Raw genomic sequence first — 57,671 nt, 5'->3', positions numbered from 1 at the left:
TAGCATGATAAATCCAGAAGGTCATTTATGCATTGTGGATCTTAATGAAGAAGATGGAAGCTTTCATAAAAATGAAATTGGTTTTGATGGGCACAATGGGTTTAATCAACAGCAGCTAAAAGTTTTATTAGAGGAATGTGGTTTTAGTGAAGTAGAAGCTCATACATTTTATTATGATAATAAAAAAATAGATGAGGAATTAATAGATTACTCTTTATTTCTCATAAAAGGTAAAAAGAGTGTTAGATAAAAGCTCTATAAAGATAAAAGCGGAACCGAAGTTGTAAGCTAGATACAAATCATTTAAAATTAGAAAAATAGACCTATAAATCATACCCTTTGTTAAAATATACAATGTAAACGAATAGCATAGCAATATATTTATATACTATGCCAAATAGTAGAAACTATAAGTAAAGTTATGAATTAATTAATTTGATTGAGCAAATGTTAAAATATCGAGTTAATCCGACATAATAATCAATTCATAAATCTGAAAAAATAAGTATAATAGTATATATAAACTTAATAAGGAGTATGAAGATGAGCGATAATCAAATTTTTATCCCTGATAATGGAGACTTAGGACTTATTGTTTTAGAAAGCTGCAAAGCTTTAGGCCAGAAGATTGATGAGGAAATTAAATCAAGAAGAGGAACAAAAGAGTCATTCTTAATCCCTACTGAAGAAATACGCTTTTCCAATGGAGAAGGTAAGGTAAAGCTTTCAGAAACAGTTAGAGGTAAGGACATTTACATACTTTGTGATGTTGGAAATCATAGTTGCACATATAATATGTTTGGATTACAAACATTCAAGGGACCAGATGAGCATTTCCAAGATATAAAAAGAACCGTATCTGCAATAAGAGGAAAGGCAAGAAGAATCACTGTAATAATGCCGCTTCTTTATGCATCAAGACAACATAGAAGAAAAGGAAGAGAATCTCTTGATTGTGCTTTAGCATTGCAAGAACTTGAGAGATTAGGAGTTCAAGAGATATTGACTTTTGATGCTCATGATCCAAATGTTCAAAATGCTATACCATTATTGTCTTTTGAGAACCTATATCCTACTTATGATATATTAAAGACTTTTATTACTGAAGAGAAGTCAGCAGAAATAGATAAAGATAAGATGCTTGTAATTAGTCCTGATACAGGTGCTATGGATAGAGCAATCTACTATTCAAGTGTGTTAGGCTTAGATGTAGGTTTGTTCTATAAGAGAAGAGATCACTCAACAGTTATAAACGGAAAGAACCCAATTGTTAAGCATGAATATATGGGAAGAGACGTTGAAGGACAAGATGTACTTATAGTTGATGATATGATAGCTTCTGGAGAGTCTGTTTTAGATATCGCAAGAGAATTAAAGGCAAGAAAAGCAAGAAATGTTTATATAGCAGCTACTTTTGCATTCTTCACTGAAGGTGTAGATAAATTTAAGAAACTATATGAAGATGGTCTAATAACTAGAGTTTACTCCACAAACTTAACATATATATCTCCTGAAGTTCAACAGGCTGAATGGTTTAAGAAAGTTGATATGTCAGAGTTTATTGCAAGAATAATAAATAGATTGAATCATGACCAATCTATAGCTTCATACATGGATGCAACTTATGTAATCCACCAGTTATTAAAAAGCAGATCGTAGATAAAAATTATAGCATAAAGTAAAGGGATAAAATCTAGTTATAGATTTTATCCCTTTACTATTATGATTTGTTTATAGCAGGTTTTGATAAGAATATTAGTGTATTACTAAATTATTGATCCACTTTTTGGAAGCTATTCTTGGAAAGCCTACAATGAATTTTGCAACTTCTTCCATAAAGACAAAGATATATACCTTATCTATAGGAAGATTAAAGTATAAGCCAGCCAAAGCTACTAGTGGTACTCCTACAAGCCACATACCACCTATATCCAGTAGAAGACAGAATTTTGTATCGCCGCCGCTTCTTAATATACCAACTACATTTGTGTAGTTAAAGACTTTTATACATAAGAATATACCTAAAACATGAAGCAATGACTTTGAATAGTTGTGTACTTCAGGAGACACGTTGTAAGCATATAGTATATAAGGCGCACCGATATATATTACAAGTCCTACAAGTATACCTATTAAAGGATTCATTATAATGAACCTCTTAGCGTATAAGAAGGCTGTTTTTTCATCTTTTTCACCAATCTTTTGTCCTATCATTATTGCAGCTGCATTACCAAAACCTAAGAATATAACCATTGCTAGTCTGTCTATGGTGCTTACTATATTTGTTGATGCTATTATGGAAGTTCCCATATGAGCATAAATTACAGAGTAAACTGTAACTCCTAAAGCCCAAAGACTTTCATTCAATATAACAGGAATAGTTACCTTGAAAAATTTCTTTACGAAGTCTAGAGAAAGATCAAGCAATTCCTTAGGCTTTGCCGCCAATGGAAACTTAAATTTATAGACAACAAAGATCATTAGAATGAATTCAATTATACGAGCTATTAATGTTCCTAAGGCTGATCCGTATACTCCAAGACCAGGAATGCCAGCTACACCATAAACCATGGTAAAGTTTAGTACTGTGTTAACAGCAAGGGCAGTAACACTTACAAACATAGGAGCTTTTACTTGGCCGATACTTCTTAAAGTAGCTGCGTAAGCAAAAGAAATTGCAGTAACTATATAGCTTAAACATATTATTCTTAGGTAATTAGCTCCCATATTTATAACGGCAGGATCGTTAGAAAAAATGCTCATTATAGGTTTAGGAAAAATTAATGCCGCTAAAGTAAAAATTGATGATGCTGCTATGGATGAAATAAGACATATTCCAAGAACTCTTTTTATATTTTTTAAATCTTTATTTCCCCAGTATTGAGCTGTAAATATAGATGCGCCACTGACCACTCCAAACAATACAAGATTTAGTAAGAAAAACATTTGATTAGCTAGTCCAACACTTGCAATTGCTACTTCTCCAAGTCCACCAATTATTATATTATCGAAAAGGTTCAATGAAGATAATATGAAGTTTTGAAGTGCAATTGGAAGGGCTAGTTTTATAGTGGCATTGAAGAATTTTTTGTCAGAAAAAAGTGATAATAAGTTCATAGTATAACCTCCGTAAAATTATAAGCCATATAATTATAGCATAAACGGAGGTTACTTACATATTTAAAATAGGCTCTGTTAAAGTACTGTGTTGAAATTAAGTGGTCAGTCATCCGATGCTTAGATGAGCTTGCGCAAAGAATTAATATGATCTTGTCATATTCCATGGCTAAAACTGCAAACTCACTACGTTCGAACATACAGTTTTACTCTTTATTTAACCATTCACTCTTTATAAATCTTATGTACCTTAATTTTAAGTATATTAAGAATGCCATTAAGATAAAGAGAGAATATGTCGCCTGCCAGAATTTCTTCACATACGTTCAGAAAAGGCAGATGCGCAAAAAATCACTAATGAAGAACGTATTAATGATTTTTAAAGCCATTCCATCTGAAAAAAATCATTTAATTCTAATAGCTCGCTCATATAGCATCTCCTTCATGACCATTTAATTTCAACAATATTATTAAAAATAGCCTTAAAATAAAGTTCTGTATAGTCTTGTATTGCAGTAAAATTAATATTTTCGGAAGCTCCTATTAGAACCTAGATGAGCATTGGAAATCGATTCTGGAATGAAGTGTTGTATTTTCATATAATGCTTAGACTTAAGATGCAATTATATATGAACATAAAAAATTGTAGTACTTAAACTACTGCTTTAGCTTACCTACAACAGTCAAATCTTTCAATACACTAGTTCCATGAGATGACTGTCTTATTTCTTTGGATAAGTCTTTGCCAGCAGTTATACCATCTTCATGCATACCGTTTTTCCAGTTTTTAGCATGAGTCACATCATACACTACCCCATCTACAGCCACGTAAGCTGGGTTTCCATTTTTTCCATCATACTTTTGTAGCTCATCTAAGGTAAAAATTTTACCTGTTGGATTTTGTTGCTCAATTGTAGTATCGCTTTTATTAGTGCTTGTAGTAGAGTTTTTATTGCTATTAGTCCCATTTGTGGTGTTATTGGTTGAACTTCCGGTTGTATTACTTGAATTGTTGCTAGTAGCAGGTTGCTTAGTACATCCTATTGCTGTAAAGGCTGTAAAAATTAAAATAGCACATAATAAGGTTGATAGTTTTTTTCTCATGTAATCACCTCCTTATGTGTAGTTATTTACTAGTTATATTATAAATATTCCATTCTTATAAAAACTATTTTGTAATATAGCGCGTTATGTCGTATCCTATAGTTAGGATGCTTTAAACATTTATTTTAGATTAAACAGTTTCAATTTATTGGTTTGTAGTCACGTGTTACAAGTACTTATGAAAAGAATTAATGTGATTTTAATAATTGAAGAGGTGAGAGAATTGAAAAAGAAAAAAATATTAGTTATCGGTAGTCTTAATATAGATTGGGTAATACCAGTAAGTCATATGCCAAAGGAAGGAGAGACTATTATAGGTGGAAACTACACTGAAATACCTGGTGGTAAGGGAGCAAATCAAGCTTATGGAGCTGCTAGACTTGGTGGAAGTGTTACAATGCTGGGAATGGTAGGCGATGATCATATGGGAGGAAAACTAATAAATAATCTTATATCACAAAATATTGATGTTTCTAGAATAGAGAGATGTAAAAATATAAATTCTGGACTTGCAATAATTTATGTAAATAAAGACGGTGAAAATAGTATAGTAGTTCTACCAGGTGCTAACTCTATGGTAGATAAGAACTATATAGATAAAAATTCTGAACTTGTATCCCATAGCGACCTTATAGTAATGCAAATGGAGATACCAAAAGAAACAGTTTATTATGCCATAGAGAAAGCTTATGCGGAAAACAAGAAGATAATACTTAATCCAGCTCCAGCACCAGAATATTTAGATGATTATATATTGAGTAAGATTGATTTTTTAACACCTAATGAAACTGAGCTAGAAAAGCTTACTGGGAAGGAAGTTGTAGATATTCCTACAGCAATTGAAGCTTCAAAAGCTTTAATAGGTAAAGGGGTAAAAAATGTCATAGCAACCTTAGGAGAAAAAGGCTCACTTCTTGTGAGCGGTGATAAATCAATTGTATTTGAAGTCCAAAAAGTAAAAGCTATTGATACAACTGCAGCTGGTGACTGCTTTAATGCAGCTTTAGCTGTTGCATTAAGCGAAGGTGAACCTATAGAAGAATCTATCGAATTTGCAAATAAGGCTGCTGCAATATCTGTAACTAGAAAAGGGGCTCAACCCTCTATGCCCTTCAGAAATGAATTAAGCTTAGTATAAAACATTAGAAATAATATGTTTATTATATAAGAGTTTAATGCTAACAGCTAACCTGCATACATGTCATCGTAAAACTAACCACTGGGTTTCAACAGTATTTTTATATACAAATGCAAATTAAAGTTTTATTCTGGTGAGGCTGATAGGGTTCCTAACTCAACTATTAAGTTATATGTGCCCGATAATCACCAGAAGCCGAGATTATATAACACCTATAACTTAAGTTTCGAAATAGAAACCCTAGATTACAATTCATATTAAAGATAGCTATCTATTACAAAGATTTTAGAATTAGTTTAGAAATATTTAATAATTAATTACATCTAAGTTTAGAATATTAATGTACAATAAAAATAGATAATAGTATTTAGTTTAAAAATAATACACATAGATAGTACATGGGGGGAATTTTGGATGAAAAAGAAAGTAATAGCTATAGTAATTGTAGCAGTAGTTGTAGTTGGAGGATTTGGGATATTAGGCAGTAAAAAGAAAGCCACAAACTTCGTAAGTGTAAAAACCGCAAGCGTATCAACAGGAGATATACAGTCTTATCTTTCCACCACTGCTACAATAAAATCAAAAAACAGCAAGGATTACTACCCAGTTCAAGGGAAGGTAAAAAAGGTGAATGTTAAGGTTGGAGATGCTGTTAAAAAAGGACAAGTGCTTGTTGAATTTGATATAACAGATCCAAACACCAGTGTAAAGCAAGCACAACTAGGTTATGATAATGCGTTGCTTACAAAGCAGATGCAAATAGATGCCAATAATGATGCTAAGAATACTATGGCTGATTTAGATAAGCAAATAGCAGATTTAAATAATCAAATTAATGATGCAAAAAAGAATCCTCAGGCAGCTGCTAATTTAGTGTCATATCAGACACAATTATCTCAGACTCAAGCAAAAAGAGATGCAGCAAAGATTCCATATAGTGATGAACAGTTAAAGCAAGCAGATAACAACATCGCACTTCAAAAGCTAACTTTAGATACAGCAAAAGATAATCTTTCAAAAACTCAAAGTACTATAGTTGCAGATTTTGATGGAGTAGTCACTGCATTAAATGTAGCTGAAGGTGCAGCTGCTACAATGTCAGCTCAACCTGCTGTGACTGTACAAGATGTAGACAACTTAAAAGCTGTTATGTCAGTTGGCAAGTTCGATGCAGCAAAGATACAACTTGGTCAAGATGCTGTTATAAAAAGTGGAGATAAGAAGCTTAAAGGTAAGGTTTCATACATAGGACCTGCAGCTAAAACTACCACCTCTGCTACAGGTACAGAGTCTACACTTCCAGTAGAGATTGATATTGCAGATAAGCCAGAAGGTTTGAAAATTGATTTTGACACAGACGTTGATGTGCTTCTTGGACAGGCTACAAATGTTGTAAAGGTACCAGCAGAAAGCTTGAGAACTGATAAAAACGATAGAAACTATTTATATGTGCTAAGTGGCGGAAAAGCAGTAGAAAAAGAAGTTAAGCTTGGGCTTCAGTCTGATATGGAGGCACAAGTAACTGAAGGTTTATCAAATGGCGATAAGGTTATACTTAATCCAAGCTCAAGTGTTAAAAACGGAGTTACAGTTAAAGAAGCAGGTGATGGTAAGTAATGTTAGAAGTTAAAGACATAGTAAAAAGATACGTTAACGGAGATATTGATTTTACAGCACTAAAAGGTATTAACCTTAAGATTGAAAAAGGTGAGTTTACATCAATTATGGGCCCTTCAGGTTCAGGAAAATCAACGATGATGAACATAATAGGCTGCTTAGATAGAATGGATAGTGGAACATATATACTGAATAATAAAAATGTTTCTAATCTAACAGATAAAGAACTTGCATTTATAAGAAATAAAGAAATAGGCTTTGTTTTTCAGGCTTTTAACCTTTTACCAAGAATGACTATATTAGAAAACGTAGAACTGCCAATGGTATATGCTGGTGTTCCTAGGAAGGAAAGAAGAGAAAAGGCTTTAGCTGCCTTGGAGAAGGTTGGACTAGGGCAAAGAATTAAACATAAGCCAAATGAAATATCTGGTGGACAAAAGCAGAGGGTAGCTATTGCTCGTGCTATAGTTAATACACCAGCGGTCATAATGGCCGATGAACCTACAGGAAATCTAGATACTCAGTCTTCTATAGAAATTATGAAAATATTTCAGGACTTGAACAACGAGGGAGCAACTGTAATAATGGTTACTCACGAACCTGATATCGCTCAGCACACAAAGAGAGTTGTCAGATTTAAGGATGGACTTATAGTTGACGATTACCTTGTTGAAGACAGAATAATTCTATAGGAGGAATACAAATGAGTGGAATAAGTAGTTTACTTGAAAATTTTAAAATGGCCATTGATAGCATTGTTTCAAATAAAATGCGTTCTTTCCTTACAATGCTGGGTATAATAATAGGTATAAGTTCAGTTATTGCCATTATTTCTCTTGGACAAGGCGGACAAAATTCCATAACAGGAGAGTTTGCAAAGCTTGGAGCATCTACAGTAAATGTGAGTACAGATACCAGTAAAGCCACTGAGAGTGATAGCATAACCTTTGAAGATATAAAACAGATAAAAAACAAAGTAGACACTGCAAGATATGTAGCTCCTAGTGTTTCAAAAACTGGTGTAGCAATTTCAGATACTAGTAACAAAAAAGCTAGTATTGCAGGTACTAATACTGATGGCTTCATTATACAAAACATAGAATTCTTATACGGAAGAGCCTTTAATGAAAGAGAGTATACTGAAGGAAAAAATGTTGTGATCATAGATGAAGATTCTGCTAATGATTTGTTTGGATATACTGATGTTACAGGTAAAAGTATAAAGATAGGATCTGCAAAGTCACCAATAAAAGCCACTATTATAGGGGTTACTACCTCACCATTTGGAACAACATTTAAAAATGTTGGTAGAAATCAAAGACCAGGCATATTTTATGTACCTGCAACTTTACTTAAAAGTATGTATTCAAATGAATTTTCTATAGACAGAATTAGCATTATGGCAAGTGACAAAGAAGCTTTAGAAGAAACAGGAAACAGTGCAAAGAATGTTTTAGAGAGCAGACATAATAATAGAGGCAAAGATATCTATACGGCTCAAGGAGCTTTAAGCCAGCTTGAGCAAATAAATAATGTACTTGGTATATTCACTACCTTTATAGGTGCAGTTGCAGCTATATCGCTTTTAGTAGGTGGAATAGGAGTTATGAATATAATGCTTGTTTCTGTAACTGAAAGAACAAGAGAAATAGGCATTAGGAAGGCCATTGGAGCTACAACAGGTAAGATACTTCTGCAATTCCTTACAGAATCTGTTATAATTTCTCTAATTGGTGGAATAATTGGATTAATAATTGGAATAGTAGGAGCATACGGTATAGGAAGCTTCGCTAATATAACACCTTCCTTATCAGCAACTGCAATTGTAGGGGTAATCGCATTCTCTTCAGCAGTTGGTATATTCTTTGGAATTTATCCTGCTAGGAAAGCAGCTAAACTTGACCCTATTGACGCATTAAGGTATGAATAAGAAATAATTGTATAGGAGTAGATTATTATGAAATTTGTAAATAGGCTAACAATGACTAGGTTATTTCTTGCAACAGTATTTTTGATATTTATGTCAGTTAAAGGAATACCTTTTAGAAGAAGTAGTGCTACAGTTATTTTTATTGCAGCTACAGTAATAGATGTTTTCTATGAAAACTTCATCAAAAAAGAAAATAAATCCAATAAGTTAATAATATTGATAAATTCTTTGGTAGATAAGCTGCTTGTGACTACAGCTCTAATTTTTCTAGTGGAAACTAATGTGATTCCAAGCTTAGTTGCAATAGTAGTAATCTCTATTGAATTTGCCATAGGAGGTCTTGTAACAATAGGGACCTCAGATGGTCTTAATCTAGCTAAAAGTACTCTAGAAAAGGTAAAGACAGTATTACAAATGACGGCTATAATAACTCTTCTTTCTAAGATGAGCATAGAACATAGCTTCCATGAGGTTAAAGCGCATTTGTCAAATAGTTTTATCGGTATGGTTCCAAATATGATACTATATTTGGCTTTAATAGCAACAGTAATATATGCTGTGGATTATTTTATAAAGAACAAAAAGTTTATTAGGACAGATATCTAAGCTGACACAATTTAATCCAAAATCTATTTTCAAAACTCTTCTTGATTCTGAGAGTGGAATTTGAATATATAAATTTAATATGAAGTGGTTCAACTATAGAGTGGGGAGGAGATTATTTGTATATAAAAAGAAAATTAAAGTTGACCTATGTAGCCATACTTATTACTTCCTTTTTGTTGATTATATTGTTGAGTAATCTCTTTATGGCTTTTATTGAAGATAATTCTAAATACAGTGCATCAGCAAAGTTTGGAAAAGGAAATTTTGCATTTTTTATTGGACTTGTAACTGAAAACAATAAAATACTGCAAAAGGTAAGTAGTGAAGTTTTAAAAAATCCTGATAACTTTTTAGACCATAAATATCTCCTCCACCTAGAACAAAATTCTAATATAAAATATGCTGCAATAGTGACAGTTATAAATAATAAGATTGATTATTCCTCAAATCTTATAAGAAATGATGTAACTGAAGACATGTTAGGCTCCTTTAATTCAGATTCTCAAGATCAAATTAGAAATAAGATGGTTATATTATGGAAACAGGATTTTATAACAAGCAAAAAAGATAAAGGAAGCATTTATTATATTATCGATTTAGAGAATTATAAAAAATTGTTTAAAGAGAATGTTATAATAGTAGCTGTACTTATATTGATAATACTTACAGCTACCAATGGTATAATAACCTATTTTGTTTCCAAAAGTATTGTTAAACCGATCAAAGAACTTGACAAGGGAGCTGGAGAAATCTTAAAAGGAAACTTAGATTATAAGCTTGACATTGATTCAAGTGATGAAATAGGAGAGGTTGCAGAAACCTTTGAAGAGATGAGATTAAGACTTAAGGAGTCGCTAGAGATACAGAAGCATTATGAAGAGAATCGTAAAGAACTTATAGCAAGTATTTCTCATGATCTTAAGACTCCTATAACCTCTATTAAAGGTTATATAGAAGGAATAAAAGATGGTATTGCTGATACACCTGATAAGATGGAAAAGTACGTAAATACAATTTTAACTAAAGCCAATTATATGGATAGCCTGATAAATGATTTGTTTTTGTACTCAAAATTGGATTTAAATAAAGAACCTTTCAAATTTCAAACCGTGGATATGAACGTGTACATAAGAGATTGCGTAGAAGAGATTAACTTCGATTTAGATCAAAGTAAGGTAAATCTTAAATTTAATGTGCCAGATAGCCCAACAATTTTAAACATAGATGTTCAAAAAGTAAAAAGGGCTATAATGAATGTGGTAGAGAACTCAATAAAGTATAAAACTGATAAAAAATTGATAATAGAAATTATATTAAGACGCTATAATAATTACGTCATAGTAGAGATTAAAGATAATGGAAGAGGTATCCCAAAAGAGTCTCTGCCTTATATATTTGAAAGATTTTATAGAGCAGATACATCCAGAGAAACAACTATAGGTGGAAGTGGACTAGGTTTAGCTATTGCAAAAAAAATAATGGATGAACATAATGGAAAAATTTCTGTAAGCAGCGAAGCTGATGTTGGTACATCTATTTTTTTGAGTTTTAGAGAACAATTATAATACAACCAATTCTTAAGAATAATCTCATATCTATTAAAGTACTGTGTTGAAATTAAATGGTCAGTCATCCGATTGTTTAATGAGCTTACGCAATGAATTTTGAAGGTAGATTTCAGCTTTAAGTGGCACAGGTTTATAGGGTTTTATTACGAAAACTTAAGCTGGAACCTTATAAGCAACCAAGGAGGTGAAGCTAGAATGAAAAGAGTTTTAATAATTGAAGATGATGTAAGTATAGCAGATTTAGAGATGGACTACCTTGAAATTAATGGCTTTCAGGTTGATATAGAAAATAATGGTGATTCTGGTCTAGCAAGAGCTCTCAATGAAGAGTATAATTTAATAATTTTAGATCTAATGCTTCCAGGTATCGGTGGCTTTGAGATATGCAAAAGAATTCGTGCTTCAAAGGAAATACCTATAATAATTGTTTCTGCTAAAAAAGAAGACGTTGATAAGATGAGAGGCCTAGGTCTTGGAGCTGATGATTACATGACTAAGCCATTTAGTCCCAATGAAATGGTTGCAAGAGTTAAAGCCCATATTTCTAGATATGAAAGATTAAAGAGTGGCAGTAACATCGCAAATAAAGAAATAATAGAAGTTAGAGGTATATCAATTGATAAAACCGCTAGAAAAGTCTATGTAAATGGAAAAGAGATAGAATTTACTTCAAAGGAATATGAACTTTTAATACTTTTATTAAACAATCCTAATAGAGTTTTCTCAAAGGAAGAATTGTATGAAAGGATATGGGGGTTAGATCCAGTTGGAGGAATAGCAACTGTAACAGTTCATGTAAGAAGACTTAGAGAGAAGATAGAGTTTGATCCTTCTAATCCAGAGTATATAGAAACTATATGGGGTGTAGGTTATAGATTTACATTATAAAGATGTATCACCTTAAATAGTAAGCTATTTTAAAGCTTAATTTGCTTTTGCCAGAGGTATTTGAAAATATAAAGTTAATTAAGGAAAACATGCATATAAGACTATGTCGTATATGCATGTTTTTTTATGTTGTATCAGTGAAAAAAGTATCTGAAAAAAGTTTTTCTTTACTGATCTTTTTACTAAGTAATAAATAAAACTCTAAAGCAATTAAGTTAGTGTAAATGTGTCCGATAAATATATATTACAAAAAACATCAAATTGCGACAATTTTGTTGGCGAATAATATAAGAAATTTTAATAGTATTATATTTACGAAGGAGGAGATTTTGTGTTTGAGTGGAATCAGGGTTATGAGACTGGTATAAGTTTTATAGACGATCATCATAAAAGATTATTTGAACTAGCGTATAAAATAACATATAATCAAAAAAATAATAAGGATGTTTTTAACCAGTTGTTAGACTTTATAAAGTTTAATTTCGCAATTGAAGAAGATTATATGTCTGAGGTGGAGTATACTGATTTTAAAAAACATAGAGATGCCCACAATATATTTATAAAAAGGCTATGCTATCTTAAGACAGAAGAATTTGATAATGAAGAAAACTATGAAAAGTTATATTGGGAAAAAGTATTTCATTTTATATATTCATGGCTCAATGACCATATGTTATCGGAAGATGCAAAGTATAGTAATATGGAAGATGCTATATAGACGAGCAGTAATTGTAGGAGATCATAAATGAATATGAAAAGAGTATCTTCATTATTTATACTTATTATTTATATTATTTGTTTTACAGGCTATAAAGTTGAAGCAATTTCAAAAATTGATTATGAAGTAGATAAAAACTATCCTCCATATATTTTTACTAATTATAATAGCGTATATGGTTTTGATCAGGACCTTACAAATTTGATGTTCAATAGACAAGAATATAATATTAATTTTTCATCTGATTCATGGGATAAAGTATATAAGAAGTTAGTAAATGGTCAAATTGATGTAGGTGGTATAATTGGAGTAGTTGACAGCAGAAAAACAGAAGTTTTGTTTACAAAACCACTTTTTAAGGCCTATATAGCTGTTTATACAAGAAACAGCTTTGATAAGGTTAATTTAAATAAACTTGACAATTATAAAATTGGTGTTGGTAGAAACTACTATAGTGAAGATATATTGAGCCAGGAGTTAGGAATTAATAGTTACACAAGTTATGAGAATGTAGAAGATGCTGTAAGAGATTTAGAAAATGGAAAAATAGACGTGATATTTGAAAACCAAAACTTAATGGATTCCTTTTTACTACGTGATAACCTAAAGGGAGTTATAATACCACAAATTACTCATTTATATCCTGTAGATCAAGCTTTTGCAGTAAGTAAGAGCAGACCTGAACTTGTAGATTATATGAATAAGAGGATCGATGACCTTAAAGCTTCAGGGGCTTTTGAAGAACTATATAAACAGTATTTTTATGAAAACTCAGAAGAATATATAGAAAATCAACATAAAAATGTTATTTCATTAATAGCAATACTTTTTGCTATTGTAACATCCATTCTCATTGTATCAAAGTTTTATATTGATAAACTTAAAAAGAATTTGTTGAAAAATTATGGACAGTTAGCTGATGTAAATAAAGAACTTAGTGACACGAAAACAAATCTAGAAAAGCAGTATGAAGAGTTATATAAGAGTGAAAAAGCCCTTAGAGAAAGTGAAGAAAGGTATCGTCTAGTATTAGAAGCTTCAAATGATGGGGTTTGGGACTGGGATATAATAAATGATATAGGGTATCTGTCTAAGTCCTGGAGAGATATGTTAGGAGTTAGAGAAGAAGTAATAAATAATTATTTCGATTTCTTTAAAAATGCCATATATCCTGAAGATAGACAGATAGTTTTAAAAGGATTGGAAGATTATTTTATGGGAGTAACTAACCAGTATGAAGCGATTTTTAGATTGAATACGAGTAAAAGCGATTTTTTATGGGTTCAATGTAAAGGTCGTATTTTTAAAGATGAAGCTGGAGTTATTATTAGAATGGCTGGATCAATTTCAGATATAACTGAAAAGAAAAACTATCAGTCTAAAATCTATAGAATGGCTTACTATGATGACTTAACTAATCTGCCTAATAGAACTTTTTTAAACGATAAACTGGATTCGTTAATGACTAATATAGTAAAAAGAGGCGGAAAAGCAGCAGTTTATTTTTTAGACTTAGATAATTTTAAGAATATAAATGATACTCTAGGACATGACTATGGAGATTTGGTTTTAAAATGTGCTAGTAATGAACTTGTTACCTTATTGGGAGATGAATATACTGTTTCCAGATTCGGTGGAGATGAATTTATAATAGTACAGCATAAACTTGATGATGTGGAGCAGCTAGAAGAAACTGCACAAAAAATTGTTAAAATCTTTGATAAACCTATACTTATCAATAAGCATCCTTTCTACGTGGCAGCCAGTATCGGTGTTGCTATAATTCCTGACCATGGAGTTGATTCCATAGACATATTAAAAAAAGCGGATATAGCTATGTACAATGCTAAAGAAGAAGGAAAGGGTAGGCTTAAAATTTATAGTGAAGAAATGTCTAAAAAAGTTGAATTGGAAAGCGACTTTGAGAAAAGCATAAGAAAAGCTATGGAACAAAAGGAGTTTTATTTAAATTACCAACCTTATTTTGATGCAGCCACTGGTGAAATAAATGGAGTAGAGGCATTAATAAGATGGAACCATCCTATAAAAGGAATTATTCCTCCTGGTGAATTTATACCTTTAGCTGAAAAGACTGGTCTAATTAAGGAAATAGGAGACTGGGTACTTATGGAAGCTTCTAAGCAAAATAAAGCTTGGCAAGAAAAAGGGTTGAAAAGAATTCCTGTTGCTGTCAATGTGGCAGAGCACCAATTTCAAACACCTCTATTTGTTGAAAGAGTTAAGAAGGTATTAGAAGAAACTGAGTTGGATCCAAGATATTTAAAGCTTGAGATAACTGAAGGCACTGTAATAAAATCCTTTGACAATAATATTAGCATTTTGAAAAAGCTTAAAGAAATTGGCATTGGAATCTCTTTAGATGATTTCGGCACAGGTTATTCATCCTTATCATATATAATAAAACTTCCTTTAGATACTGTGAAAATAGATAAAAGCTTTGTGGATGATATATGCAATCTGGAAGACAGACAGTTAATAATTGAAGACATAATTTCAATGGCTCATAAGTTAAATCTAGATGTAGTAGCTGAAGGTGTTGAAAGGGAAGAGCAGTTAGAATATCTAAAAAGGCATAATTGCGACAGGATACAAGGATACCTGTTATCTAAGCCTTTAACAAGTGATAAAATAGAAGAATTGTTATGACTTAAAGCTTGGATATTAAGTTACTAGAACTTAATTTTCCAAGCTTTTTTACTGTAATTTCATTGAATAAAAGGGCTTATGCATTTAGTGCCTTAGCTATACGATTAAAGGCTTCCTCTAGAAGTACACGAGGGCATGCAATGTTTACTCTAAAATATCCCTTACCTTCTTCTCCGAAGATAGTTCCAGATTCTAAAAGAACCTTTGCTTTCTCAATCATTAGTTTATTAAATTCCTCATTTGAATATCCGTAAGCACTAAAATCTATCCAAGTTAAGTAGGTACCTTCTGGTTTGACGAACTTAGCTTTTGAGAGATTACTTTTTAAGAAAGCTTCTAAGAAGTTAATATTATCATCTAAATAATTAAGAAGTTCTTCAAGCCATGGCTCTGATTCCAGATAAGCTGCTTCAGTGGCAGTTATAGCAAAGGTTGTGGGAAGACTTATATTTAATTTTTCATTGACATACTTTTTCCACCTATTCTTTATTTCTTCATCATGAATTATTATATTCGCAAGTTGCATTCCAGCCAAGTTAAAGGTTTTGCTAGGTGCAGTAGCAGTTATAATACCAGTCTTATATTCAGGAAAAGCTACTTCCAGAGGTGTATGTTTTATATTCTTTCTTATTAGATCGCTATGAATCTCGTCAGAAATTATAATTACATCATTGGCGAAGCATATTTTCCCCACTTTTACTAGCTCCTCCTTTTTCCATACTCGTCCTACAGGGTTGTGAGGGCTGCATAATATCAATAGCTTATTGTTAGGATCTTTGGCCTTTTTTTCTAAATCATCAAAATCAATTTCGTAGTAACCATTATTATTTATTAGGGAGTTGTTAACTACAACTCTATTATGAGATCTGATAGATATGGCGAAGGGATGGTACACTGGATTTTGTATTATAACTCCTTCATTAGGGTTAGTTAATATTTCTATGAGATAACCTATGGCAGGTACCACTCCTGGACTATAAAAAATATCTTCTCTTTTTATGATCCAATTGAACCTGCGTTTGTACCAAGAAGAAACAGCACTGTAGTATCTATCGGTGTCGTTGGAACTGTATCCGAATATTAGTTTATCAACTCTTTGATGCAAGGCATTTATAATTTCAGGTGCACAAGGAAAATCCATGTCAGCTACCCATAAAGGAATTGTATCCTCAGAAACAGATTTATCAAACTCATGCATAAATTCCCACTTTATGCTATTGGTGTTTATTCTATCTATTAATTTATCAAAATCATAGTTCATATTGGTCCTCCTAGCTTATCATAATAATATATGCTTATATATTAATATAGTAAAAAATTAATAACAATATAATATCATAATAATTTAGGCAAATGATTTATAATAAACAAAATAATAGTAGCTATTTCCACATTAAAGCATCTTATCACTGACCAATTTATATTAACAAGGTATTTTAACTAAGCTTACAATAGAGATTTAAAATATAGCGATGCTGGTATATAATTACATATAATATTGATTTGTATTAGAGATTTATAACTTAATGTTTATAAACTCTTATAGGGAAAAGTATAGAGTATTGGAGAAAAGCATATAATAAGAAAGATGATATAGTAATATGTCTATTTTTATAGATATAATTATAATTTTAATATGCATTAAGAGAAGAGGATTGAAAATCATATGAAAGAAACATAGTGATGATGTTATCACCAATATAGATAATTTATCACCTAAGTATAATCTTTCGACTATAAACAAGCACATCACTACCCATATTAATGGTTCATTCGACCTTATATAATATTTACATAACTATATACAACCTTTCGGCTATATATAACCATTACAACACTATATAAAATCTTATCTCGACCTTATATGATAAGTTGGAACCTCATTATAATCAAACAATAACTATAACAAAGCTTTTCCTAACCATATAAAATCTTATTCAAATTGTTGATTAAATCAATATATTTGAATTGCTTATAACTAATTATTAGCCGTAAGCTTTGAATGGATAAAAAATTATCGTAAATTAATATCTTCATCTTATATCAATCATCATCGATAGTTTTGAAAATGCTCTACAATAATTATTTTAGCCACATCACTATGTTTCTTACGATATTAATTTAACCTTTATAATGATAAAAATACCTAGAATATAAATTCAGAATTGGAGAAATATATGAAAAAGGTTTTAGTCATATTAGTTATGCTAGTATCCTTAGTCTTTACAGGCTGTTCTGGCGATAAAAGTCTCACTACAAAAGACAAGAGTATCGGTATTAAAGACTCTGATAAAAAAGAAGAAAATTCTAATACTATTAATTTTTCTAAATTGACGGATAGAGAAAAAATATTTTTGAATGCGGTTAGTAATAGTTACTTTGTTTTTGATTATAATGTAGGAAAAGATTTTAGATATATGGTAGTTTGGATCGACAAATATCAGTTAGGAAAAAAAGTTCATAGCTTTTTAGGCCAATCTACTAGTTTAGACGCAGACTCAAAAGGAATAATTAGTGTTCAGGTTGAAAATGATTCTAGGAATATAGAGCACTTTATATTTAGCGTATCTGATGGCAAGTCTTGCACTACAGGTAAGTTAGGTGGTGATAAAGATATAGACTTAAGTAAGTTTTCCTGGATAAAAACTGATAATAGCTCTAATCAAATAAAGATCAAAAATAATGAAATAGTTCTAGGAAGTATTTGTTATATCAGTTTGCCCAATCCAGGTAGTTCGCTTAGTCAAGAATTTTTTAGTGATCCTGAGAAGAATATAGAAGAAATTAAAAAATATGATAACTGCTATTTAGTGAAGTGTAAATTTTTTAAGGAACAACCTAATCTAAGGGATATGTTTAAAAAATAATTTTTGTGAATTTGGGCAATGGAAGTTATCATGCATTTATAAATCTGATTTTAAAAAGCCATTTGTATAAAAGGATTAACTCTTAAACAAATGGCTTTCTATTATGTATTAAAAATTACAAAACACTTTAATTAGTTTAATTTTTCTATGATACTGTTTAATTCTATAGTTAATTCGCTTAATTTAGAACTAATTATTGAAATCTCACTAATAGCTTCCAGTTGTTGTTCAGAAGATGCAGATGCTTGCTCTGTACTAGCAGCATTTTCTTGCGCAGCTTCTGAAAGAGAGTCAAGGATTGCTAGTATTTTATTCTTTTCATCATTCATTTTCTTTCCACTAAAGTTTAATTCTTCAACTTTATTTTTAGTTACTTCGATTGAATTAGCTAGGGTTGCGAATATATTTTGAGTAGTCATAATAGAACTAGTTTGTGCATCGATAGTTGTCTTAGTTAATTCCATTGTAGAAAAGGCAGTGTTCATATTTTCATGAAGTACTTCTATAATGGAATTTATCTTCTTTGTGGAAGAAGAAGACTGTTCAGCAAGCTTTCTAATCTCATCGGCTACAACTGCAAACCCCTTACCTGATTCACCAGCTCTAGCTGCTTCAATGGCAGCATTTAAGGCTAATAAGTTGGTTTGTTCAGCTATAGAAACAATCATGGTACTAGCTGCATTAATTTCTTCTGCACTTGAGCTAGTTGTTTTTATTACTTCTTGCAAAGTACTTATAGCTTTATTAGTATCTTCAGTAGTTTTCATAAGTTCTGACAATGTGGTTAAGCCAGTATCTTTAAGTTTTTCTGTTTCCTTAGCACCTAACTCTAATTCATTAGTAGCACCAACGATGTTATCTAAGCCTTCAGATAACTTCATAGCTTCAGAAGAACCATTTTCAGTGTTTTTTGCTTGTTCAGAAGCACTTATAGCAAGTTCTTCAACAACTACAGAAACTTGTCCTATTGATTGGCTTGCATCGTTTGTTAAGTTGTTTAAAGTTGAGGAAGAAGAAGCTAGTTCTTTAACTGTATCTAATAAGGATTTGATGATTTCATTCTTTTTTTCTTCATCCTCTTTAAGTTTTTTAATATAATCATTGGTATTTTTGTTAGAAGCTTTAATTATAGCTGCATTTCCAACTTGGGCAAAGGCTGTAAGTATTATAGAGACAAATACAACCATTAAAGAATTTCCAGTCAGTTTACCAGTGATAACATTTGTTATATTAGCAGCTAAAACAACTGCAATAGTAAATAGAACTAACTTAACTTCTCCAAACAAGCTGAACAATGCCACTAGACAGAATGCAAAAGCAAAGGCAACTACTTCATGGGAGTTTATAGTGGTCAAAAAATGAGCAAGCATTGCGAAAAATGCAAGTACATATTTAATGTGTCCAACATAAGGATTTTTCTTATATTGGATAAATGAGTAAATAAGCGCTATCCATGTAAGACCGATTACAGAAGGGATAATTATATTTACACCTTTAGCGGCAAAAGAAGTTAGTGTAGTAAGAATTACTATAACACTACACAAGCTAAGTAGATATTTATTAGCTATTTTTGTAAAGTTTTGATTCATGTTAAATCCTCCTAAGATGTATTTTATTATTATTATCGGATAAATAAACCATATCTTGACAGGATTTTATAATAAAATCTTGTTTTTGACAATATAATAATATATTGTCATAAGATTATGACTAATATGCCACTATTTGTTATAAAAAAAAGTTAAATTATTTACAATTATTTAAAATATAAATTGACTTATATTTACAGTTTTAATATAATTTTCTTTAGAAACAAGTGAAATGATTTATATTCTAATGAATAGAACAGCTCTTATATTCTGTAAACGTTTGTTTAAATAGTTGAAACGAAGTAATTATTCTCACCGTTAATTTACTTATAATATAGTTAGTAACTGTAGCTAAAGAGTAACTATATTTTCTTAACAAGAATCCAGAAAAATGAGAAGTCACAGAAGTATAATTTTATAACTAGTTTTCACTGGTTTCCAATTTACATAGAAGAAGGTGGTATATATCTTTTGATTGGAGAAATTGACATTAGATTAGTTTAAACTTTTATAAAATAATTACTATAGGGGGAAAGAGCTTTGTTTAAAAGGGTATTAAGTTGCTTTACTTCTTTAGTGGTAGCATTAAATACTTTATCTGGTGCAGCGGTTGTTAAAGCGACTACAGCAGATAAGGCTGCCGCTGATAATCTACAAAAAGGTCTTGTGCTCAACTATGATTTTAACGAAAAAACAACTGATAAAGTTAAAGACGTTTCTGGAAACAACAATGATGGAAGTTTTGGAGGTACTGCTAAAATTACAGAGGGTGGAAAGGTAAGTAATACACTTAGCTTAGATGGTAAGGGGTATGTCAAGCTACCTAATGGAATTTTAGATAAATTAAATGATATAACCATATCTACTTGGGTTAACTTTAATAGTTCTGATAATGCAAATTGGCAAAGAATATTTGATTTTGGTATGGATACAAAAAATTACTTTTTCTTAAGCAAAAATAGAGTTTGTAATCTTGATGTAAAAGGAAGTGTAGAAGGTCCAGGTTCAAAAGATCTTATTCCAGACAATAAGTGGGTAAATATAGCTGTTACTCTAGCTGATGGTAAAATCATATATTATGAAGATGGAGTAGAGTTTGCAAGAGCGGAAGGTGTTAAGAATAAGCCTAGTGATCTTTTAGGAGCTACAGAAAATTATATTGGAAAGTCTAAATTCAGTGCTGATCCTAATCTTACCGGAAAGATAGATGAATTTAGAATATATAATCGTGCCTTATCTAAAGATGAAGTATATAGCTTGATGATGACAAGTATCACTGATAAAGAAGTTGTTGAAAATGCTAAGAGTAACTTAGATTTAGGAGATTTAAGTGAAATTACTAGCAATTTAAACTTACCTACTTCAGCAGCTAACGGAGTGGCTATAAACTGGAGTTCCAGCAATGAAAAGTTATTAAGCTCAAAAGGAATAGTTACTCGCGCTGATGGAGATAAGACAGCTCAAGTAACTCTTACAGCAACTTTAACTAAGGGTAATGTAAGTGATAATAAAGTATTCAATGTAACTATATTGCCGAAGAACATGTCTAATTACTATTTAAATGTAGATGCTAATAAATCAAAATTTGATATAAGCAATGACTTGATTGGGCTTTTCTTTGAAGATATAAACCATGGTGCAGACGGTGGATTATATGCTGAACTAGTAGAAAACAATTCCTTTGAGTTTAGTAATGCACTTGAATCATGGGTGTTTGAGAAGAAAGGTACAAGCGATGGTACAGCTGCAGTAAAAACCGACAATCCACTAAATGCGAATAATAAACATTATTTGGAGTTTACTTCTACATCAGCAGGGGATGGTTACAGAGCAGTAAATGACGGATATAAGGGGGTTACTGTAAAGAAAGATAGTAAATATGATTTTTCAGTGTGGGCTAAGGATATTGATAAATCCTCAGGAGATTTGAATGTTCAGCTCGAGACAGATGATGGAACCTTAATTTCCGATACAATAACTATTAACGGTTTTTCAGATAAGTGGACAAAATATGAAAAAACTTTGATAGCTAAAGCCGATAGCTCAAAAGCTAAGTTAGTTGTTTATAAGAAAGATAAGGGAACAGTTGATATTGATATGATATCTTTATTCCCAGAGGATACTTGGAAAGGCAGAAAGTATGGTTTAAGAAAAGACTTAGTACAAATGCTTGCAGATATAAAACCAAAGTTTTTGCGTTTCCCTGGTGGTTGTATAGTGGAAGGCGATTCTAAAGAAAATATGTACAACTGGAAGGATACAATAGGCAACATTGAAGAGAGAAAGGTTAATAGAGATCTTTGGGGGTATTATCAATCCTATGGATTAGGTTTCTATGAATATTTTCAGCTTTGTGAAGATTTAGGAGCAGCTCCATTACCTGTTGTAAACGTTGGAATGACATGCCAGGCTAGAGGTGATGCTAATAACACCACTTATAGAGTTCCATTAGGAGATGAGCTAAATAAATACATTCAAGATGCACTGGATCTAATAGAGTACGCAAACGGCGATACATCAACCACTTGGGGAGCAAAGAGAGCAGCTAGTGGACATCCTAAGCCATTTAATCTTAAATATTTAGCTGTAGGAAATGAGCAATGGGGAACAGAGTATTATAAAAGGTTTGAAGCTTTCCAAACAGCAATAAAAGCTAAATATCCTAATATAACATTAATTACAACCTCTGGTCCTTCACCTAGTGGTAGCGATTTTAATAATGCTTGGAACTGGGTAAATCAAAAAGTTAATGATGGTATAGTTGATGAGCATTATTACATGGATCCACAATGGTTCCTAGAGAATACTCATAGATATGACAGCTATGATAGAAATGGAGCAAAAGTATTTGTTGGAGAGTATGCTTCTAAGAGCAACAATTTGAGGTCAGCACTGTCAGAAGCAGCATACTTAACTGGACTTGAAAAGAATTCTGATGTAGTAAAGATGGCTTCTTATGCACCACTATTTGGTAAGTATGATGATTACCAATGGAGTCCAAACATGATATGGTTCAATGGAACTGAAGCTTATGGAACTCCTGATTATTATGTACAGAAATTATTTAGTAATAATCTTGGTACACAGCTATTACAATCCTCTATGGATAGATATAGTAAGTTAGGCTCAGATATAGCTGGTGGAATTATTCTTGGCTCTTGGAATACAGGAGTAGAATATGATAATGTTTCAGTTACAAGTAATAAAGACAATAGAACAATATTCTCAGATGATTTTAGTACTACAAAGCCAGAATGGCAAAAGAACAAAGGCAACTGGACAGTAAAAGATGGTAAGTTAGTTTTAACTGATATGCTTGAAGATGCTAGAACTTATATAAACAATGACCAATGGAGCAACTATACTTTGTCCCTAAAGGCAAAGAAAACTAGTGGAAACGAAGGTTTCCTAATAGGTGTAGGCGCAAAGGATACAAACAATTTTTATTGGCTAAATGTAGGTGGTTGGAACAATACAAGAACAGTTATTGAAAAGGCTACTAATGGTACTAAGTCAGTGGTAAGTGAAGCAGATTCCAGCCACTCAGGTAATGTTGTAACTGGCAAGGAGTATGATGTTAAGATTGTTGTCAATGGTAGTAAGATAGATTGCTATATTGATGGAGTGTTGACTAATAGCTATAGCCAGCAACAACAAGAAAAAGACGTGTACACTTCTTCAAGCTATGATAAGAATGCAAATGAAGTAATATTAAAAGTAGTTAACACTACTACAAATCCTAAAGAAGTTAAGATAAATCTAAATGGTGTAGATAAAGTAGCTTCTGAAGCCACAGAAGAGTATATAACTTCAGCTAGTCAATTAGACGAAAACTCCTTTGCAGATAAAGCTAAGGTATCTTCAGTTAAAAATAAATTAACTGGAATCTCAAAAAGCTTTGGTTATAATGCAAGACCTAATTCAGTTGCAGTGCTAAGAATAAAGGTAGATCAAGCAGCTTCAGAGGATACTTTAAAAAATGGTTTGAAGCTATATTATACTTTTGATGGCAGTAAAGATAATGTAGTTACAGATCTTTCAGGAAATAACAATGCTGGAACTCTGGAAGGCTCAGCAAAGATTTCAGATGACAGCAAGTTTGGAAAAGGCTTGAGTCTTGATGGTAATGGAGACGTGAAGCTTCCCAATAATCTACTTGATGACTTAAAGGATATTACAGTTTCCTCTTGGGTTAAATATAGTTCTGCTTCAGCAGATTGGGAAAGGCTCTTTGACTTTGGAAAGGATAGTAATAACTTCTTCTTCTTAAGTAAGAATAAGCATATTGGTATTAATGTTAATTCAAATCCTCAAGATCTACAACCAGCAGGAGCACAGGTGAATGACAAGTGGATTCATGTGGCAGTTACCTTAGCTAATAATACTTTAATATATTATGAAAATGGTGTGGAAGTAGCAAGACAAGCTAATGTTACCAATAAACCTAGTGATCTCAAGAGTTCACTTGCAAACTATATAGGTAAATCTAAATTTACCGATCCTTTATTGCACGGTAATTTAGATGAATTTAGAATTTATAATAGAGCATTATCAAGTGATGAAATATCTTTATTAAGCAAGCTAGTACCTCAAAGAACCGTTGAAGTAACTAGTAGTAGCCCAGATAATAAGGTAAATCAAATAGGCGGTACTTTGCAGATGTCTGCAGTTGTAAGACCTACAGATGAAGCTGTTACTTGGTCTGTACAAGGAATAGATGGAAAAGATACTGACCTAGCTTCAATAGATAGCAATGGGCTTTTAACAAGTAAAAAATCTGGAAGCGTAAATGTAATTGCTGCTTTAAAAAATGATCCAACAGTTTATGGAATAACTAAGGTTACTATAGTTCAAAAAGTAGACTCACTTACCTTGTGTGGAGCTGATGGTAAGAGTTCCATAAATGTAAAAGGTGGAACCTTGCAAATAAAAGCTGCTGCTTTACCTGACAATGCAACAGACAAAACTGTAAGTTGGTCCTTAACAGATGATAAGGGCAAAGCTACAAATGTAGCAACAATAGATGATAATGGTCTATTAAAAGCAAGAAAGAATGGTACTGTAATAGTATTAGCTACAGCAAAAGATACCTTTGGAGCAGTAGGTAAATTAACAGTACAGATAACTAATCAAGATGAAGTTGACAATAAAAAATTAGCCGATATTTGCCCTAAAGCTCCTGTAGAACAGCTTCTATATGATGTTGACAATATAAATAATGAATCGGCTTGGGGAGCTAATAATACTCATGATCCTTCTATTTACAAAGATGGCGACTGGTACTATGTATTTTCTACTGATTATAAGGTAGGAGGAGCTACCGGTGTAGGACTTCAGGTAAGAAAGTCTAAGGACTTGATTACATGGCAATGGGTAGGAAGAGCCTTTAGTGATATACCTGCTTCTGCAAAGGCATGGGCACCTAAAGCAACTAATATGTGGGCGCCAGATGTAACTAAGGTTGGTGACACTTATTATTTATACTACACAGTATCAGAATTTGGTACTAATAACTCCTTTATTGGAGTAGCTACGAGCAAGTCAATTGAAGGACCATGGACTGATCAAGGAGAGGTTTATAAAACTAAGAGTGGTGTTAATACTGACAATGCCTTAGATCCAAATATAACAAAGGATGCAAATGGAGATTTATGGCTAGTGTATGGCTCTTACTTTGGAGGAATATATATTTCCAAGGTTGATAAAACTACTGGAAAGCTGGCAACGCCAGGCCAAGGCAAGCAGCTAGCTGCAACAGGTAAGAGAAAGAACATGGAAGCTCCATATGTTATTTATAATCCCCAGTTTAAAAAGTATTACCTGTTTATGTCTTATGATGACTTGGCAAGTGACTATAATGTAAGAGTAGCTTGGTCAGATAAAATCGATGGACCATATACAGACCTTAACGGAAAGTCAGTTATGGATACTCCTACAGATACAAATTCCTTGTATAATATAGGAACAAAGGTTATTGGAAGCTATGCTTTTGGAAATGATCCAGGGTGGATAGCACCAGGTCACAACTCTGTACTAAATGATAATGGCAATTTCTATTTTGTAAGTCATGCAAGAGGCGGAGTAGATAAGAACTGGGCTTACTTACAAGTGAGAAAAATTGCTTGGTCAGAGGATGGAAAACCAGCGATTTCACCAGAGAGATATGCAGGGGAAAAAGAGCAAAAGATAGATAAGAGCTTAATAGCTGGTAAGTATCAAGCTATAGTTATGGATAGATTAAACAATAATAAGCTTACTTCTAATGACGTAACCTTATATCCAGATGGAAAAATTAATGATGAAAATGGTAAGAATTACTGGGAACTAACAGGAGACAATATATTAAAGCTTCATTACTACGATCCGGGAAAAACAGCTGGAGACTATTGGGTTGATACTGTAAAGGTACTTCCTTCTTGGGATTTTGAAAACTGGAGACCTACTTTGGTGTATACTGGATATAATCAAGATAACACTGAGATATGGGGTAAGCAGTTAGAAGCTATTGATACAAAGGTTACTGGAATTAAAGTAACTTCAAAAAATAATAAGACAGAAATTACCGATAAGGGCGGAAAGTTAGAATTTACTGCTTCTGTAGTTCCTGATTATGCAACTGATTCTACTGTATCTTGGAAGATTACAGATGCTAATGGTAATCAGACTGATATTGCGACTATATCTGATGATGGTGTATTAACTGCTGTGAAAGATGGTACTGTAAGAGTAGTAGCTATAGCAAATGATGGCTCAGAAGCTACTGGTACCCTTGATATTAAGATTAGTGGACAGTCAAACAGTGGAAATGACAATGGAAGTGGAACTAATCCTGGAGGTAATAACACAAACCCTAGCGGAGATAACAATTCAGGGAATAACAATAATGGCTCTGGAAATAATGGAAGTACAACAGTTAATGACAATAATAGTAATAATGGCGGTGACAAGATAGTTATAGGAGCTGTTTCAAATGGTGTATTACCTGTAGAAATTAAAACTATTGACAACAAGAATGGTGAAAATGTTATAAATTTAGATTCTAAAGCTATGGAAAACAAGACAGAGATAACTATTACTGATATAAGTTCTTTGAGAGATGGAACTGGAAGCTTCACTATTAATTTAGGTGGTTATGAAAGCGTAAAGTTACCATTCAGCTTAATAGATAAAGCTTTACTAAAAGATGGTAGTAAAGTTATTGTAAGAACTTATATAGACTCAACAAGTGATCTTGTAAAGAATATCAAAGGCGTTAAAAAGATATTCGGTTATGAAATAGAGGTTATAAATAATGGGACTAGTACTTTTGTTCATAGCTTTGCAAATGGAGTAGCTGAGATAAATATAAATCTAAGTGATGATGAATTAAAAGGCTTGGATAAAAATAATATTTCAGTATTCTACTATAACGAAGATACAAAGAAATTTGAAGTTATGGATACAGTAGTTTCTGGCAATAAGGTAACCTTTAAAACTCCACATTTTAGTAAATTCATTATAGCTGAGAAAGATAAGGATGCTGCAACAACTACTAGCACTACAACTATTCCTAAGACAGGAAGTTTAGTAGGAAGTAACTTACTATTATTTTCAGGACTTTTATTAATAATCTTAGGAGCAGCTACTGTATATACTAAAAGAAGAAGAACTGTAAATACAAAATAATAAAATTAAATAAAAATAAGGAGCTCTTAATAATGCCGAAGACAATACGGCAGACTTAAGGGCTCCTTTGCTTAATTCTTTGGAACAGTATAAAATTTTTGTTATCTAAACCTAAAGAATTAATGTATAAAATGTGAGAAATTTCATTAAGTGGTTAGGAATGTTATACACTTTTTTAAAATAATTTAAAAGATGCTAAATAATAAATTGACTTATAGAAACAACTTTAATATAATTTTGTTTAGAAACAAGTGAAATGGTTTAAATAAAGATAAACAAAATCTTAGACATACTTTGTAAACGTTATAATCGCAGTTTAGTTATAGTAGTAATTCTTAGCATTTTTTAAGTATTAATTTGGTGGCTATCTTTTATTAGTGTAAATAATTTTAAAATTGGTTTTTTTGTAATTATCCAATTTATTGAGATAAAAGATTTTCACTGGTTTCTAACAATTAAGTATAAGGTGGTGGTGTTTTATTCTTTTGTGAAAAGAAGGCGGCACAAAAATATTATTGATTAACTACTATAGGGGGAAAGAGATTTGTTTAGAAAAGTATTAAGTTGTATTACTTCATTAGTTGTAGTGTTAAATACTTTTTCTGGTACAGTTTTAGTAAAGGCTGCTACCAACGAAGAAACTGCTGTAAATAGTAATATAAGTTCAGAAGATAATTTAAAGAATGGACTTAAGCTTTACTATACCTTTGAGGGAAGTAAAAACAATGTGATTTCTGATGTTTCAGGAAACAATAACCTAGGTACGCTAGTAGGTTCAGCCAGTGTTAGTGATGATGGAAAGTTTGGTAAAGGATTGAATTTGGATGGAAATGGTTATGTAAAACTTCCAAGCAATGTATTAGATGATTTAAATGAAATTACTATATCAACATGGATAAAGTATAGCAGTAACTCGTCAGATTGGGAAAGAGTTTTTGACCTAGGAAAAGATACAAATAATTTCTTTTTCTTAAGTAAAAATAGACATATAGGTATAAATGCAAATTCTAGTCCTCAAGATTTGGGACAAGTTGGCCAGCAAGTAAATGACCAGTGGATTAACATAGCAGTTACTCTATCAAATAACACATTAATATATTATGAGAATGGAACAGAAGTATCTAGAAAAAATGATGTTACAAATAAGCCTAGCGACTTAAAGAATGCAGTGGAAAGCTATATAGGTAAATCTAAGTTTACAGATCCTTATTTACATGCGAAGTTAGATGAATTCAGAATATATAATAGAGCATTATCAAAAGAAGAAGTAGCTAGTCTTAGCAATGTTGTAGTAGGTAAGACTATAGAACTAAGCAGCAACTCAGAAAATAAGATAACAAAGATCGGAGATACTTTACTGATATCAGCATTAGTAAGACCAATGAATGAAAAAGTTAACTGGTCAGTTAAAGGTGTGGATGGCAAAGATACTGATATAGCAGAGATTGATTCTGATGGTTTACTTAAGAGTAATAAAGCTGGAACTGTAAATGTAATAGCTACATTAAATAGTGATGCTAAAGTCTATGGAACCTTAAAAGTTACGGTTATACAAAAAGTAAACGGATTAACTGTAAATAGCCAAGATGGAAAGAGTTCAATAAATACAAAAGGTGGAACTTTACAATTGGTTCCTAGTATTTTACCAGAGAATGCTACAGATAAATCTGTTACTTGGTCATTGACAGATTCCAATGGAAAAGCAACTAATATTGCAACTGTTGATGAAAACGGAGTAGTTAGAGCAAGAAAGAACGGAAATATAATTGTTACAGTTACATCCAAAGAAAATAATGAAGTTACGGTTAACTGTAATATAAATATTACAAACCAAGATGATGTAGAAAATAAAAAGTTGGCAGAGATATGTCCAACTGCACCAGCTGAACAGTTAATGTACGATGTTGAAAACATAAATAATGAATCAGCTTGGGGAGCAAATAATACGCATGACCCATCGATTTATAAGGACGGAGATTGGTATTACGTATTTTCAACAGATTATAAAGTTGGAGGTCCTACTGGTGTTGGGCTTCAGGTAAGAAAATCTAAAGACTTAATTACTTGGCAATGGGTTGGAAGAGTATTTAGTGAAATACCTGCAGCAGCTAAAGCATGGGCTCCTAAAGCTGAAAATATGTGGGCACCAGACGTAACTAAAGTAAATGATACATACTATCTATATTATACAGTTTCAGAATTTGGTAGTAACAATTCCTTTATAGGCCTTGCTACAAGTAAGTCCTTAGAAGGTCCATGGACAGATCAAGGGGAAGTGTATAAGACCAAGGGTGGTGTAAGCAAAGATAATGCCTTAGATCCTAATATAGTTACCGATGCTAATGGTGATTTACACCTTGTGTATGGATCTTATTTTGGAGGAATATTTGTATCTAAAATAGATAAAAACACTGGAAAACTTGTGACACCAGGACAAGGCAAACAAATTGGTGCTACTGGCAATAGAAAGAACATGGAAGCACCTTATGTGATTTATAATCCTCAATTCAAAAAGTATTATCTATTTATGTCTTATGACGATTTGGCCACTGACTACAATGTAAGAGTAGGCTGGTCTGATAGTATAGATGGACCATATACTGATTTTAATGGCAGATCACTTTTAGATACAACTTCACCTAATTTATATGACATAGGAACAAAGTTCATAGGTAGCTATGCTTTTGGCAACGATCCAGGTTGGATTGCTCCAGGTCATAACTCAGTTCTTAATGATAACGGAGATTTTTATCTAGTGCATCACGCAAGAGGTGGAGCTGATAAGAACTGGGCATATTTACAAGTAAGAAAGATAGTTTGGACTGAAGATGGTAAGCCAATGGTATCTCCTGAAAGATATGCTGGAGAGAAAGAACAAAAAATAGACAAAAGTTTAATTGCAGGAAAGTGGCAAACAATAGTTCAAAACAGACTTAACAATAACAAGATTACATCAAGTGATATAACTTTATTTGCTGATGGTAAGATAAACGATGAAACAAGTAAGAACTACTGGGAGCTTTCTGGAGATAATGTGCTTAAACTTCATTATTATGATCCAGTAAATGCACCAGGAGAGTATTGGGTTGATACGGTAAAGGTATTACCAGCTTGGGACTTTGAAAATTGGAGACCAACCTTGGTTTATACTGGATATAATCAAGATAATACTGAAATATGGGGTAAACAATTTGAAGCAATTAAAACTAAGGTAACAAATATAAAGATATCAACTAAGGATAATAAGACTAATATAAGTGAAAAAGGTGGAAAGTTGGAGCTTTCTACTACCGTTACTCCAGATTACGCTAGTGATAACTCAGTAGCATGGTCTGTTACTGACTCTGAAGGCAAAGCTACAGAGCTTGCAGTAATATCTGATAATGGAGTTTTAACTGCTGTTAAAGATGGCGTTGTTAGAGTTATGGCAACTGCAAAGGATGGATCAGCAGTCACAGCCTTCTTAGATATAAATATTAGTGGACAGACTTCTGAAGCTAAAGATAATGGCAATAACACAAGCCCGGAAGTAAATAATAATCCTGTAGATAACACAAGTACTGAAGTAAATACTAAGCCAGGAGATAACAGTACTAAGCCTACTGATAATGGTTCAAAAACAGGCAATGACATAGTTGTAGTTGATAAAGGAACAGAAGGAAATACTAATACTACAGGTAACAGTATCTCTACTAATGGAAATACTTCAGTAACCAGTGAAAAAGTAGTTGTGGGCTCAGTATCAAACAATGTATTACCAGTTGAAGTAAAATCCGTTAATAATAAAAATGGTGAAAATGTTATTAATTTGGACAGTAAAGCAGCTGAGAATACAACTGAATTAACTATAAGTGATATAGCTTCTATCAGAGATGGTAGCGGAAGTCTTACTATAAATATAGGAAGCTATGAGAGTATTAAGCTACCTTTCAATACAATCGATAAGACATTACTTAAAGCTGGTTCTAAAATTGTTTTAAGAACAAAAGTGGAAAGTAATAGTGATATAACAAAGAACATAAAAGGATTAAAGAAGGTTTTTGGATATGAGCTTCAAGTAGTTGATAATAGCTCAAACACTTCAATTCACAATTTTGCAAGTGGTTCTGCTGAAATAACTATAAATTTAAGTGATGATGAGCTTAAAGGTTTAGATAAAAACAACTTAGGAGTATTTTATTATAATGAAAATGCTAAAACCTATGAAGTTATGGAATCCTCAGTTAGTGGAAATAAAGTAACCTTTAAGACACCTCATTTTAGTAAATTTATAATTGCTGAAAAAAACACTAATGCTAGTAATGCAAATATAACTACAGTTCTTCCTAAGACTGGTAGTTTAGCAGGAAGCAGCTTCTTAGTATTAAGTGGATTAGCACTTATAGCCTTAGGTATTGTTGCAGTTACTACTAGAAGAAAAAAGATGATTTAATGATAGTTCATTATAGCTCAAACAATTAATATAAGGAAAACTCGTTGAACACATTTCAGCGAGTTTTTTCTTTACACATTTCTATGCTAGAAAAAGTTTTTTAGCATTATGGGAAATGGGCTTAAATCAATATGAAAAAATAATACTTATTAATGGTTAAGCGTTGATTCTAATCCAGCTGTTCAATAAAGTTATAGGCTTTTTCATCCTCATAGGAGGATAGCTTAATGTTGCCGAAATTGTTTGTATCTAGTTGAAAACTTAAAATGTTTTTTAAACTTTCATAATGGGCTGTTCTATCGATTCTCTTCTTACTAAATAAAAGCTTTTGGCAGCAAGGCTTGCTATTAGCATCTGAAGGTAAGAACAGTAATGAAAGGCCTCCCATATATTTATCTTTGTTTACGTTAGGTTTTATCATGTTGATATAGCAAATACCGTCTTCGCTGCTATGTAAATCAAAAGAAAGTAGCTTTTCTGTAGTGTTTATATTGCCAGAGAAGCTTTTCATGATTGAATTTCTAGACATAATCTTAAAAAAAGCCTTATCTTCTTCAATTTCTATAAGACCTTCATGTATGGCTCCTTCTTTACTTATGTTTGTTGATAGAAAGTAGCAATAATACTGTTTATCAAACATATGGACTTCTAAGCTCAACCCTTTTTCAATATTTTCTAAATCCATAGCGGAGATATTCTGACTTATAAATATATCCAATTTAAGATTATAGACTTTACATATATAAACCAAAGTTTCTATAGATGGGAATGCATCTCCAGATTTATATTTAGAAAGTAAATCCTCAGATACTCCAATCTTTTTTGCCAGCTTTTTTTGTGTACCTTCTAGTTGAATTAGTTTCTTCAAATTATATATAAATACATTAGATATATCATCATAAAGCGTATTTTTTATAAATTTTATTTTGTTCAAATCATTTAGGGTCTGCGAAGTTTTATTTTCGTATTTATCCTTTAGTTGATCTCTATTTTCAATCTGTACTTTTGAATTCAATTTAGAACCTCCATATCTTCTATCCTTATTCAAGTTATAGTTGAATAATATTCAAGTCAAATCATTATTATTTCAAGTTTATTGTATCTTCAAATAGAATTATTGAGTAATAACAACTTATATATTACCATAATTATGGATTTTAAAGAACTACATAATTATTATCATAAACTATAGGTTTTGAAAGGAAGTAATATTAAATGGAATTATTAACATCAATAATCTTTTCATTCTTTTTATCAATTATTTTAGGGAGAATAATAATCCCTTTTTTAAGAAAAGAAAAAATTGGACAATACATAAGAGAAGGGCAACCTAAAAAACATTTGAAAAAGGCAGGTACACCACATTTTGGTGGCTTCATATTTATATTAGCTACTATTGTAACCTCTGTTATTATGGTTAAAGACTTTAATAACGAAGTGAGATTTGTACTATATTCCTTTTTGATTTTTGGAGCCATAGGCTTTATAGATGATGCACTAAAGACCTTTAAAAAGAGAAATGAAGGATTAACTATATTGCAGAAATTAATTTTAATGGGGGTGGCCTCCTTATATTTAACTTATTTCATAACTCATAGGTTAGCGTTAGATGGATCTATAATTGTACCATTTATGGGGCGAACCATTAATCTAGGTGTTTTCTATATACCTTTTATTTTGTTCTTTTATACTACAGTGACTAACGCAGTGAATTTAACTGATGGATTAGATGGTTTAGCTGGTACAGTTACAATGCTAGTGGTTATATTTTTTGCTTCAGTATGTTTATTAAGTGAGAAAAGTCATCTAGCAGTAGTTTGCTCAGCGCTAGTTGCTTCCTTAGTAGGATTCCTACGATTTAATTTATATCCTGCTAAGATAATCATGGGCGATACAGGTTCTCTTGCTTTAGGAGGCTTTATTGCTTCCATTGCTATTGTATTGAAACTTCCTTTGATAATACCAATTGTAGGAGCAATATATATGATAGAAACCTTAACTACATTTATACAGATATTTGTTTTTAAGCTAACAGGAAAAAGAGTTTTTAAAATGGCACCAATACACCATTCTTTTGAACTTTCAGGATTTTCTGAGACATATATAGTAACTCTGTTTTCTTTAGCTACAGCTGTATTATGCATAGTAGGATTAGTTGCATTTATACTCTTCTAGAAGCTTAGAACTTAACATAAAATTAACCTTTTACTTGAACGAGAAGCAATATAATGGTATATTTTATATATGCTAGTGTATATACATCTGTAAAGGAATGGTGAATATTATGACTATAACTGAAGAAATACAAAAACTTAAAAAGGAAAAGAATGCTATTATTCTTGCGCATTATTATCAAAGACCTGAAGTACAAGAAGTAGCAGATTACATAGGTGACTCTTATTATTTAAGTAAAATAGCAAAGGAATCAGATAAAGACACCATAGTATTTTGTGGTGTTAAATTTATGGCTGAAAGTGCAAAAATACTTTCACCTAATAAAAAGGTCTTATTACCAGCTTTAGATGCAGGATGTCCTATGGCTGACATGGCTACTGCAGAAAAGGTGTTGGAATATAAAGAGAAATATCCTAAGGCTGCTGTAGTTTGTTATATAAATTCATCAGCAGAAGTTAAAGCGGTTAGTGATATTTGTTGTACATCCTCTAATGCTTTAAAAATAATAAACTCTTTAGAAAATGACCAAATTATTTTTCTTCCAGATAAGAATTTAGCTTCTTATATCCAAGAAAAGGTTCCTAATAAAGAAATTATACTTTGGCCAGGCTTCTGTATAACCCATAAGAGGATTAGAGAAGAAGAAATCCTTAAAGCAAAAGAAACCATTGAGGGATTAGTTGTTCTTGCTCATCCAGAGTGTGAAAAGGAAATAAGAGATTTAGCCGATTTTGTAGGTAGTACTTCAGAAATAATTGACTTTGCAACTGCTAGTGACAAAAAGAACTTTTTAATTGCTACTGAAGAGGGCGTGCTTCATGAATTAAAGAAGAGAAATCCTGAGAAAAGATTCTTTACTCCTAGAGGCGGCTTAATGTGCATTAATATGAAGAAAACCTCACTAGAGGATGTTAGAGATGCTCTTTTATACGACAAAAACGTAATTGAACTAGATGAAGAACTGAGAGTTAAAGCTCATAGCTGCTTGATGAAAATGCATTCAATTTAATTTCAACATGGTGCTTTACTAACACCATAGTTTTAAACTTTGAAGGAAGGTAAAAGTATGATACTAAATACTGATGTATTAATAATAGGTGCTGGAGTTACAGGTTTAAATTTTGCTTTAAATTTAAGAGACGATTTAGATGTTATGGTATTGGCTAAAGATACCTTAAACGAATGTAATAGTTATTTAGCTCAAGGCGGCATATCAGTGCTTAGAAATGAAGAGGACTATGAGACTTATGTTAAGGACACTTTAGCTGCAGGTAATTTTAAAAATAGAAGACAAGCAGTTGAAATTTTGGTCAAGGAATCTAGGAATGCTATTAATAAACTGGAGCAGTTAGAGGTGCCCTTTAATAGAGATAAAGATGGGGAGCTAATTTATACTAGGGAAGGTGCTCATAGTGTCAATAGAATAGTTCATTGCGATGATAATACTGGAGAGCAGCTCCATAAGGTGTTGTCAAAAAAGGTTAGAGAGAAAGCTAATGTTAGAATAATTGAAAATTGCTTTTTTGCTGATTTACTTACTGTTAGAAATAAGTGCATAGGTGCTTTAGCTATAAATGGAGAGGAAGAGCTTAATATTATAGCTAAGGCAGTAGTTATTGCAACTGGAGGTATAGGCGGACTTTTTAAAAATTCTACCAATTTTCATTCGATTAGTGGAGATGGTTTAGCTATAGCTATTAAGAATAATATTAAGGTTGAAAATCTAGATTATATACAGTTTCATCCTACTGCTTTCTACGAAGATATAAAGGATAAGAGAAGACTTCTAATATCAGAGGCAGTGAGAGGAGAAGGCGGTAGATTAGTAAATAAAGCTGGTGAAAGATTTGTTAATGAACTATTGCCTAGAGATAAGGTAACACAGGCTATACTTGAAGAAGAATTTAAAAGTAAATCTAAACATGTGTATCTCGATATAAGTTATTTAGATAAGGATTTTGTAAAGAAGAGATTTCCTAATATCTATAGAAGCTGTTTGGATAGAGGAGTAGATATTACAAAAGAAGCAATTCCAGTAACTCCTGCTCAGCACTACTTTATGGGTGGTATTAAAGTAGATATGTATTGTAGGACTTCTATGGAAAATCTCTATGCTGCAGGAGAGGTAAGTTCAACTGGCCTACATGGAGCTAATAGACTGGCAAGTAATTCATTATTAGAGTCTTTAGTATTTTCTAATAGGGCTGTGAACTATATAAATAATAATCTTTTACCTTATACAGTTATATATAAAGACTTAATAAAGAGAGTTGAAGGTGATAGGGAATACTATAGTAATGATCTATCAATCATATTACAAGAAGAAATAAAGAAGGTTAGAGGAGATATAGTAAATGAACTGGTTGCTTTATGATGAAATTATAAAAAGTGCAATTAAGGAAGATGCACCTTATGGTGATATAACAACTATGGCAATAACAAAAGATGCAAAGAACTGTACCGCTGACCTTATAGTAAAGGAAGATGGAGTTATAGCTGGTCTGGATATATTTAAAAGAGCTTTTCAAATATTAGGACAGATTGATATAGAATTCTTTGCAGCAGATGGTGATAAAGTCAAAAAAGGGCAAGTTATTGCAAAAGTCAGCGGTAGAAGTGATATAGTTTTAACTGGGGAAAGAGTGGCACTTAATTTTCTACAAAGGATTAGTGGCATTGCAACACTTACTAGAAAATATGTAGATGAGCTTCAAGGAACTAACACTAAGCTTTTAGATACCAGAAAGACTACTCCTAACATGAGAGTATTTGAAAAATACGCTGTAAAGATAGGTGGCGGAACAAATCATAGACTTGGACTAAGTGATGGGGTTCTAATAAAGGACAATCACATAGCTGCTGCAGGAGGAATAAAAAACGCTGTAGCTCTAGTTAGAAATGAAGTTCCTTTTGTAAGAAAGATAGAAGTTGAAGTGGAAAGTATTGCTGAGCTTTACGAAGCTCTTGAGGCGAAAGCTGATATAATCATGCTTGATAATATGGATCTTGCTACTATGAAACAAGCAGTTGAAATAGTGGATAAAAGAGCCTTAACTGAGGCTTCAGGAAATATAACAATTGAAAATATAAGAGAAGTTGCTTTAACTGGAGTTGATTATATATCTTCTGGTGCCTTGACTCATTCATTTAATATACTTGATTTGAGCTTGAAGAATCTAAAACTGCACTAATTTTTTTCCCTTATTCATTTATAATAGCAAAAATTGGTTTTAGGAAAATTAATATTGCTTTATAAGAAAAAACCTATGCTTTAGAAATTTGGCATAGGTTTTTATCATATATATTAAATTTATTAGTTTAATAAACTTTATTTAACCTGAAGCTCTATAACAGCTACTTTCATAGAAGAAGTACATTTTAGAACACAAGGGAAAACATAGTTTTGAAAGTTATCAGTGCCACCTAAATTTATTTTATAATAGTCTGTATTATTGATGTTTAAAATATTGTTATAAAGCATGTTTGCATTCATTTCCTTAATAACATGACAAGGTATATAAAAAGATTTTATATTGTTTTTATATAGTTCAATTAGGCAGTTTTTATATATTATAGCTATTTGATTTTCAGGATCAGTATCATCGAAGTCAGCAGGGTCAATCAAATAAATCAATATCTTATTATCATCTTTTTTGTAGTAGTAATTACCTATCTTTTTCATTCTAAACTTACCTAATTGTCTTTGTAGTCTTGTTTGATATCCTTGAAAGGCTCCAACAACAAAAAGCACAAAGGCTATAATTAATACAATTGCACCATTTACACTAAACAAGTATTTAAAATAGTAGTGCAAAAATTCAGAAATATAGTCTAATTTAAGAGGAAGTTTCATGGTTAGATAGATTGATAGCATATCTGCAACAAAGATCTGAATTGTAAAAGTTAAACCAATCAATATCCTAAATAAAAAGTTTACTGTACGTTCTTCATAATTTTTATTATATAAATAAAGTATAATTATTGATCCAATTAAAGGAATTAATAAAATATTCTTATTAAAAAGATACATAGAGTATCCATATAATATTCCTATGGCAAAAGAGGCAAAAACACATTTAATGAGAGATATAAAAAAACTATTATTTTTATCTTTGTATTCTTGGTTATTACTTATATCTTCTGAAGTTAAGTTTATGGGAGTTTCTATAGTTTCTTTAGCTATTGCTGAATCTATCTGAATCCTTTCTTTTAGAAAGTTTTTCTTTAGTTATTATTCCTATCATAGTGTTATGATTTTGTTTGTATATAGATACATCTGCAGCTTTGTCCCAAGTTATAGTTTTGCTGCCAAATAGAGAGCCAGTCTTAATGTATTCATTTGTTATTTCTAAATAGCTTCTTTTTAATATGCCCATATATAACCATAGCAATAAGAAGAACAAGGTGAATAGTGTAAAAAGTACTTTTAGAACAAATGCTTCACTGTCATCTGTAGGGAAAAAGAAAGCTCCTAAAGTAAAAAATATAATTAAAACAATATATAATATATGTGTAGATAGTTTAAGTCTGCAATTTTGCTTATATGGCAATTCATATTCTAATACTTCTTTTTCTGATTCTAACATAGTAGTACCCCTAACTAAAATTAATTTATAATAATATAAAAAAGTCGATGAAGCGACCTTCTTCAGTGAGCTTTTTTTGCGCATCTGCCTTTCCGAATGTATATAAGGAAAATATGGCAGGTGAATATAACTTATTTTTTTACTGTTTAGCATAAATAGCTGTTATAAGCCTTGATATTACTAGGTTTAACTATTCAAAAATTTTATACTTTTCTAGACATTAAAAAAGCTTATCATCTAATAATACAAGACAACAAGCCTTTAAACAGAGTTAATTTATCTTATCATCTTACGACAAGCTAAAAGCAAGCATATAATTAGAACTATTGGAAGTAAAGCAAACAATAAATGAATTCCTACAAATACTAATACTATTGTTCCAATAACTGCTCCAATAACTCCGAAAACAGCTCCAAATACAAATTTTGTGAACTTAATCAGTATACCAAAAATCAAAAATAATATCATTAATACAAATCCTATAATCATTTTCATCACCATTCATTCAAATTTATTTATTATTTATAATCTAACTATATATATTATATTAGCATAAAGTTGTAACTTAGTAATAAAATAACGGCAATTTAAGAAAAAATTAAGAATAAACATCATAGAACATTTAAATGGTTCTTTGAATATAATATATGAGAATTATTATGTGAAAATCTCACTAAAGAAGATAGCTATATAGAACTTTTTACTAGATATAAACAAATGAGAAGGTGTTATATTGATATTAGATAACGATTTATGTAAGCCAACAAAAGTAGTAGCTTTATCGAATGTTTTTTATAAAGCTGTTGAAGGTAAGTATTATGTTGGACAAACTGAGATAGTTTCTTCTGATGGTCTTAATATTTGGGGAGCTTTATATAATCCACCTGAATCAGGTGTTAATATATTTGTTAACGTATTAACTATAACAAACTTGAGTAATAGTTCATTCTTAGCTGAAATATGGCTAAATACTGACTTTCCTGGAAAGGGTATTAGATCAGGTAAGTTTACTTCTACCAATACTATTCCCTGCCTTGAAACTACTCCAAGAGGTAAGATAATATATTCAAACGATGGAGTGTGTAATCATCCTGAAGGAGGCGTAAATATTTACGATAGAATGATTCCAGTAGATTCTACAATAGTAACAGAGGAGACAGTAAATTTATAATTCCTCCAGGAGGATGCTATGGAGCATTCGTAAAAGCAAAACCTAACCAACACCTAAGAGCAATTTTTGCTTTTGGTTGGTCTGAAGAAAGTATAAAGAGTTGTAAGATTTAATTATTTTTCCTATTTTACATTTATAGTTTGTGATGCAAGTTTATATTTGCATCACTTTTCATTTAAAATAATTTAAACTTTATTATAAATATTAAATAAAGGTAAATTAAGGTAAAATTAACTGTAGAATACTGGAAGCGATGAAAATTATATAATAATATTTACATATGGTAAGTTTAATAGTTTCTTATTTATTGCAATAAAAATCAAGCAATTAAATTACCTTATAAATTCTAAATAATTAGAGTATGAGGGGTAATTATGAAAAGAATATTCAAGTCCTTAACCTTATTCTTGTTTTTCTTTGCTTTTTTATTAATTCCACACAAAGCCTTTGCATCAACTTACGATGGGGACGGTACCAAGCTAGATGCGTCCATATATTGGTATGGCAAGGGGAACCTTTGTCAGAAGTTTATACCAGGACAAAGTAATCCATACTTTGATAGTAATAAACCAACTGTGCTATATATTCATGGGTGGCAAAATAATTCAACAACTAAGCTATATAGAGAATCCTTTAATCCAAGTAAAATGGATCCTGATTACGGTGAAGATGTAAATAGCTGTGATTATTGGATTGATAAAGGTTGGAATATAGGTATATTCTATTGGAATCAGTTTTCTGATGAATCAGAACTTAAAGATGCTGAGGCTAAAATATGGACAACTTCTGGACCAAAAGGGATGAGATGGAGAAAGTCAGATGGAAGCTATGTTACTACTAATTTGCCAACAGTTTCAGCAGCTCAACTATTTGTTGATCAGTATAAAAGTGCTTTAAGCAATTATAATGGTAGTGAAATAAGAATAGTTGGACATTCCTTAGGCGGTCAGATGGCAATTAATACAACAAAGATTATTTGCGATGGAATAGACAAAGGAAACATTTCATCAAAACTTAAGCCAAATAGAGTAGCACTACTTGATCCATTTTGGTCAAAGGATGGAAAAAGTTATCTAAATAATAGATGGACTGGTGAGGTTTGCAGAGAATATGTTACTAGTCTTGAAAGTAAAGGAATCGCTTTTGAACAATATAAGACAAGCAATATAAATGACTTATTTATAGGTGATGCAAATGAAGGTATGAGAAAACTTACTTGTTTTACAGAAGTAGATTCAAGTTTCATTCCCTTCATAAACCAGATGAACAAACATAGATATGCCAGAGACTGGTATTTCTATTCTATGGAATTTAATCCTCCTAAAGCGGAGAATAATTCTGTGTTTGCAGGTGCAACGGCTCCTTCAGCTAGTGCTGCCACTCTAAATGTTTTTTCCATGATGCAGCCAAAGTACTATTGGAGTGAGGATATAGGAGATTCAACCTATACACCTAGTGATGATACTTTTGAATTGACTGCTTGGTAACCTAGGGAATAAGTTGTATAAAAATGAGAGGCTTAGAATTTTAAGCCCCTCATTTTTACATTATTGACGCACTTCATCAATTAATTGACTAAAGCATCGTCAACAAAGTACTCTTAATGCTATCGAGATTAAGATACATAAGACTTATAAAAATTGAATGGTTAAATAAAGAGTAAAATTGTACTGTTCGAACGTAGCGAGTTTAAAGTTTTAGCCAAAGATGCATAACTTCAATCATTAACCTATTTTCAAAACTCTGATGGGTTCTGAGCAGAGAATTTGAAAATATAAAATCATTATGAAGTGATACATCGATGGAATATGACAAAATCATATTAGTTCTTTGCTCAAGCTCATATGGAAAAATATTTTTAATGATAAATTTTTTTATGCAAACTACTAGAATATAATCCTTATTTTTGATAGAATTTATTATTGTATTGCTAAAATATTAGGAGGACATACAAATGAATACAGATACACGAAAAGATCTAATACTTAAAGGAAGTATGTATAAAGTAATTATAACTTTATCTTTGCCAATAATGATCAGCAACTTAATACAAACACTATATAATCTGGTAGATGGAATTTGGGTCGGCAAGCTTGGTTCTGTTCAATTTGCAGCCACATCTTTTGTTTGGCCAGTTATATTTTTGTTTATTTCTATAGGGGCAGGGATGTCTATAGCTGGTACTTCACTTTTATCACAGCTTATAGGCGCATCAAAATATGAGAAGGCCTCAAAGTATGCATCACAGCTTATAGTAATATCAGTAATATGTGCAATAATATTTTCAGCTTTAGGTTACCTGATAAGTCCAATTATAATTACTTTGATGGGAGCCACAGGCGACCTTGCCTATTATAGCAAGATATTTTTGAGAATTACCTTTTTAGATATGCCTTTTACCTTCATTTTTTTCAGCTTTAATGCCATAATGAATTCTCAAGGTAATACACTTATGTCTACAATATTAAGTGGTTGTAGTGTTATACTAAATGTTATTTTAGACCCAGTTCTGATTTTTGGACTAAAACTAGGCATGGCAGGAGCACCTATTGCGACACTTATAGCTAAAGCAGTATTAGCATTTGTAGGGTTGTATATACTTCATAAGTCTAAGTCACAGGTAAAGCCTAATTTTAGGAACTTTAAATTTGATATTCCGTTGATTAAAAGAATATTTAAAGTTGCTGTGCCTTCAGCCATTGGACAATCTGGCTCAGCCTTAGGTTTCATTGTTCTTAATGGCTTCATAGCTTCTTATGGTACAGCAACAATTGCAGCTTTTGGTATGGTGAATAGGATAACTTCGCTTATAATGCAGCCTGCAATGGGGGTTGGCGCTGCACTTACGGCAATAGTTGGACAAAACTTAGGCTCTAATAAAATAGAAAGAGTAAAGGAAGCGTTCATAAAAGCAGTAAAACTTACAATGACATTCTCAATAATAGGGTGTATTCTCATGATATGGCAAGATCAGCCGATTATAAATTTCTTCATTCAATCGAAGGATGATCCTTCTGTTATAACACAAGGAATAACCTATCTTATTTATATTTCTTTCTCTATGCCTTTAATGGGGTTATTTAGTATTTATCAAGGAGTGTTCCAAGGTTCAGGCCATACAAGATACTCTATGAATATGGAAGTAGGAAGATTGTGGTTTGTAAGGCTACCTATGATACTTTTATTTAAGTATCTATCTAATGCAGGCCCCATTGGAATATGGTTTTCTATGTCCTTTAGTAATTTAATTGTTTGCATATACGGTTACGTAATTTATAGAAGTGGAAAATGGCAGAAAAAGCAGATATAGAAAAATAGCTTGTATAACATTTTTATATGTAGTATACAAGCTATTTTTCTATAAAGTCTTTATATATCTGCGCTCATTTATAGGTTTACCGATGTATAATTCCTTAATTGTACCATCAAATAAAAAGCCAAGTTTTTCGTAGAATCTAATTGCATTTAGATTTTCTTCTAAAACCCAAAGAGATATGTTTTTAAAGCCTGAGTTTCTTAGAGTTTCTATGGCAAAATGCATAAGCTCTTTTCCATAACCGTTTCTCCATCTGTTAGGGACAAGATAAAGTCCCCATATCTCACCAAAAACATCGGTTTTATCTTTATCTCTGCATTTGCCAAAGGTAACAAAGCCAATGGGTTCTGATGAATCGAACACTATAGCATCAGTTTCAGCTTTCTCTCTTAGAGCCTTTTCAAAGTATGCGGCTCTTTTTTCTACAGTAATACTCTCTAAGAACTGTTTTGGAACTATGTTTTTATAAGCTATCTTCCATGAAGCACAGTGAATTGTACCTAATATATAAGAGTCTTCAAATGTTGCGTACCTTATTATGCTCACTAAATCACCTCTACAAAACAATGTTTATAGAATTGTAACATATTATGTGCTTTGATACAATAAATGGTAAGAAGGATTTCCTTATTCAACCTAATAATACTTTCTGTATTATTATTTTAATTACAAATAACTAACTTGATTATTAATTCTTGAAAGGAAAGATAAATATGAACGTATTACTGAGTAACTATAATTTTCATGAGGATTTTATAAGAAATGATTTGGAGCCATATATAAATTCTAAAAGTAAGGTTGCTATACTTCCCTTTTCTTTTAGTGAAAAATGGATTAGTTGTGAAAGAGAATGGGAGAGTTGCTACACCAAAGCAAAAGGCAAGTATTACAATGATGTAGTAAAACCATTTTTATCCTATGGTGTAAAGGAAGACAACATAAGTTGGCTTAATTACTATAAGCATAGTAAAGAGGAAATGGCAGAAATTATAAGCTACTGTGATATTATCTTTCTAACGGGAGGTTTACCAGAAAAGTCTGTTGACAGGATTGAGGAGTTGGGGCTAAAAGATGAGCTTATAAAAGGAAATAAAACCATAATAGGAGCTAGTGCTGGTGCCATGGTACAGTTAAAGGAATTCTATGTATCACCAGATGAAGATTATAATGAGTTTTTTTACTATCATGGACTAGGAATTTTAGATAATGACTTTAACATAGAGGTTCACTATGAAGAAACCAAGACTCAGGATAGCTATATACAAAAAGTTCTTTTAGAAAGAAATAAAACGTTATACGCTATAGGTCAAAAGGGAGGAATTATAATAAAGGATAATATAATTAAACTTTATGGAGATGTTAAGGTCTTTGAGGCAAAGTAGTGGATTAAACATACAGGTAAACTTTAACTTTAAGGTTAGGTATTAACTGTAGGGTTCCTAACTCAACTATTAAGTAATGCATGCCGCAAAAATCCTCAGAAACCTCGATTTTTGAACATGCATTACTTAAGTTTTCGTAATGGAACCCTATATTTGAACTTTAAAATATAACAAGTAATATGTTTTAAAGTGTTAGATAGACGTAAAATTAATAAAGATATTATAGGAACGCCCTATAATATCCTTATTAATTTGTCTATGTCATTTTTTACTGATTCTGAACCAGAATTATCTATAATATGTATTTCTTCACCATTAGGAGTGGAGAAGTCTTGGCCTGTAACGTATTCTTGCCAGTTATTAAGCTTCCAAGTATCTCTTTCAGAATTTCTATCTATCATTCTTTTATGGCATACCTCAATGTCACAGTGTACCCAAACTTGTACTAATTCTGCGTTATAAGCTTTTAGCTTGTCCTTAAGTCGGCTAATATAAGTTTCATCTCTAAATTCTTTGGCAAATGGAGCATTAACCATTACGTGAGAATTAAATTGTAAAGATTCAAAAGCTACATCCATGATTGCTTCATATTCAGCATTTCTTACATATTCTTTGAAAAATGCTGAGTCTCTATTATAAGGTTCATTTGCTGCTCTATACACCATTTTTGATAAAGGAATTATTGTATCCTTGTCCAAGTATACTGGGTTTGGAAGCTGCTTAGCTATTTCTGTAGATACGAAAGTCTTTCCACATGCTGGTGGAGAGCCTATTAACATTAAATATTTCTTCATTAGATCGCCTTCCTTACTTGTTTTTTGTAATTTATCACAATAACATTGTTAATTATATCACATATATCACAGAACACTAAATAAATTTTTTATTAAAATTACAAATCATAATTCCAAGCTATGGATAAATGTATTATAATAAAGCTAATTTATTCCAATCATTGCTATTAAAGGGAGAAGATAATGATAAATAAACATATTAAAGCAGTTTTATTAGATTCTGGTAGAGTATTGAATTATCCTAAAATAGGGCATTGGTTTATAACCAATAATTTCTTTAAATATGTAGATTTAGAAAAGTATAAAAAGATTGATAAAAATAAAATTAACAATGGATTTAGTAAGGCTCAAGAGTATATAATAAAACAAGATTTTATAAAAACTGAACATGATGAGTATAATCATTTCTATGAATTTTATCGAATTTTTTCTAATGAACTTAAGGAGTTAAATTTGACAGTTAGCGCTATTGAGGCATTAGCAAAAGATTTGGTATACAACTATGAAAAATATACTTTTTTTGAGGATGCAAAAGAAGTCATTCCTAAATTAAGTGAAAATTATAAATTAGCAATAGTTTCTGATGCATGGCCATCACTAGAAAATGTTTTTGTACATGCTGGGCTAAGAAAATACTTCTCATCGTTTATAATATCCTCTAAACTAGGAGTAACAAAGCCAAATGAACTTATGTATAAATCAGCAATTAATGAACTTAATTTTGAAGCTGAGCAGTGTATTTTTATAGATGATAATATAAATAATTGTGATGGTGCAAAAAAACTTGGCATAGAATCTTTACTACTTTGTAGAGATAAAAAAAGCTATGTATATAATAAAGTTACCTGTAAAAGACATAAGGTTATAAAAAGCCTATTTGATCTCTAAGAAAAAAATAGGCTAGAATTAAGTTACACTCGTAGCCCCATTAAAAAGCCATCTTGCTACATATTTTTAAACATACTATAAATTTAAAACTACTAGTAATTATTTGGAGGAAAAGTGATGAGATTAGTATTAAAAGAAATTGAAAAAGCCTTTGGTGAAAAAAAGGTTTTAAAGGATGCTTCTTTTACTTTTGAAAAGGGCAAGATATATGGATTACTTGGCCGTAATGGAGCTGGTAAAACCACTTTGTTTAACTGTATAAGTGGTGAAATGGAATGCGATAAGGGGCAAGTTATGTTACTTGATGAGGACAATAGAGAAACTACAATAGATTATTCTAAGGTAGGTTTTGTATTTTCTCAGCCAATACTTCCAGAGTTTCTAACTGGATATGAATTTTTGAAATTTTATATAGATATAAATAAGGAAAAGATATCAAATCTTCTAACTATTGAAGAGTACTTTGATATGATAAAAATTGAGGAAGAGGATATGCATAGGCTTATAAAAGGATATTCTCATGGCATGAAAAATAAAATTCAAATGATTTGCTTTCTGATTACAAGACCACCAATAATTCTTTTAGATGAACCTTTAACTTCGTTAGATGTAGTAGTTGCTCTGCAGATAAAAAATCTTCTAAAGCATATAAAGAGTGAGCATATATTGATTTTTTCTACTCATATACTACAGTTAGCCACAGATTTATGCGATGAAATTGTAATTTTAAATAACGGAGTCCTTGAAGAAATAAGTAATGAGGTTCTTAAGAGTGATGACTTTGAAGATAAGATTATGGAAATCTTAAAGGAGGATAGTGATGCTTAAAACTTTTAAAAATAGCTTTAATGTATCCTTTGCTCAAAATGCAAATTCATTTATTTTTTTTCTAAAGAGACTTCCGCTAGTTGGGAAAAAGATACCTGATAGATTGTACAAAGAAACTAACATTAAAATTTTATTTGGAGTGTTAAATACTATACTGAATTTCATAGGTGGATTCTTCAAAGCTGCATTATATATTGGAATCATGATAGTTCTACCAGCATACCTTATAACCAAAGAGAAAGGTGATTTTTACAGCGTATTTTTGAATATTTACTTTTTCCTAAGTTTTATAATAGGACCTGTAATAAAAAGCTCTATTTTTGACATTACCAATAAAGACGCCTATGACATGATAAACTTGATGAGATGTGATGCAAAAGAGTATTTATTAAGTCACATGATTTATGAAAAAACTATAGGTATAATAAACATGACAATTCCACTGTTTATATTTGGGCTTGTATTTAAATTTTCTTTTTTTAATTCTTTAATTTTGTTAGTTGAGATTTTATTTGTAAAGTATATAGGAGAATTTTTACAGCTTATTTACTACAATAAAACTAAGCAGGTATTAGCACAAACAAAGGTAACTAGCACTTTAATTATATTAATTTCACTATCTTTAGCCTATGGGTTACCATTGCTTAATATATCTCTTAATTTTCAGCATATTTTATTTAAACAGTTAGTAGTTTGCGTTATATTTATTTTAGCCTTTTTGTCTGTAGCATATGTATTTAAATATAGAAATTACAAGATAATTGCTAAGAAGGTTTATATAAAAGAAAATATCTTTAATCCAGAAACAGCAAAAGTTAAAGTGCAGTTTTCTAATGTTGAACTAAATGAAAAGCGAGTTGGCAAAGAGCTTTTAGATTCCAGCAGATTTAATAAAAAACAAGGGTATGATTATTTGAATTCCATATTCTTTTATAGACACAGAAAGATAATGATATATCCAATAAAAATTAGGGTTTATATAATTTTAGCAATCTTAGTTTTCTTTTTAGGATATCTAGTAATATTTCCAGGCGAAAAAAGCGGAGTATTGAAGTATATAGATAAAAGTCAGCCTGTTATGGTGTTCGTACTTTATATTATGTCAACTGGTGAGAGAGTATGTAAGGCGATGTTCCATAACTGCGATGTAAGTCTTTTAAGATATGGATTTTATCGTGAAAGCAAGACTATTTTGAATAATTTTAATTATAGAGTTAAAAAAATCATACTACTCAACTCAATTCCTGCTGTGGTATTAATGCTTTCCATCATGGTTGTAATCTCAGTGTGTGGCGCTTCTGGACGTTTGTTTTCAATGATACCGTATTTTATTTCTATCTTGTGTTTAGCTTGTTTTTTCTCCATACATCATTTATTCATGTATTATGTTCTTCAGCCTTATACTGCAGAATTAACTATGAAAAGTCCTTTTTATAAAATTTCAAATGCTATTATTTACTTTATAAGTTATTTTTGTTTGAATTTTAAAACAAGTTCCTTTTACTTTACAGTAGGTGTATTAGTTGTTACTATTTTATACACTATAATTGCTATTTTACTAACTTATAAGCTGGCGCCAAAAACTTTTAAGCTAAAAGAATAATTTACTAAAGGAGAATATTATGTTTAAAGAAATGAGAAGAAAAGATAGAGAAATTGAAGAGATGGAGATAAAAGAAATATTGGACAAAGGAGAATTCGGGGTGTTATCAACTATTGGAGATAATGGATATCCATCAATAGTGCCTTTGAGCTATGTATATATTGACAATAAAATATATTTCCACAGTGCAACTGAAGGGGAGAAGTTAAATAATATAAGTCAAAATAATAAGGTGTCATTTTGTGTAGTATCTGATACTGAGGTTTTACCTGACAAGTTTAGTACACGATATAGAAGTGTAGTTGTTTATGGACGTGCTTCAGAGGTAAGCGGAGAAGTGAAAGAAAAAGTATTATTTAAGATTATTGAGAAGTATTCTAAAGCTTTTCTTGAAGAAGGAAAGTTGTATATAGAGAAAGCAAAACATAGAACAAGAGTAATAGAAATTGATATTGCTAAAGTTACAGGCAAAGCTAGAAGATAGAAAAATATAAGGAGGTATTTAAGTGAAGCGATTTGAGGGTATACTGGAGAACTCAATTATCGTAAGTATAATGTTTGCAATTGGTATGGTTCTTACACCTATGATAGGAAGCAGATTAGCTGCTATAATTTTACTTACAGCTTCATTGCTTTTAGGATTAGCTTTAAAGAATTTTGATAGTTTTTTTGAAAGTTATTATTCTTTTCTTTATGGGAAAAGAAGATATTTAATCTATAAGAGTTTAACTTCAAGAAAGCAAGAAGAAATACAAAAGAGTAGCTGTGCTATTTATTTTGCTTATTTCTTTTTAAGCATATCTTATGTTTTTTATAAAAATGAGAGTATAACCTATAAAGCTTTATTTCATGATTTTAAACTAGGTATTTTCCTTATACTATTGAATTTTGTAATATCAGTAGTTGGACTTAAGTTATACAATGCTTTTATGAGTTCAGCTGAATATATATTATTTTCGCTAACTTTAATAGGTACTTATATAACTATGTACATTATTAGATAGAATAATACTAAATTATAAATTGCTATAAATTTAATAAGATAGAATTTATACAAAAATGAGGTGTCGCTAAAAAAATGACAGCTCATTTTTTATTATTGAAATTATCTTTATATATAATTATTTAAGTATATAAAGATGTGCCCATCCAAAGAAGTATGTCTATAGATATCATATGTTTTTAACCTCATCATCAAAAATCTTAACTTTCTAAATATGAAAATCGCTTTTTTTATCTGCTAAGTTTAAATATAATGAAGGTAGATGAAAGAATACTATCAAAGTTTATAAAAGTTAGGCTATGTTTAAGATTATTGTTGAAATTAAGCATGGGATCACTGACCACTTAATTTCAACTTGGTACTTTAACAAAGCCAAAAGTCAGTATAATTATAATAGTTTTAGGAGTGATAAGATGAAGTATAAGTTGATAGCAATAGATATGGATGGTACTTTCTTAAATGAAGAAAGAAACATAACAGAAAGAAATCTTAAGTCAGTTAAAAAAGCTGTTGATATGGGGGTAAAAGTTGTAATATCATCAGGTAGAATACCTTCAGCTTTAGGTTGTATAATAAAGGACATGCCTAAGAATCAGCCAGTTATAGCTTGCAATGGTAGTATAATTCTTGACCACAATCATGAGGAAATAGCTCATGAAACCATAGCTAATGGCTTAGTTATAAAGATAATCAGTTATATTAGAGAAAATTTCAATGAAGTTTTTTATAATGTTTTTTGTGAAGACATTATTTATTCAGAAAGACTACATCCTTTTTCAGAAAAGTTTAACGAATATAACTTGTCTTTGCCAGAAGAATACAGGCTAAAGTCAGAGGTTATAAGTGATTTAAAGCAGTATGTAATTAACTGTACACCTAGGGTTTCAAAAATAGAAATATATGATGAAGATTCAGAAAAAATTGATGCTATAAAGAAGTATCTGGAAGATATTTTTGATGTGGAAGTTGTAATGTCAGGTAAAACCGGTATTGAAATAACTAAAAAAGGTATGAGCAAGGGCAGTTCCTTAGAGACCTTGGCAAAGCATTATGGTTATACTCTAGATGAATGTATTGCTATAGGCAATGATGGAAATGATATTGAGATGATAAAGAGGGCAGGGCTTGGTGTTGCTGTTTCTAATGCACATGAAACTGTAAAAGCAGTAGCAAAATATATTACCATAAGAGATAATGACAATGATGCCGTAAGTGAAGTGATAGAAAAATTTGTTGTATAGATCTGCTGAATAATAATATCAAACTATAAAATAAATTAAAAACTTAAAGAAATTATTAAATAAATTCATAAAATTTTGCCAATAATAGTTGTTATTAAAGCTGAAGGAAGGTAAAGTTTATGAATTTTTTTATTTTTTTAGGTGGTACTTTTATCATTTATTCTTTTTTAGGTTGGATAGTAGAAAATGTATATTGTTACTACAAATTAGGAAGATTTCAGAATGATGGTTTTTTAAATGGACCATATAAGCCAATGTACGGCTTTGCATTTACACTTTTGGTACTATTAAATAGCTTTGCTCATAGACACTTAATTTTATTGCTAATAATCTGTCTTATAATACCTACATTTATCGAGTATATAACTGGACATATACTAAAAAACTTCTATAACAAGATATACTGGGATTACTCAGAAGAACCTTTGAATTTTAAAGGATTGGTATGTGCAAAGTTTTCAGTATATTGGATGGGTTTAAGTCTAATGTGCATATATATTATGGAGCCATTTATAAATAAATTATTTTTTACTTTTAAATCTATTTTGCCAGCAATAGTTCCTTTCATGCTTTTAATTATAGTGATGGATTTTTTCATTGTACTATACCTAAAGTTAAAAGAAAAAAATTATATTGTTAAATCCAACTATTTAAATATACTTAGCAGGTTTAAAATATTAAAAAAGAAATGATTTTATATAATGTTCTTGAAAATTCAACCATCAGGATTATAAAAAGTCATAATGTAAAACGAACTAAAAATTTCAAAATACATATATAACTCCCTAATAGTGCCTTAAATAATAAGACATATAGTAATTTTGTATGGGCAAAATATTTAAGAAAAATAATTATACTAATAGGAGGTTGTTTTATGAGAAAAAAAGCAATAGTTTTCAGCTGTATCTTGTCAGCATTACTTATGGTTACTGGTTGCGCTAATAAAAAGAATACAACTGCTAAGAACACTGATAATAATGGATATAATACTACTACTGACCAAAATAATACTACTGACCAAAATAATACTGGGTCTAATACTACTAATCAAAGTAATAATGGATCTAATACTACAAATCAAGGTAATAATCAATCAGGAACTAAAGCACCTCAAACACAAACAGCTCCAAACCCAGCTGCAACAGGCCAACCGGTTCCTAATTCAGGTACTGGTGGTAATAGTTCGGCCGTTCCTCCAAGTGGTTCAGGTAGTGGAAGTTCACAGTATAATACCTCTGGAAATCAAAATAACACAAACAGTACTAATAACAATGGCAACAATCAGAATACTGCTGGAGCCAATAATGCACAAACCAATCAAAGCAATATGGGTATACAATACATGAGTACTATTGAGGCTGATATTCTAAAATATACAAACGAAGAAAGACAAAAGAATGGTTTAAAACCACTAACTATAAACAGTACAGCCTTCAAATACTCAAGAAGTAAGAGTGAAGAAATGATTAGACTAAACTACTTTGATCATAAATCACCAGTAAACGGGTATATAACTGATATAGCTAATAAAAATAACTGGAAATACTCTAATATTGGTGAAAACATATATACAATGAGTTTCTCAGGACAAAGAGTAGAAGATGTTGCCAGCGGTCAAAAGATAGTTCAATCTTGGATGAATTCTCCTGGACATAGAGCTAATATATTAAATGCTAATTATACTCAGATTGGTATAGGAGTAGCAGCATATAATGGTAAGGTTATGGCAACACAAATTTTCTATACTCCATAATGTTTTAGCACTCTTAAAAATCATACTTACGGTATAAAATAATACACAATAACAACAAAATCATACACTAATTGAGAGTACAAATCCCAATATTGTGTATGGTTTTGTTTATATTAAGTTCTGTTTTTGTTTAAATAAATTACTTAAACAATGATTTTAAATATAGTTATATTATTGAAATTTAAAAAATTACAATAAAGCTCAAAAAAATTATCTCTGAAGCATATATATTAATTGATCAAGTAAGCTTTTACTTTTTTTTATGTTGTCGATATAATCTGCTACATGAGTATTATAATAAAGTATTCCTGCATCGGTTATAGAATATATCTTCTTGCTTCTCTTATTAAGAAATTCGTCGCCTTCCCATTTACTTTTCACATATCCTCTAGTTTCTAAATCATATAAGGTATCGTAAATAGTGCTAGAGGATACTGGAAGAGGTAGATTATTGTTCGAAAATGCTTCTCTAAAATCTTCAAGGATTCTATTACCAAAGACTTCTTTTCCTTTAGCTAATTCTTTTAATATGTAAAAAATATATATTTGTTTAATATTTACAACATTCCTAGGAGCTATAATTCTATTACGGTTTTCTGACATTGTAACACCTCACTTTAGATTATATAAGAATTCAATTTCAACTATGAATTTATGTATGCCCAATAGTGGCAAGAAGCCAGTATTTGTAGAACATAAATAAAGTAAGTTTTCATAGTGTATACCTATATATAGATATTATAGAATAAAATATAATCTTAATCAATATCCTCGTAAATGATATTAATAAATAAAAAATAAAGTGCTGTCAATTTATTACATAGCTGAATACAATATACTATACAAAAGAGATGGGGTGATTTACTTGTCAAGAAGACACAGATGTTGTTGTGGAAGTTATAATAACTGCTGTACTCCTTGTTATACTAACAATTGTTGCAATAATGGATTCAACTATGGTCCTTTCGGATGTGGAGCAGGATTTAACAATTGTGGCGGCAATCCTTGTGGAGGTTATTACAACAATCCTTTATTTCTATTACTATTATTGAGTTCATTTCGCTGCTAATAAAAGCCATAGGCATTTGCCTATGGCTTTTTTACTGTCTATAAAGACATGAAGTTTCTGCAAGCTAAACAAGTAGACTAAGTGGTTAATAAGAGCTACTTATGATAAATAGTAAAAAATAAAAGTATGTTGCTTGACAGAATTTCTTTACTAACTATAAACTTTCATAAGTATTTTTCAAAAGTAAAGCATCTTTTTCTAATATAGGACTTTCGCAAACAATGCAACCTTTAACATCAAAGTCTACAAAAGCTTTTAAACAAGCTTTGTAATTAAAATCACTTTCTTCAAAAGGCAAATGATTTTTCTCTCCTTTAATACTATAGGCTATACCAGAAAGATGTACATGTAAGTCTTGAAGTGCTTCCTTACCAAGCTCTGTACCAATTAAGTCAAAGATCTTTGCGAAGTCAGAATACTCCTTCAGTATTCCATTGCCTCTAGCGTGAACATGGGAGAAATCAACACAAAGTTTGCAATTCGGTACTTCTTTGCACATTCTTACAAGTTCTTCATAGGATCCAAACTGAGTAGGCTTTCCTGTAGTTTCTAATCTATAATCTACTCCGTTATAATCTAATTCTAATAATTCTCTTTTTATATTTTCAAAAGCTTCTTCATAGGTAGAATCAAGGTAGTAACCAGGGTGGAAGACTAGACTTCTCCCTCCGACAGATTTTAATGCCTTTGCACCATTTAAAATTCTTTCTTTTGATTTTTCTCTTTTTTCTTCTTCAATTGCGTTTAGATTGATGAAGTATGAACCATGAGCAGATAGATAGAAATTATGTTCATTTTTTATATCCAAAATAGATTGTCTATTTTTATCTGTAACATTAATTGATCTAACAAAAGGAAGCTCCATAGCATCTAAGCCTATTGAGTGAAGATACTCAATTCCTGTTTTATAAGTAAATTTATTTTGACTATCACCTATTGGTAGTCCTGAAATTCCGAATAGTAGCTTTTCCATATATATATCCTTTCCATAACTTAAATCGTAATTGTAGTATAACAAAATAGGAATACAAATAGCAATTTATTTTCCAGGAAATGTAATTCAGCAATATTTTATTGAAATCTTTCCTTTTATTTATTAGAATTGATTATTAGAGGTGATTTTAATGGAAGAAAGGCTTCAAAAATTTATGGCAAGATGCGGAGTTGCATCTAGAAGAAAGTGTGAGGAACTTATACTTTCAGGAGTTGTTAGTGTAAATGATGTAATTGTAGAAGAATTAGGTACAAAGGTTGATGAAGATAGAGATGTAGTTAAGGTTTCTGGTAAAGAGATTAGACCAGAAGAAAAGAAGAGATACATTATGCTTAATAAACCGGAAGGTTATATATCTTCGGTTAAGGATGAACATGATCGTGAAACAGTAATTGATCTTATAGGTATTAAAGAGAGAATATTTCCAATAGGAAGACTGGATTATGACAGTTCAGGACTTCTATTACTAACTAACGATGGTGAAATATACAATAAACTTATTCATCCAAGACAAAAGATTAATAAAACTTACATAGCAATTGTTAAAGGAATTTTTACTAAGGAAGAAATCCGTAGATTTGAGAGTGGAATAGATATAGGCGGATATATAACTGCAGATGCAAAATTAGAAGTACTGGAAACACTTGAAGATCGTTCAAAGATTAGACTTCAAATTCATGAAGGTAAGAATAGACAAATAAGAAAGATGTGTGCTGCACTTAATCATGAAGTATTAGAACTTACTAGAGAGAGCATTGGTGAGATAAAACTTGGTGCCTTAGAGAAGGGCAACTTTAGAGAGCTTACTGACGAGGAGCTAAATTATATAAGGTCACTATAGGAGTTGAATATATGTTTAAATATGTTGGTGATATAAGTAATCTTACTCATTATATAATTGAAAACTTTTTAGATAATAAAATAGTGGCAGTTGATGCGACACTTGGTAATGGGCATGATTCAGATTTTTTAAGTGATCTATTTAAAGAAGTAATTTCTTTTGATATACAAGAAATGGCCATAAAGTCTTATGAAGAAAAAAATAACTCTAATGTAAAACTTATATTAGATTCACATGAATTTTTGGAAAAATACATAGATAAGCCGGTAGATTGTATTATGTACAACTTAGGTTTTTTACCTGGTGGTTCAAAAGAAGTCACAACCCTTACTGATTCAACTATAAAAAGTTTAAATAGTGCAGTTAAAATACTATCTCCAGGTGGACTTATAACTATTGCATTATATAATGGACACGAAGAAGGAAAAAAAGAAACAGAAGAAGTTATTGAATTTGCAAGAAACCTTGATAAAAAATGCTACGGAGTTATGCATCATAGCTACCTAAATCGCAATAATTGTCCTCCAGAGCTCGTTGTAATCGAGAAGAAATAAAATGTCTGTAATATTGAATATGTTGATATTTGATGATAAAATGAAATAAATATTGCATTTTATTAACGGCGTTTTAAAGAAGGGATAGCTAGTATGAGTATCAATGATAATCATGATTTAATGAGATTAATACAAATAAAATTTCCAAGACTTAGTAAGGGACAAAAACTGATTGCTGAATATATACTTAAAAACTATGATAAAGCCGCTTTTATGACTGCAGCAAAACTTGGTGTAAGTGTAGGGGTTAGCGAATCTACTGTAGTTAGGTTTGCTAATGAGCTCGGGTTTAGCGGATACCCTAAGCTGCAGAAAGCATTACAAGAGCTTATAAAAAATAAGCTTACTTCTGTTCAAAGATTGCAACTATCAAACGATTATATTAGTGAAGAAAATGCATTAAAGGGTGTCTTAAAAGCAGACATGGAAAATATAAGAGCAACTTTGGAAAAGATAAATCATAAGACCTTTGAAGATGTGGTACATAGTATATTTAATGCAAAAAGAATTTATATCATAGGTTTAAGAAGTTCTTCAGCTTTAGCAGAGTTCTTAGGATTTTATTTGAATTTGATATTAGACAACGTAAAAATAATAGGTAATGGTATAAGCGATGTATTTGAAGAAATGATTAATATAGGTGAAGGGGATTTAGTTATAGGCATAGGTTTCCCAAGATATGCTGTTAAGACTATAGATGCACTAGAATTTGCCCAGTCTAGAAAGTCAAAAGTAGTTGCAATTACTGACAGCTTACTTTCTCCTTTAGCGTCACAGGCTGATTATACACTAATAGCACAGAGCAATATGGCATCTTTCGTAGATTCTTTGGTGGCTCCGCTAAGTGTTATAAACGCTGTAATAATAGCTGTTGGCATGAGAGAAAAGGAAAAAATATCAAAGACATTTTCAGATTTAGAGAGTCTTTGGAAAGAGTATCAAGTCTATTCATATAATAAGAATGGTAATGAATCAAGATAAGAGGCAGAAGCCTCTTTTTTACTGTATAGATATTGAATAATGAAGATTTAATGCAATTATAAATGCTATTACATTCTAATGTTCTGTAACTACAGTAAAAAAGAATAAATTAGTCGCCTGCCAGAATTTCCTCACATACGTTCAGAAAAGGCAGATGCAGTTGTACAGAGTTATTATTTAAGGAGTGATACCAATGAGTAAGGTTATTGTTATAGGTGCTGGTCCTGCTGGGATGATGGCTGCAATTTCTGCAGCTAAAGAAAATCAAGTAATATTGCTAGATGGAAATAATAGATTAGGAAAGAAGCTGTTCATAACTGGTAAAGGTAGATGTAATGTTACTAATGCTAAGGATATAGGCGAATTTTTTGAGATGATACCTGGAAATCCTCATTTTCTATATAGCTCTCTTTATACCTTTACAAATGAAGACACTATGAACTTTTTTAGCAAAATGGGAGTTAAATTGAAAGTAGAGAGAGGCAGTAGAGTATTTCCTGAGTCTGACAAGTCTTCTGATATAATTAGTGCGCTTAGCAAAGCTTTAGAAGAAAGTAAGGTTAAGGTTATGCTTAATTCCAAGGTA

At 31.1% G+C, this 57,671-nt stretch carries 47 protein-coding genes (2 of these 47 cut by a window edge); 35 read left to right on the top strand and 12 right to left on the bottom strand.

Translation table 11 applies throughout. The features are described 5' to 3' along the window. Together GXK57_RS10480 and GXK57_RS10475 are read left to right on the top strand one after the other, a co-directional pair. A protein-coding gene (locus tag GXK57_RS10480) for a class I SAM-dependent methyltransferase (RefSeq protein WP_160675519.1) crosses the window boundary here: on the top strand, positions 1–250 show its final stretch. It extends 371 nt beyond the left edge of the window; only the last 250 of its 621 coding nucleotides appear in the window; its start codon lies beyond the left edge, outside the window; the stop codon is at positions 248–250. 293 nt (positions 251–543) lie between these two features. After that, positions 544–1,659, top strand: coding sequence for a ribose-phosphate pyrophosphokinase (locus tag GXK57_RS10475; RefSeq protein WP_160675516.1), 1,116 nt, complete (start codon positions 544–546; stop codon positions 1,657–1,659). Positions 1,660–1,755: 96 nt separating this feature from the next. Here GXK57_RS10475 and GXK57_RS10470 read toward each other — a convergent pair whose 3' ends face one another. Both GXK57_RS10470 and GXK57_RS10465 read right to left on the bottom strand, forming a co-directional pair. Then, the gene (locus tag GXK57_RS10470) at positions 1,756–3,117 is read right to left on the bottom strand and encodes an MATE family efflux transporter (protein ID WP_160675513.1); all 1,362 of its coding nucleotides are present in this window, start codon (positions 3,115–3,117) and stop codon (positions 1,756–1,758) included. A gap of 657 nt (positions 3,118–3,774) precedes the next feature. After that, positions 3,775–4,221, bottom strand: a complete 447-nt coding sequence (locus GXK57_RS10465) for a cytochrome b5 domain-containing protein (protein WP_160675510.1) — start codon at positions 4,219–4,221, stop codon at positions 3,775–3,777. 223 nt (positions 4,222–4,444) lie between these two features. Between GXK57_RS10465 and rbsK the strand changes: the two genes are divergently transcribed. From rbsK to GXK57_RS10420, 9 genes are all read left to right on the top strand, one after another. Next, on the top strand, positions 4,445–5,359 hold the full coding sequence (gene rbsK / locus GXK57_RS10460) for a ribokinase (protein WP_243156404.1): 915 nt from the start codon (positions 4,445–4,447) through the stop codon (positions 5,357–5,359). Positions 5,360–5,773: 414 nt separating this feature from the next. Next, complete coding sequence (locus tag GXK57_RS10455; RefSeq protein ID WP_160675504.1) at positions 5,774–6,976, top strand: HlyD family efflux transporter periplasmic adaptor subunit; 1,203 nt, start codon at positions 5,774–5,776, stop codon at positions 6,974–6,976. Next, positions 6,976–7,668 carry an ABC transporter ATP-binding protein gene (locus GXK57_RS10450; protein ID WP_160675501.1) on the top strand — a complete coding sequence of 231 codons (693 nt, stop codon included), beginning with the start codon at positions 6,976–6,978 and terminating at the stop codon, positions 7,666–7,668. Before GXK57_RS10455 ends, GXK57_RS10450 begins: the two co-directional genes overlap by 1 nt. An 11-nt stretch (positions 7,669–7,679) precedes the next feature. Then, the gene (locus tag GXK57_RS10445; protein WP_160675498.1) at positions 7,680–8,906 is read left to right on the top strand and encodes an ABC transporter permease; all 1,227 of its coding nucleotides are present in this window, start codon (positions 7,680–7,682) and stop codon (positions 8,904–8,906) included. A gap of 27 nt (positions 8,907–8,933) precedes the next feature. Further along, complete coding sequence (locus GXK57_RS10440) at positions 8,934–9,512, top strand: CDP-alcohol phosphatidyltransferase family protein (RefSeq protein ID WP_160675495.1); 579 nt, start codon at positions 8,934–8,936, stop codon at positions 9,510–9,512. A gap of 116 nt (positions 9,513–9,628) precedes the next feature. Next, positions 9,629–11,077 (top strand): HAMP domain-containing sensor histidine kinase, encoded by a 1,449-nt coding sequence (locus GXK57_RS10435; RefSeq protein ID WP_160675492.1) that lies wholly within the window; start codon positions 9,629–9,631, stop codon positions 11,075–11,077. Between the two features lie 198 nt (positions 11,078–11,275). Beyond that, the gene (locus GXK57_RS10430) at positions 11,276–11,968 is read left to right on the top strand and encodes a response regulator transcription factor (RefSeq protein WP_160675489.1); all 693 of its coding nucleotides are present in this window, start codon (positions 11,276–11,278) and stop codon (positions 11,966–11,968) included. Positions 11,969–12,299: 331 nt separating this feature from the next. Continuing rightward, complete coding sequence (locus tag GXK57_RS10425; RefSeq protein ID WP_160675486.1) at positions 12,300–12,686, top strand: hemerythrin domain-containing protein; 387 nt, start codon at positions 12,300–12,302, stop codon at positions 12,684–12,686. A 27-nt stretch (positions 12,687–12,713) separates the two neighbouring features. Then, positions 12,714–15,353 carry an EAL domain-containing protein gene (locus GXK57_RS10420; protein WP_160675483.1) on the top strand — a complete coding sequence of 880 codons (2,640 nt, stop codon included), beginning with the start codon at positions 12,714–12,716 and terminating at the stop codon, positions 15,351–15,353. Between the two features lie 76 nt (positions 15,354–15,429). On the opposite strand, the gene GXK57_RS10415 is transcribed toward GXK57_RS10420, so the two are convergent. Further along, positions 15,430–16,614 carry a MalY/PatB family protein gene (locus GXK57_RS10415; RefSeq protein WP_160675480.1) on the bottom strand — a complete coding sequence of 395 codons (1,185 nt, stop codon included), beginning with the start codon at positions 16,612–16,614 and terminating at the stop codon, positions 15,430–15,432. 916 nt (positions 16,615–17,530) lie between these two features. On the opposite strand from GXK57_RS10415, the gene GXK57_RS10410 reads away from it, so the two are divergent. Then, positions 17,531–18,220 (top strand): hypothetical protein, encoded by a 690-nt coding sequence (locus tag GXK57_RS10410; RefSeq protein ID WP_160675477.1) that lies wholly within the window; start codon positions 17,531–17,533, stop codon positions 18,218–18,220. Between the two features lie 131 nt (positions 18,221–18,351). Here the strand turns inward: GXK57_RS10410 and GXK57_RS10405 are convergent, their stop codons facing one another. Next, positions 18,352–19,809: a methyl-accepting chemotaxis protein gene (locus tag GXK57_RS10405; protein WP_160675473.1), complete on the bottom strand. Its 1,458-nt coding sequence runs from the start codon at positions 19,807–19,809 to the stop codon at positions 18,352–18,354. Between the two features lie 540 nt (positions 19,810–20,349). Between GXK57_RS10405 and GXK57_RS10400 the strand changes: the two genes are divergently transcribed. Both GXK57_RS10400 and GXK57_RS10395 read left to right on the top strand, forming a co-directional pair. Beyond that, positions 20,350–27,474 carry a LamG-like jellyroll fold domain-containing protein gene (locus GXK57_RS10400; protein WP_160675470.1) on the top strand — a complete coding sequence of 2,375 codons (7,125 nt, stop codon included), beginning with the start codon at positions 20,350–20,352 and terminating at the stop codon, positions 27,472–27,474. 544 nt (positions 27,475–28,018) lie between these two features. Further along, on the top strand, positions 28,019–31,906 hold the full coding sequence (locus GXK57_RS10395) for a family 43 glycosylhydrolase (RefSeq protein WP_160675467.1): 3,888 nt from the start codon (positions 28,019–28,021) through the stop codon (positions 31,904–31,906). Positions 31,907–32,075: 169 nt separating this feature from the next. Here GXK57_RS10395 and GXK57_RS10390 read toward each other — a convergent pair whose 3' ends face one another. Then, positions 32,076–32,921 (bottom strand): helix-turn-helix transcriptional regulator, encoded by an 846-nt coding sequence (locus GXK57_RS10390; RefSeq protein WP_243156403.1) that lies wholly within the window; start codon positions 32,919–32,921, stop codon positions 32,076–32,078. 200 nt (positions 32,922–33,121) lie between these two features. Here GXK57_RS10390 and mraY point away from each other — a divergent pair, with 200 nt between their 5' ends. The 4 genes from mraY (at position 33,122) to nadC (ending at position 37,272) form a co-directional block, all read left to right on the top strand. Next, positions 33,122–34,081 carry a phospho-N-acetylmuramoyl-pentapeptide-transferase gene (gene mraY, locus GXK57_RS10385; RefSeq protein WP_160675461.1) on the top strand — a complete coding sequence of 320 codons (960 nt, stop codon included), beginning with the start codon at positions 33,122–33,124 and terminating at the stop codon, positions 34,079–34,081. A 109-nt stretch (positions 34,082–34,190) separates the two neighbouring features. After that, a complete protein-coding gene (gene nadA, locus GXK57_RS10380) occupies positions 34,191–35,090 on the top strand; it encodes a quinolinate synthase NadA (RefSeq protein ID WP_160675458.1) in 900 nt (299 codons plus the stop codon). A 57-nt stretch (positions 35,091–35,147) separates the two neighbouring features. After that, complete coding sequence (locus GXK57_RS10375) at positions 35,148–36,455, top strand: L-aspartate oxidase (protein ID WP_160675455.1); 1,308 nt, start codon at positions 35,148–35,150, stop codon at positions 36,453–36,455. Continuing rightward, complete coding sequence (gene nadC, locus GXK57_RS10370) at positions 36,436–37,272, top strand: carboxylating nicotinate-nucleotide diphosphorylase (protein WP_160675452.1); 837 nt, start codon at positions 36,436–36,438, stop codon at positions 37,270–37,272. The genes GXK57_RS10375 and nadC overlap by 20 nt, the downstream gene beginning before the upstream one ends. 137 nt (positions 37,273–37,409) lie before the next feature. Here nadC and GXK57_RS10365 read toward each other — a convergent pair whose 3' ends face one another. The 3 genes from GXK57_RS10365 to GXK57_RS10355 form a co-directional block, all read right to left on the bottom strand. Further along, entirely contained in the window at positions 37,410–38,111 is a 702-nt protein-coding gene (locus GXK57_RS10365) for a hypothetical protein (protein ID WP_160675449.1), read from the bottom strand. A gap of 145 nt (positions 38,112–38,256) precedes the next feature. After that, complete coding sequence (locus tag GXK57_RS10360; RefSeq protein WP_160675446.1) at positions 38,257–38,667, bottom strand: hypothetical protein; 411 nt, start codon at positions 38,665–38,667, stop codon at positions 38,257–38,259. A 276-nt stretch (positions 38,668–38,943) separates the two neighbouring features. Further along, positions 38,944–39,156 carry a hypothetical protein gene (locus GXK57_RS10355; protein WP_160675443.1) on the bottom strand — a complete coding sequence of 71 codons (213 nt, stop codon included), beginning with the start codon at positions 39,154–39,156 and terminating at the stop codon, positions 38,944–38,946. Between the two features lie 244 nt (positions 39,157–39,400). On the opposite strand from GXK57_RS10355, the gene GXK57_RS10350 reads away from it, so the two are divergent. From GXK57_RS10350 to GXK57_RS10340, 3 genes are all read left to right on the top strand, one after another. Continuing rightward, positions 39,401–39,838, top strand: coding sequence for a DUF6143 family protein (locus GXK57_RS10350; protein WP_160675440.1), 438 nt, complete (start codon positions 39,401–39,403; stop codon positions 39,836–39,838). A 374-nt stretch (positions 39,839–40,212) separates the two neighbouring features. Next, positions 40,213–41,325 (top strand): Ig domain-containing protein, encoded by a 1,113-nt coding sequence (locus tag GXK57_RS10345; protein ID WP_160675437.1) that lies wholly within the window; start codon positions 40,213–40,215, stop codon positions 41,323–41,325. A gap of 467 nt (positions 41,326–41,792) precedes the next feature. Next, on the top strand, positions 41,793–43,148 hold the full coding sequence (locus GXK57_RS10340) for an MATE family efflux transporter (RefSeq protein ID WP_160675434.1): 1,356 nt from the start codon (positions 41,793–41,795) through the stop codon (positions 43,146–43,148). 48 nt (positions 43,149–43,196) lie between these two features. On the opposite strand, the gene GXK57_RS10335 is transcribed toward GXK57_RS10340, so the two are convergent. After that, on the bottom strand, positions 43,197–43,700 hold the full coding sequence (locus GXK57_RS10335) for a GNAT family N-acetyltransferase (protein ID WP_160675431.1): 504 nt from the start codon (positions 43,698–43,700) through the stop codon (positions 43,197–43,199). Positions 43,701–43,867: 167 nt separating this feature from the next. Between GXK57_RS10335 and GXK57_RS10330 the strand changes: the two genes are divergently transcribed. Continuing rightward, complete coding sequence (locus GXK57_RS10330; RefSeq protein ID WP_160675428.1) at positions 43,868–44,536, top strand: Type 1 glutamine amidotransferase-like domain-containing protein; 669 nt, start codon at positions 43,868–43,870, stop codon at positions 44,534–44,536. A 233-nt stretch (positions 44,537–44,769) separates the two neighbouring features. Here GXK57_RS10330 and GXK57_RS10325 read toward each other — a convergent pair whose 3' ends face one another. After that, a complete protein-coding gene (locus tag GXK57_RS10325; RefSeq protein WP_160675425.1) occupies positions 44,770–45,330 on the bottom strand; it encodes an AAA family ATPase in 561 nt (186 codons plus the stop codon). 183 nt (positions 45,331–45,513) lie between these two features. Here GXK57_RS10325 and GXK57_RS10320 point away from each other — a divergent pair, with 183 nt between their 5' ends. The 8 genes from GXK57_RS10320 to GXK57_RS10285 all read left to right on the top strand — a co-directional run bounded on the left by GXK57_RS10320 (position 45,514) and on the right by GXK57_RS10285 (position 52,646). Continuing rightward, positions 45,514–46,218, top strand: a complete 705-nt coding sequence (locus tag GXK57_RS10320; RefSeq protein WP_160675422.1) for an HAD-IA family hydrolase — start codon at positions 45,514–45,516, stop codon at positions 46,216–46,218. A 117-nt stretch (positions 46,219–46,335) separates the two neighbouring features. Beyond that, positions 46,336–47,046, top strand: a complete 711-nt coding sequence (locus tag GXK57_RS10315; protein WP_160675419.1) for an ABC transporter ATP-binding protein — start codon at positions 46,336–46,338, stop codon at positions 47,044–47,046. Next, positions 47,039–48,649 (top strand): hypothetical protein, encoded by a 1,611-nt coding sequence (locus GXK57_RS10310; protein WP_160675416.1) that lies wholly within the window; start codon positions 47,039–47,041, stop codon positions 48,647–48,649. Before GXK57_RS10315 ends, GXK57_RS10310 begins: the two co-directional genes overlap by 8 nt. 19 nt (positions 48,650–48,668) lie before the next feature. Further along, positions 48,669–49,133, top strand: a complete 465-nt coding sequence (locus GXK57_RS10305; RefSeq protein WP_160675413.1) for a pyridoxamine 5'-phosphate oxidase family protein — start codon at positions 48,669–48,671, stop codon at positions 49,131–49,133. Between the two features lie 22 nt (positions 49,134–49,155). Further along, complete coding sequence (locus GXK57_RS10300) at positions 49,156–49,653, top strand: hypothetical protein (RefSeq protein WP_160675409.1); 498 nt, start codon at positions 49,156–49,158, stop codon at positions 49,651–49,653. Between the two features lie 412 nt (positions 49,654–50,065). Continuing rightward, positions 50,066–50,893, top strand: a complete 828-nt coding sequence (locus tag GXK57_RS10295) for a Cof-type HAD-IIB family hydrolase (protein ID WP_160675406.1) — start codon at positions 50,066–50,068, stop codon at positions 50,891–50,893. A 119-nt stretch (positions 50,894–51,012) separates the two neighbouring features. Further along, positions 51,013–51,585, top strand: a complete 573-nt coding sequence (locus tag GXK57_RS10290) for a putative ABC transporter permease (protein ID WP_160675403.1) — start codon at positions 51,013–51,015, stop codon at positions 51,583–51,585. Between the two features lie 182 nt (positions 51,586–51,767). Continuing rightward, the gene (locus GXK57_RS10285; protein WP_160675400.1) at positions 51,768–52,646 is read left to right on the top strand and encodes a CAP domain-containing protein; all 879 of its coding nucleotides are present in this window, start codon (positions 51,768–51,770) and stop codon (positions 52,644–52,646) included. A 210-nt stretch (positions 52,647–52,856) separates the two neighbouring features. On the opposite strand, the gene GXK57_RS10280 is transcribed toward GXK57_RS10285, so the two are convergent. Next, complete coding sequence (locus GXK57_RS10280; RefSeq protein WP_128213383.1) at positions 52,857–53,249, bottom strand: PadR family transcriptional regulator; 393 nt, start codon at positions 53,247–53,249, stop codon at positions 52,857–52,859. A gap of 262 nt (positions 53,250–53,511) precedes the next feature. On the opposite strand from GXK57_RS10280, the gene GXK57_RS10275 reads away from it, so the two are divergent. Beyond that, a complete protein-coding gene (locus tag GXK57_RS10275) occupies positions 53,512–53,715 on the top strand; it encodes a hypothetical protein (protein ID WP_160675397.1) in 204 nt (67 codons plus the stop codon). A 154-nt stretch (positions 53,716–53,869) separates the two neighbouring features. Here GXK57_RS10275 and GXK57_RS10270 read toward each other — a convergent pair whose 3' ends face one another. After that, positions 53,870–54,688, bottom strand: coding sequence for a TIM barrel protein (locus GXK57_RS10270; RefSeq protein ID WP_160675394.1), 819 nt, complete (start codon positions 54,686–54,688; stop codon positions 53,870–53,872). A 151-nt stretch (positions 54,689–54,839) separates the two neighbouring features. On the opposite strand from GXK57_RS10270, the gene GXK57_RS10265 reads away from it, so the two are divergent. The 4 genes from GXK57_RS10265 to GXK57_RS10250 all read left to right on the top strand — a co-directional run. Beyond that, the gene (locus GXK57_RS10265; RefSeq protein ID WP_160675391.1) at positions 54,840–55,550 is read left to right on the top strand and encodes a pseudouridine synthase; all 711 of its coding nucleotides are present in this window, start codon (positions 54,840–54,842) and stop codon (positions 55,548–55,550) included. An 11-nt stretch (positions 55,551–55,561) separates the two neighbouring features. Further along, entirely contained in the window at positions 55,562–56,104 is a 543-nt protein-coding gene (locus GXK57_RS10260) for a class I SAM-dependent methyltransferase (RefSeq protein ID WP_160675388.1), read from the top strand. Between the two features lie 93 nt (positions 56,105–56,197). Then, complete coding sequence (locus GXK57_RS10255; RefSeq protein ID WP_202127706.1) at positions 56,198–57,085, top strand: MurR/RpiR family transcriptional regulator; 888 nt, start codon at positions 56,198–56,200, stop codon at positions 57,083–57,085. A gap of 193 nt (positions 57,086–57,278) precedes the next feature. Beyond that, positions 57,279–57,671, top strand: partial view of an NAD(P)/FAD-dependent oxidoreductase gene (locus GXK57_RS10250; RefSeq protein ID WP_160675385.1) — the start only. 834 nt of this gene lie beyond the right edge of the window; the window shows 393 of its 1,227 coding nt (coding positions 1–393); its start codon is at positions 57,279–57,281; the stop codon falls past the right edge of the window.

The organism is Clostridium sp. C8-1-8 (assembly GCF_009928445.1).
GTDB lineage: Bacteria > Bacillota > Clostridia > Clostridiales > Clostridiaceae > Clostridium_AR.
This window is presented reverse-complemented; position numbering and strand designations above follow the sequence as displayed.

Bases quoted from the DNA above. Each gene is read 5' to 3' on its own strand.
- GXK57_RS10475 (WP_160675516.1), top strand. From the start codon at position 544: ATGAGCGATAATCAAATTTTTATCCCTGATAATGGAGACTTAGGACTT.
- GXK57_RS10470 (WP_160675513.1), bottom strand. From the start codon at position 3,117: ATGAACTTATTATCACTTTTTTCTGACAAAAAATTCTTCAATGCCACT.
- GXK57_RS10465 (WP_160675510.1), bottom strand. From the start codon at position 4,221: ATGAGAAAAAAACTATCAACCTTATTATGTGCTATTTTAATTTTTACA.
- GXK57_RS10455 (WP_160675504.1), top strand. From the start codon at position 5,774: ATGAAAAAGAAAGTAATAGCTATAGTAATTGTAGCAGTAGTTGTAGTT.
- GXK57_RS10450 (WP_160675501.1), top strand. From the start codon at position 6,976: ATGTTAGAAGTTAAAGACATAGTAAAAAGATACGTTAACGGAGATATT.
- GXK57_RS10445 (WP_160675498.1), top strand. From the start codon at position 7,680: ATGAGTGGAATAAGTAGTTTACTTGAAAATTTTAAAATGGCCATTGAT.
- GXK57_RS10440 (WP_160675495.1), top strand. From the start codon at position 8,934: ATGAAATTTGTAAATAGGCTAACAATGACTAGGTTATTTCTTGCAACA.
- GXK57_RS10430 (WP_160675489.1), top strand. From the start codon at position 11,276: ATGAAAAGAGTTTTAATAATTGAAGATGATGTAAGTATAGCAGATTTA.
- GXK57_RS10420 (WP_160675483.1), top strand. From the start codon at position 12,714: ATGAATATGAAAAGAGTATCTTCATTATTTATACTTATTATTTATATT.
- GXK57_RS10415 (WP_160675480.1), bottom strand. From the start codon at position 16,614: ATGAACTATGATTTTGATAAATTAATAGATAGAATAAACACCAATAGC.
- GXK57_RS10410 (WP_160675477.1), top strand. From the start codon at position 17,531: ATGAAAAAGGTTTTAGTCATATTAGTTATGCTAGTATCCTTAGTCTTT.
- GXK57_RS10405 (WP_160675473.1), bottom strand. From the start codon at position 19,809: ATGAATCAAAACTTTACAAAAATAGCTAATAAATATCTACTTAGCTTG.
- mraY (WP_160675461.1), top strand. From the start codon at position 33,122: ATGGAATTATTAACATCAATAATCTTTTCATTCTTTTTATCAATTATT.
- nadA (WP_160675458.1), top strand. From the start codon at position 34,191: ATGACTATAACTGAAGAAATACAAAAACTTAAAAAGGAAAAGAATGCT.
- GXK57_RS10375 (WP_160675455.1), top strand. From the start codon at position 35,148: ATGATACTAAATACTGATGTATTAATAATAGGTGCTGGAGTTACAGGT.
- nadC (WP_160675452.1), top strand. From the start codon at position 36,436: ATGAACTGGTTGCTTTATGATGAAATTATAAAAAGTGCAATTAAGGAA.
- GXK57_RS10365 (WP_160675449.1), bottom strand. From the start codon at position 38,111: ATGTATCTTTTTAATAAGAATATTTTATTAATTCCTTTAATTGGATCA.
- GXK57_RS10360 (WP_160675446.1), bottom strand. From the start codon at position 38,667: ATGTTAGAATCAGAAAAAGAAGTATTAGAATATGAATTGCCATATAAG.
- GXK57_RS10355 (WP_160675443.1), bottom strand. From the start codon at position 39,156: ATGATTATAGGATTTGTATTAATGATATTATTTTTGATTTTTGGTATA.
- GXK57_RS10345 (WP_160675437.1), top strand. From the start codon at position 40,213: ATGAAAAGAATATTCAAGTCCTTAACCTTATTCTTGTTTTTCTTTGCT.
- GXK57_RS10340 (WP_160675434.1), top strand. From the start codon at position 41,793: ATGAATACAGATACACGAAAAGATCTAATACTTAAAGGAAGTATGTAT.
- GXK57_RS10330 (WP_160675428.1), top strand. From the start codon at position 43,868: ATGAACGTATTACTGAGTAACTATAATTTTCATGAGGATTTTATAAGA.
- GXK57_RS10325 (WP_160675425.1), bottom strand. From the start codon at position 45,330: ATGAAGAAATATTTAATGTTAATAGGCTCTCCACCAGCATGTGGAAAG.
- GXK57_RS10320 (WP_160675422.1), top strand. From the start codon at position 45,514: ATGATAAATAAACATATTAAAGCAGTTTTATTAGATTCTGGTAGAGTA.
- GXK57_RS10315 (WP_160675419.1), top strand. From the start codon at position 46,336: ATGAGATTAGTATTAAAAGAAATTGAAAAAGCCTTTGGTGAAAAAAAG.
- GXK57_RS10310 (WP_160675416.1), top strand. From the start codon at position 47,039: ATGCTTAAAACTTTTAAAAATAGCTTTAATGTATCCTTTGCTCAAAAT.
- GXK57_RS10305 (WP_160675413.1), top strand. From the start codon at position 48,669: ATGTTTAAAGAAATGAGAAGAAAAGATAGAGAAATTGAAGAGATGGAG.
- GXK57_RS10295 (WP_160675406.1), top strand. From the start codon at position 50,066: ATGAAGTATAAGTTGATAGCAATAGATATGGATGGTACTTTCTTAAAT.
- GXK57_RS10290 (WP_160675403.1), top strand. From the start codon at position 51,013: ATGAATTTTTTTATTTTTTTAGGTGGTACTTTTATCATTTATTCTTTT.
- GXK57_RS10285 (WP_160675400.1), top strand. From the start codon at position 51,768: ATGAGAAAAAAAGCAATAGTTTTCAGCTGTATCTTGTCAGCATTACTT.
- GXK57_RS10280 (WP_128213383.1), bottom strand. From the start codon at position 53,249: ATGTCAGAAAACCGTAATAGAATTATAGCTCCTAGGAATGTTGTAAAT.
- GXK57_RS10270 (WP_160675394.1), bottom strand. From the start codon at position 54,688: ATGGAAAAGCTACTATTCGGAATTTCAGGACTACCAATAGGTGATAGT.
- GXK57_RS10265 (WP_160675391.1), top strand. From the start codon at position 54,840: ATGGAAGAAAGGCTTCAAAAATTTATGGCAAGATGCGGAGTTGCATCT.
- GXK57_RS10260 (WP_160675388.1), top strand. From the start codon at position 55,562: ATGTTTAAATATGTTGGTGATATAAGTAATCTTACTCATTATATAATT.
- GXK57_RS10255 (WP_202127706.1), top strand. From the start codon at position 56,198: ATGAGTATCAATGATAATCATGATTTAATGAGATTAATACAAATAAAA.